Source organism: Streptomyces sp. NPDC015032 (assembly GCF_043080425.1).
Classification (GTDB): Bacteria; Actinomycetota; Actinomycetes; order Streptomycetales; family Streptomycetaceae; genus Streptomyces.
Genome location: NZ_JBIBVN010000043.1, coordinates 1 through 56061, shown reverse-complemented (window position 1 = coordinate 56061; position 56061 = coordinate 1). Strand labels below are relative to the sequence as shown.

The 56061-nt window shown below is 71.3% G+C and carries 49 protein-coding genes, 3 pseudogenes and 1 riboswitch (1 of these 53 only partly in view); of the genes and pseudogenes, 24 read left to right on the top strand and 28 right to left on the bottom strand.

Features of this window, described 5'->3' with window-relative positions:
* The 4 genes from ACF08M_RS35660 to ACF08M_RS35645 all read right to left on the bottom strand — a co-directional run.
* On the bottom strand, window positions 1-182 hold the 5' end (the start) of the coding sequence (locus ACF08M_RS35660) for a 1-phosphofructokinase family hexose kinase (RefSeq protein ID WP_392189432.1). The gene continues 781 nt to the left of window position 1, outside the view; the window shows 182 of its 963 coding nt (coding positions 1-182); the start codon lies at window positions 180-182; its stop codon lies beyond the left edge, outside the window.
* 171 nt (window positions 183-353) lie between these two features.
* Window positions 354-1508 carry an N-acetylglucosamine-6-phosphate deacetylase gene (gene nagA / locus ACF08M_RS35655; protein WP_392189431.1) on the bottom strand — a complete coding sequence of 385 codons (1155 nt, stop codon included), beginning with the start codon at window positions 1506-1508 and terminating at the stop codon, window positions 354-356.
* On the bottom strand, window positions 1508-2440 hold the full coding sequence (locus ACF08M_RS35650; protein WP_392189430.1) for an ROK family protein: 933 nt from the start codon (window positions 2438-2440) through the stop codon (window positions 1508-1510). The genes nagA and ACF08M_RS35650 overlap by 1 nt, the downstream gene beginning before the upstream one ends.
* Before the next feature lie 113 nt (window positions 2441-2553).
* Window positions 2554-3462 carry an SIS domain-containing protein gene (locus ACF08M_RS35645; protein ID WP_392189429.1) on the bottom strand — a complete coding sequence of 303 codons (909 nt, stop codon included), beginning with the start codon at window positions 3460-3462 and terminating at the stop codon, window positions 2554-2556.
* 359 nt (window positions 3463-3821) lie between these two features.
* On the opposite strand from ACF08M_RS35645, the gene ACF08M_RS35640 reads away from it, so the two are divergent.
* The 3 genes from ACF08M_RS35640 to otsB all read left to right on the top strand — a co-directional run bounded on the left by ACF08M_RS35640 (window position 3822) and on the right by otsB (window position 6441).
* Window positions 3822-5039, top strand: a complete 1218-nt coding sequence (locus tag ACF08M_RS35640; protein ID WP_392189437.1) for an ABC transporter substrate-binding protein — start codon at window positions 3822-3824, stop codon at window positions 5037-5039.
* A 97-nt stretch (window positions 5040-5136) separates the two neighbouring features.
* On the top strand, window positions 5137-5415 hold the full coding sequence (locus tag ACF08M_RS35635; RefSeq protein ID WP_392189428.1) for a DUF3263 domain-containing protein: 279 nt from the start codon (window positions 5137-5139) through the stop codon (window positions 5413-5415).
* A gap of 147 nt (window positions 5416-5562) precedes the next feature.
* Complete coding sequence (gene otsB / locus ACF08M_RS35630) at window positions 5563-6441, top strand: trehalose-phosphatase (RefSeq protein ID WP_392189427.1); 879 nt, start codon at window positions 5563-5565, stop codon at window positions 6439-6441.
* A gap of 4 nt (window positions 6442-6445) precedes the next feature.
* On the opposite strand, the gene ACF08M_RS35625 is transcribed toward otsB, so the two are convergent.
* Complete coding sequence (locus ACF08M_RS35625) at window positions 6446-7837, bottom strand: trehalose-6-phosphate synthase (protein ID WP_392189426.1); 1392 nt, start codon at window positions 7835-7837, stop codon at window positions 6446-6448.
* A 44-nt stretch (window positions 7838-7881) separates the two neighbouring features.
* Window positions 7882-8826, bottom strand: coding sequence for a glucosyl-3-phosphoglycerate synthase (locus ACF08M_RS35620; RefSeq protein ID WP_392189436.1), 945 nt, complete (start codon window positions 8824-8826; stop codon window positions 7882-7884).
* Between the two features lie 153 nt (window positions 8827-8979).
* A riboswitch (SAM riboswitch) is annotated at window positions 8980-9106 on the top strand.
* Window positions 9107-9123: 17 nt separating this feature from the next.
* Between ACF08M_RS35620 and thrC the strand changes: the two genes are divergently transcribed.
* The 4 genes from thrC (at window position 9124) to groL (ending at window position 13325) form a co-directional block, all read left to right on the top strand.
* Window positions 9124-10443, top strand: a complete 1320-nt coding sequence (thrC, locus tag ACF08M_RS35615) for a threonine synthase (RefSeq protein WP_392189425.1) — start codon at window positions 9124-9126, stop codon at window positions 10441-10443.
* A gap of 29 nt (window positions 10444-10472) precedes the next feature.
* Window positions 10473-10751 carry a MoaD/ThiS family protein gene (locus ACF08M_RS35610; protein ID WP_392189424.1) on the top strand — a complete coding sequence of 93 codons (279 nt, stop codon included), beginning with the start codon at window positions 10473-10475 and terminating at the stop codon, window positions 10749-10751.
* A gap of 422 nt (window positions 10752-11173) precedes the next feature.
* Entirely contained in the window at window positions 11174-11380 is a 207-nt protein-coding gene (locus ACF08M_RS35605) for a cold-shock protein (RefSeq protein ID WP_003967346.1), read from the top strand.
* Between the two features lie 322 nt (window positions 11381-11702).
* Window positions 11703-13325 carry a chaperonin GroEL gene (gene groL / locus ACF08M_RS35600; protein WP_072487928.1) on the top strand — a complete coding sequence of 541 codons (1623 nt, stop codon included), beginning with the start codon at window positions 11703-11705 and terminating at the stop codon, window positions 13323-13325.
* Between the two features lie 266 nt (window positions 13326-13591).
* Here the strand turns inward: groL and ACF08M_RS35595 are convergent, their stop codons facing one another.
* Window positions 13592-14833: an esterase/lipase family protein gene (locus tag ACF08M_RS35595; RefSeq protein ID WP_392189423.1), complete on the bottom strand. Its 1242-nt coding sequence runs from the start codon at window positions 14831-14833 to the stop codon at window positions 13592-13594.
* 322 nt (window positions 14834-15155) lie between these two features.
* Between ACF08M_RS35595 and ACF08M_RS35590 the strand changes: the two genes are divergently transcribed.
* Window positions 15156-15629 (top strand): hypothetical protein, encoded by a 474-nt coding sequence (locus tag ACF08M_RS35590; protein WP_392189422.1) that lies wholly within the window; start codon window positions 15156-15158, stop codon window positions 15627-15629.
* A gap of 78 nt (window positions 15630-15707) precedes the next feature.
* Here the strand turns inward: ACF08M_RS35590 and ACF08M_RS35585 are convergent, their stop codons facing one another.
* Window positions 15708-15926 carry a ferredoxin gene (locus ACF08M_RS35585; protein WP_392189421.1) on the bottom strand — a complete coding sequence of 73 codons (219 nt, stop codon included), beginning with the start codon at window positions 15924-15926 and terminating at the stop codon, window positions 15708-15710.
* 5 nt (window positions 15927-15931) lie between these two features.
* Complete coding sequence (locus ACF08M_RS35580) at window positions 15932-17122, bottom strand: cytochrome P450 (RefSeq protein ID WP_392189420.1); 1191 nt, start codon at window positions 17120-17122, stop codon at window positions 15932-15934.
* Between the two features lie 112 nt (window positions 17123-17234).
* On the opposite strand from ACF08M_RS35580, the gene ACF08M_RS35575 reads away from it, so the two are divergent.
* Window positions 17235-17855, top strand: coding sequence for a TetR/AcrR family transcriptional regulator (locus ACF08M_RS35575; protein ID WP_392189419.1), 621 nt, complete (start codon window positions 17235-17237; stop codon window positions 17853-17855).
* 148 nt (window positions 17856-18003) lie between these two features.
* Here ACF08M_RS35575 and ACF08M_RS35570 read toward each other — a convergent pair whose 3' ends face one another.
* Window positions 18004-19620, bottom strand: coding sequence for an adenosine deaminase (locus ACF08M_RS35570; protein WP_392189418.1), 1617 nt, complete (start codon window positions 19618-19620; stop codon window positions 18004-18006).
* 349 nt (window positions 19621-19969) lie between these two features.
* On the opposite strand from ACF08M_RS35570, the gene ACF08M_RS35565 reads away from it, so the two are divergent.
* The 3 genes from ACF08M_RS35565 (at window position 19970) to ACF08M_RS35555 (ending at window position 21472) form a co-directional block, all read left to right on the top strand.
* On the top strand, window positions 19970-20218 hold the full coding sequence (locus tag ACF08M_RS35565) for a hypothetical protein (protein WP_392189417.1): 249 nt from the start codon (window positions 19970-19972) through the stop codon (window positions 20216-20218).
* On the top strand, window positions 20208-20441 hold the full coding sequence (locus ACF08M_RS35560) for a hypothetical protein (RefSeq protein ID WP_392189416.1): 234 nt from the start codon (window positions 20208-20210) through the stop codon (window positions 20439-20441). The genes ACF08M_RS35565 and ACF08M_RS35560 overlap by 11 nt, the downstream gene beginning before the upstream one ends.
* 185 nt (window positions 20442-20626) lie before the next feature.
* Window positions 20627-21472 (top strand): hypothetical protein, encoded by an 846-nt coding sequence (locus ACF08M_RS35555; RefSeq protein WP_392189415.1) that lies wholly within the window; start codon window positions 20627-20629, stop codon window positions 21470-21472.
* Here the strand turns inward: ACF08M_RS35555 and ACF08M_RS35550 are convergent.
* Window positions 21453-22820, bottom strand: a complete 1368-nt coding sequence (locus tag ACF08M_RS35550) for an ATP-binding protein (RefSeq protein ID WP_392189414.1) — start codon at window positions 22818-22820, stop codon at window positions 21453-21455. The two genes, ACF08M_RS35555 and ACF08M_RS35550, sit on opposite strands and share 20 nt — an antisense overlap.
* A 53-nt stretch (window positions 22821-22873) precedes the next feature.
* On the bottom strand, window positions 22874-23551 hold the full coding sequence (locus ACF08M_RS35545) for a response regulator transcription factor (RefSeq protein ID WP_392189413.1): 678 nt from the start codon (window positions 23549-23551) through the stop codon (window positions 22874-22876).
* 219 nt (window positions 23552-23770) lie between these two features.
* Between ACF08M_RS35545 and ACF08M_RS35540 the strand changes: the two genes are divergently transcribed.
* Entirely contained in the window at window positions 23771-24376 is a 606-nt protein-coding gene (locus ACF08M_RS35540) for a Uma2 family endonuclease (protein WP_392189412.1), read from the top strand.
* A gap of 76 nt (window positions 24377-24452) precedes the next feature.
* On the opposite strand, the gene ACF08M_RS35535 is transcribed toward ACF08M_RS35540, so the two are convergent.
* From ACF08M_RS35535 to ACF08M_RS35525, 3 genes are all read right to left on the bottom strand, one after another.
* Window positions 24453-26009, bottom strand: coding sequence for a PTS transporter subunit EIIC (locus ACF08M_RS35535; protein ID WP_392189411.1), 1557 nt, complete (start codon window positions 26007-26009; stop codon window positions 24453-24455).
* Between the two features lie 47 nt (window positions 26010-26056).
* A complete protein-coding gene (gene murQ / locus ACF08M_RS35530; protein ID WP_392189410.1) occupies window positions 26057-27019 on the bottom strand; it encodes an N-acetylmuramic acid 6-phosphate etherase in 963 nt (320 codons plus the stop codon).
* Window positions 27020-27107: 88 nt separating this feature from the next.
* Window positions 27108-28025, bottom strand: a complete 918-nt coding sequence (locus ACF08M_RS35525; RefSeq protein ID WP_392189409.1) for a MurR/RpiR family transcriptional regulator — start codon at window positions 28023-28025, stop codon at window positions 27108-27110.
* A 162-nt stretch (window positions 28026-28187) separates the two neighbouring features.
* Between ACF08M_RS35525 and ACF08M_RS35520 the strand changes: the two genes are divergently transcribed.
* A complete protein-coding gene (locus ACF08M_RS35520) occupies window positions 28188-28556 on the top strand; it encodes a hypothetical protein (RefSeq protein ID WP_392189408.1) in 369 nt (122 codons plus the stop codon).
* Window positions 28553-28864: a DUF4031 domain-containing protein gene (locus tag ACF08M_RS35515; RefSeq protein WP_392189407.1), complete on the top strand. Its 312-nt coding sequence runs from the start codon at window positions 28553-28555 to the stop codon at window positions 28862-28864. Before ACF08M_RS35520 ends, ACF08M_RS35515 begins: the two co-directional genes overlap by 4 nt.
* 95 nt (window positions 28865-28959) lie before the next feature.
* On the opposite strand, the gene ACF08M_RS35510 is transcribed toward ACF08M_RS35515, so the two are convergent.
* The 3 genes from ACF08M_RS35510 to ACF08M_RS35500 form a co-directional block, all read right to left on the bottom strand.
* A complete protein-coding gene (locus ACF08M_RS35510) occupies window positions 28960-30207 on the bottom strand; it encodes a Cmx/CmrA family chloramphenicol efflux MFS transporter (protein ID WP_392189406.1) in 1248 nt (415 codons plus the stop codon).
* A gap of 139 nt (window positions 30208-30346) precedes the next feature.
* On the bottom strand, window positions 30347-31039 hold the full coding sequence (locus ACF08M_RS35505) for a hypothetical protein (protein ID WP_392189405.1): 693 nt from the start codon (window positions 31037-31039) through the stop codon (window positions 30347-30349).
* Between the two features lie 209 nt (window positions 31040-31248).
* A complete protein-coding gene (locus ACF08M_RS35500) occupies window positions 31249-33537 on the bottom strand; it encodes a heavy metal translocating P-type ATPase (protein WP_392189404.1) in 2289 nt (762 codons plus the stop codon).
* A 247-nt stretch (window positions 33538-33784) separates the two neighbouring features.
* Here ACF08M_RS35500 and ACF08M_RS35495 point away from each other — a divergent pair, with 247 nt between their 5' ends.
* Window positions 33785-34474, top strand: a complete 690-nt coding sequence (locus tag ACF08M_RS35495; protein ID WP_392189403.1) for a copper homeostasis protein CutC — start codon at window positions 33785-33787, stop codon at window positions 34472-34474.
* 260 nt (window positions 34475-34734) lie between these two features.
* Here the strand turns inward: ACF08M_RS35495 and ACF08M_RS35490 are convergent, their stop codons facing one another.
* On the bottom strand, window positions 34735-36810 hold the full coding sequence (locus tag ACF08M_RS35490) for a HelD family protein (RefSeq protein ID WP_392189402.1): 2076 nt from the start codon (window positions 36808-36810) through the stop codon (window positions 34735-34737).
* A 362-nt stretch (window positions 36811-37172) separates the two neighbouring features.
* Here ACF08M_RS35490 and ACF08M_RS35485 point away from each other — a divergent pair.
* Window positions 37173-37352: pseudogene (locus tag ACF08M_RS35485) on the top strand (hypothetical protein); the annotation flags it as partial.
* 153 nt (window positions 37353-37505) lie between these two features.
* Here ACF08M_RS35485 and ACF08M_RS35480 read toward each other — a convergent pair.
* From ACF08M_RS35480 to ACF08M_RS35470, 3 genes are all read right to left on the bottom strand, one after another.
* The gene (locus ACF08M_RS35480) at window positions 37506-39152 is read right to left on the bottom strand and encodes a DNA repair helicase XPB (RefSeq protein WP_392189401.1); all 1647 of its coding nucleotides are present in this window, start codon (window positions 39150-39152) and stop codon (window positions 37506-37508) included.
* A gap of 100 nt (window positions 39153-39252) precedes the next feature.
* Complete coding sequence (locus tag ACF08M_RS35475; RefSeq protein ID WP_392189400.1) at window positions 39253-39795, bottom strand: hypothetical protein; 543 nt, start codon at window positions 39793-39795, stop codon at window positions 39253-39255.
* Window positions 39796-39930: 135 nt separating this feature from the next.
* Entirely contained in the window at window positions 39931-42390 is a 2460-nt protein-coding gene (locus ACF08M_RS35470) for a helicase-associated domain-containing protein (protein WP_392189399.1), read from the bottom strand.
* Window positions 42391-42465: 75 nt separating this feature from the next.
* Between ACF08M_RS35470 and ACF08M_RS35465 the strand changes: the two genes are divergently transcribed.
* Window positions 42466-43656: a hypothetical protein gene (locus ACF08M_RS35465; protein ID WP_392189398.1), complete on the top strand. Its 1191-nt coding sequence runs from the start codon at window positions 42466-42468 to the stop codon at window positions 43654-43656.
* A 38-nt stretch (window positions 43657-43694) separates the two neighbouring features.
* On the opposite strand, the gene ACF08M_RS35460 is transcribed toward ACF08M_RS35465, so the two are convergent.
* The 5 genes from ACF08M_RS35460 to ACF08M_RS35440 all read right to left on the bottom strand — a co-directional run bounded on the left by ACF08M_RS35460 (window position 43695) and on the right by ACF08M_RS35440 (window position 49036).
* Entirely contained in the window at window positions 43695-44777 is a 1083-nt protein-coding gene (locus ACF08M_RS35460) for a sulfite oxidase (protein ID WP_392189397.1), read from the bottom strand.
* Window positions 44778-44926: 149 nt separating this feature from the next.
* A complete protein-coding gene (locus ACF08M_RS35455) occupies window positions 44927-45922 on the bottom strand; it encodes an ABC transporter substrate-binding protein (RefSeq protein ID WP_392189396.1) in 996 nt (331 codons plus the stop codon).
* Window positions 45923-46053: 131 nt separating this feature from the next.
* Window positions 46054-46950: an ABC transporter ATP-binding protein gene (locus ACF08M_RS35450; RefSeq protein ID WP_392189395.1), complete on the bottom strand. Its 897-nt coding sequence runs from the start codon at window positions 46948-46950 to the stop codon at window positions 46054-46056.
* A complete protein-coding gene (locus ACF08M_RS35445; protein WP_392189394.1) occupies window positions 46947-48029 on the bottom strand; it encodes a FecCD family ABC transporter permease in 1083 nt (360 codons plus the stop codon). The genes ACF08M_RS35450 and ACF08M_RS35445 overlap by 4 nt, the downstream gene beginning before the upstream one ends.
* The gene (locus ACF08M_RS35440; protein WP_392189393.1) at window positions 48026-49036 is read right to left on the bottom strand and encodes a FecCD family ABC transporter permease; all 1011 of its coding nucleotides are present in this window, start codon (window positions 49034-49036) and stop codon (window positions 48026-48028) included. Before ACF08M_RS35440 ends, ACF08M_RS35445 begins: the two co-directional genes overlap by 4 nt.
* 130 nt (window positions 49037-49166) lie before the next feature.
* Between ACF08M_RS35440 and ACF08M_RS35435 the strand changes: the two genes are divergently transcribed.
* From ACF08M_RS35435 to ACF08M_RS35415, 5 genes and pseudogenes are all read left to right on the top strand, one after another.
* A complete protein-coding gene (locus ACF08M_RS35435; RefSeq protein ID WP_392189392.1) occupies window positions 49167-49793 on the top strand; it encodes an HAD family hydrolase in 627 nt (208 codons plus the stop codon).
* Window positions 49794-50022: 229 nt separating this feature from the next.
* On the top strand, window positions 50023-51981 hold the full coding sequence (locus ACF08M_RS35430) for a transglycosylase domain-containing protein (RefSeq protein ID WP_392189391.1): 1959 nt from the start codon (window positions 50023-50025) through the stop codon (window positions 51979-51981).
* A 5-nt stretch (window positions 51982-51986) separates the two neighbouring features.
* A pseudogene (locus ACF08M_RS35425) lies at window positions 51987-52193 on the top strand (IS5/IS1182 family transposase); the annotation flags it as partial.
* A gap of 9 nt (window positions 52194-52202) precedes the next feature.
* Window positions 52203-52418 (top strand): DUF397 domain-containing protein, encoded by a 216-nt coding sequence (locus ACF08M_RS35420; RefSeq protein ID WP_392189435.1) that lies wholly within the window; start codon window positions 52203-52205, stop codon window positions 52416-52418.
* Between the two features lie 145 nt (window positions 52419-52563).
* A pseudogene (locus ACF08M_RS35415) lies at window positions 52564-53094 on the top strand (alpha/beta fold hydrolase); the annotation flags it as partial.
* Window positions 53095-53459: 365 nt separating this feature from the next.
* On the opposite strand, the gene ACF08M_RS35410 reads toward ACF08M_RS35415, so the two are convergent.
* Window positions 53460-54902, bottom strand: a complete 1443-nt coding sequence (locus ACF08M_RS35410) for an aldehyde dehydrogenase (protein WP_392189390.1) — start codon at window positions 54900-54902, stop codon at window positions 53460-53462.
* A gap of 184 nt (window positions 54903-55086) precedes the next feature.
* On the opposite strand from ACF08M_RS35410, the gene ACF08M_RS35405 reads away from it, so the two are divergent.
* On the top strand, window positions 55087-55629 hold the full coding sequence (locus ACF08M_RS35405; RefSeq protein WP_392189434.1) for a TetR/AcrR family transcriptional regulator: 543 nt from the start codon (window positions 55087-55089) through the stop codon (window positions 55627-55629).
* Window positions 55630-56061: the final 432 nt, after the last annotated feature.

Genomic DNA, 56061 nt, shown 5'->3' with positions numbered 1-56061 from the left:
CCTCCGGCGAATCCGGTGACCACCGTGTCGTGGCCGAGGGCGGAGAGCACCCGGGCCACGTTGAGGCCCTTGCCACCGGGCCGCTCGGACATGTCGCTGACGCGGTGGCTGGCGTGCGGGACGAGTTCCGGGACGTCGTACGTCAGGTCGAGTGCCGTATTCAGTGTGACCGTGAGGATCACCGCGGCCGCCCCCTCGATCCCTGCTCCGGAGCGCGAATCCGTGGATGGAATGCGCTTTCTCTGCCTGTTTCCCAGGCGATCATGCCAAAGAGGCGGCGGTCGGCCCAGACCCCCGGACCAACCGCCGTCTCTTCGTTACGCATTCGACTCGCCGTCAGCAACGGGTCAGATTCAACCGATCCGGGGCTCTTTGATCCATGTGCCCTTGCGCATGACGCCCTGGAGCGCGAAGTCCGCGTCCAGGACCACGAGGTCCGCGTCCTTGCCCGGTTCCAGCGAGCCGACCTTGTCGTACACGCCGAGCAGCTGGGCCGGGTTGGCGGAGATGGACTGCACGACGTCCTCGACCGGGATCCGGTCGATGGTCACGGCACGGTGGAACGCGGTGTCCAGGGTGAGCGTGGAGCCTGCGATCGAGTTGCCCTCCACCAGCCGCGCGACGCCGTCCTTGACCTCGACCGCGAGCGGGCCGAGCTGGTACCGGCCGTCGCCGAATCCGGCCGCGTCCATGGCGTCGGTGATCAGCGCGACACGGTGGGCGCCCGCGTGGTGGTACGCCAGCTCCAGGGCGGCGGGGTGCAGATGCGTACCGTCGTTGATCAGCTCGACGGTGATCCGCTCGTCCTCCAGGAGGGCGGCGATCGGGCCGGGCTCGCGGTGGGCGAGCGGAGGCATCGCGTTGAACAGGTGGGTGGCGACGGTGGCGCCCGCGTCGATCGCCTCGACGGTCTGCTCGTACGTGGCGTCGGTGTGCCCGATCGCGGCGATCACGCCGTGCTCGGCGAGCAGCCGCACCGACTCGATGCCGCCCGGAAGTTCGGTGGCGAGGGTGAACATCTTCGCGGTGCCGCGCGCCGCGTCCATCAGCTTGCGGACCTCGGCCGGGTCCGGGTGGCGCAGCAGCTCCTCGCTGTGCGCGCCCTTGCGGCACGGCGAGATGAACGGCCCCTCGAAGTGGATGCCGGCCAGGTCGCCCTGCTCGACCAGCTCGGAGAGGACACCGGCCCGGTGGGCGAGGAAGTCCATCTCCCCGGTGACAGTGGAGGCGACCAGTGTGGTGGTGCCGTGCTCGCGGTGGGTGCGGATGCCGGTGAGGACCTCGTCCACGGTGCCGGAGGTGAAGGACGCGCCGCCGCCGCCGTGGTTGTGCATGTCGACGAAGCCCGGGACCACCCAGTGGCCGCTCAGATCGACCGTCCGGGCGCCCTCCGGCGTCGAGCCGGCGATCCGGGTGCCCTCGACGATCACCCGGCCGTCCTCGACGGTCCCGGTGGGAAGCACCACCCGGGCACCTGCGAGAACTGTGCTGTCTGCGCGTCCGGCCATCAGGCGGATACCTCCGTGGAGAGAAGATCCCAGGCGAGCAGCCCTGCGCCCAGGCATCCGGCGGTGTCCCCGAGGGCCGCCGGGACGATGTGGGGCAGCTTCTGGAACGTGACGCGTTCCTCGACGGCCGCACGGAGTGGTGTGAACAAGGTTTCCCCGGCCTCGGCGAGCCCGCCACCGATGATGAGCATGCGGGGATCGAGCAGGGTCAGTGCGGTGACCAGCCCGGCGGCGAGCGCGTCGACGGCGTTCCGCCAGACCTCCACGGCCGCCGGGTCGCCCGACTCGACGGCCTTCGCGCAGTCCGCGGCGTCCGCCGTCGGGTCGCCGGACGCGGCGGCCCAGGCCCGGGTCACCGCGGAGGCGGACGCCAGGGTCTCCAGGCAGCCGCGCTGGCCGCAGCCGCAGTCGGGGCCGTCCGGCCAGACCACGATGTGGCCGATCTCGCCCGCGTACCCGTGCGCGCCGGACTCGATGGTGCCCGCGATGCCGATGGCCCCGGCTATTCCGGTGCCCAGCGGCATGAAGAGGAAGCGGTCGGCGCCCCGGCCCGCGCCGATCCGGCCCTCGGCGAGCCCGCCGGTACGCACGTCGTGGCCGAGCGCGACGGGGACGCCGCCGAGCCGCTCGCCGAGCAGCCGCCGCATGGGTACGTCACGCCAGCCCAGGTTCGAGGCGTAGACCGCGACCCCGTTCTCGGCGTCGACGATGCCGGGCACGGCGACACCGGCGGCGACGGCACTCTCGCCGAAGTGCTCCTCGCCGTACGCCCGCAGGTCCGCGGCGAAGGCGAGGATCGACTCCACGACGGCGTCGGGACCGCGCTCCCTGCCGGTCGCCCGCCGCGCCTCGTGCAGCAGGGCGCCGTCCGCCCCGACCAGTGCGGCCTTCATTCCGGTGCCGCCCACATCAAGGGCGATGACGTGTTTCACGGGAAACAGTTTCGCCCGAGGAACCAAAAAGGTCTAGTCCACTATGGGGGTTTGTTGCGCATCCATACAAAATCGCGCCCGCTCAATCGTCCCGGCGAACCGGGCCGACGGGATCAGGACGAGAGGATCACGCTGCGCGAGAGGTTGCGCGGGCGGTCCGGGTCGCACCCCTTCGACTCCGCGAGCGCCACCGCCAGCCGCTGCGCCCGGATCAGGTCCGCCATCGGGTCCGCGGTGGCGTGCGCGACCAGGGTGCCGCCCACCCGTGCCACATCACCGGCGAGCCCTTCCGGCAGCGGACCGAACACCCATGCCACCCGGTGCGGCCCGGTGATCGAGATCGGGCCGTGGCGGTACTCCATGGCCGGGTACGACTCCGTCCAGGCGCCCGCCGCCTCGCGCATCTTCAGCCCGGCCTCCTGTGCCAGGCCGTACGTCCAGCCGCGCCCCAGGAACGTCCACTGCTCGGCCGAGACCACCGCCTCGTCCAGCGGCTCCGTCACCGCGAGCTCCGCGTCGACCGCCGCTGCGGCCACCGTCTTCACCCCGGCCGGCAGCGGCCCCGACGCCTCCAGGCCGGCCCGCAGAAAGGCCAGCGCGGTGGTGGCGAACCGGGTCTGGACGACCGACTCCTCGTCCGCCCAGTCCAGTACGGCCACCGCGTCGGCGGCGTCCATGACCGGCGTCCCCGGGTCGGCGGTCAGCGCGACGGTGGTGACCTTGCCGCGCAGCTCGCGGAGGAGCTCCAGCACCTCGGTGGTCGTACCGGAGCGGGTGATCGCCACCACCCGGTCGTACGGCCGCCCGGCGGGGAATTCCGACGAGGGATACGCGTCCGTCTCGCCCTGCCCGGCCGCCTCGCGCAGCGCCGCGTATGCGATGGCCATGAACCAGGAGGTGCCGCACCCGGTGACGGCGACCCGCTCGCCGGGCCGCGGCAGTCCGTCGAACACCGCCCCCGCCTCCGCGGCACGCCGCCAGCAGTCGGGCTGGGTGGCAATCTCTGATGCGGTACGGGACATGCTGAACGGCTCCTTGCGGCATGGAACGGGTGGCGATGCGGGCGATGCGGGCGGTGCGGCACAGCGTCGGGGCAAGGATCCGGATCACGAGGGACCCGGAAGTGCCTTGCGCCGAAACCTGCTTAGCAGTCGGCGCCGATCAAGGGCAATGCCCTCGCCGCCGAACCGGACGCGGATCCGGGGACGTTGCGAAAGCGATACCGCGCTGGTGTAGACCTTCGGCGACCGTCGCGGCAGGATCGCAGCTCATCCGGGGGCCCACGGGGACGTGGCCGGCACGGATGACGCGAGGGACAAGGACGGTCTGGGCTGTGGAGCGGCGCTACTCGGGACTGACAGCGGCTGCGGCCGCACTGGTCATGGCAGCGACGCTGTCGGGCTGCGGCGGCACCGGCAGGGGATCGGAGGACGTCACCCTCAGGCTCGTCGCGGCCGACTACGGCACGGGCGCGGCCAACAGTTCCGAGAAGTACTGGGCCCGGCTCGTGAAGGGCTTCGAGGCGTCCCACCCCGGCATCAAGGTCGATGTCAGCGTCTACGCGTGGACGGACATCGACCGCGAGGTCGCCGGCCTGGTGAAGAAGGGACAGGCCCCCGACATCGCCCAGATCGGCTCGTACGCCGACTATGCGAAGGCCGGCAAGCTCTACCGGGCCGACCAGTTGCTGACCATCCCCGCCCAGGCCAACTTCCTGCCGCACCTCGCCGAGGCGGGCAGTGTGGACCGGACCCAGTACGGAATGCCGTTCGTCGCCAGCACCCGGCTGCTCTTCTACAACAAGAAGTATTTCGCGCAGGCCGGCCTCGACGCCCCGCGGACCTGGGACGACATACGTGACGACGCGACCGTGCTCGAACAGCGCGGGGTGAAGTACCCGATCGCGCTGCCGCTCGGCCCGGAGGAGGCCCAGGCCGAGACGATGATGTGGCTGCTCGGCGGGGGCAGCGGCTACGTCGACGACGCCGGCTCGTACCAGATCGACTCGGCCGAGAACGTCAGGACGGTCGACTGGCTGAGGACGAACCTGGTCGACAAGGGCCTCGTGGGCCCGGTCGCACCCGGCAGGCTCGACCGGGGCAAGGCGTTCGCCGCGTTCACGCGCGGCGAGGTCGGCATGCTGAACGGCCACCCGACGCTGATGCAGGAGGCCGAGAAGAAGGGCGTCCAGGTCGGCATGGTCCCGCTGCCCGGAATCGGCGGCCCCTCCAAGGGCTCGATGGGCGTCGCCGACTGGATCATGGGCTTCAAGCAGCGCGACCACCGGGTGGAGATGGGCAAGTTCTTCAACTACCTGTTCACCGACAAGAACGTCATCGACTTCGCCGACGAGTACGACATGCTGCCGGTCACCGACAGCGCTTCCGCGGCGATGGAGTCCGACCCCCGCTACAAGCCGCTGCGCAAGTTCCTGGCCGCGCTGCCGAACGCGGAGTTCTACCCGTACGGCAAGACGTCCTGGGCCCGGGCCAGCGAGTCGATCAAGGAGAACATCGGCAAGGCGGTCGAGCCGGGCGGCAGCCCCGCGAAAACGCTGCGACGGATCGCACGGGACGTGGCGGCGGAGGGCGCCGAGTAGCACAGGGGCGAGCGGCGAGCGGCGGGCGGACGGAGGGTGCCGGGCACCGGAGCATGGACCGGCCGGGGGAACGGGTGGGCTCCCCGGGACGGGCGATATGTTGGCTGATGTGACCACTCCCTCGAACGGCCCCGGCACCACGGACGGCCCCGGCGGCCTCTCCGACCGGGACCGTGCCGTGCTCGCCGTCGAGCGGCAGTCGTGGGCCGGGCCCGGGGCGAAGGACCGCGCGATCCGCGAACGGCTCGGCATCTCGCCCACGCGCTACTACCAACTGCTCAACGCCCTCCTCGACGACCGCCGGGCCCTGGCGGCCGACCCGGTGACGGTGAACCGCCTGCGCCGCGTACGGGACGCGAGGCGAGGGCGCCGCTGAGAGGGCTCGTCCGGGGCGCCGTCGTGTTTTCCGCCCCGGCGGGATCAGGGCGCTCAGCGGTCGAGGAGCGGGGGTCCCGGATTCCGCGCCCCCGGGAAAGCCTGTGACGGGGCCCCCGGCGCCGCGTTGCCGCTATAGGCTCGCCCCATGGGCAGCAACCCGCACGCACCCGCGCCGAGCGAGATCCCGTCCGAGCTCCCCACCCCCACCACCCCACCCGGCCGAGAAGCCCTCGACGCGATCCTCGCGCGCCCCGACCGCGCCGTCATCGCGCTCGATTTCGACGGCACCCTCGCGGACATCGTCCCCGACCCGGACCAGGCCCGAGCCCACCCCCGCGCCGTCGGCGCGCTCGTCGCGCTCGCCCCGAAAGTGGCCTCCATCGCTGTGATCACCGGCCGCCCGGCCGGCGTCGCGGTCCGGCACGGCGGCTTCGCCGGAGTGCGGGGACTGGACCACCTCGTCGTCCTCGGCCACTACGGTGCCGAACGCTGGGACGCCGTGTCCGGCACCGTCCGCACCCCTGCCCCGCACCCCGGCCTGGCCGCGGTCCGCGCCGAACTCCCCGGTGTGCTCGACCGGTTCGGTTCATGGCGTGGCACCTGGGTCGAGGAGAAGGGCCAGGCGCTCGCCGTCCACACCCGCCGGGCCACCGACCCGCCGGCCGCGTTCGAGGCCCTGCGCGAACCCCTCGGCGAGCTCGCCGCCCGGCACGGACTGATCGTCGAACCGGGCCGCCTGGTCCTGGAGTTGCGCCCGCCGGGCATGGACAAGGGCGTGGCGCTCGCGCGGTACGTACGGGAGACGGACGCCGAGTCCGTCCTCTACGCGGGCGACGACCTGGGCGACCTCGCCGCGTACGCCGCCGTGGAGAAGCTCCGCACCGAGGGCCCCGACGGCATCCCGGGCCTGCTGGTGTGCAGCGGCAGCGCGGAAGTGCCCGAACTGGCCGAACGCGCGGATCTGCTGCTCGACGGCCCGGGGGCCGTCGTCGGCTTCCTGGCAGCGCTGGCCGAGCGGATCTGACGGCTCACTCCCGCCGCAGCGCGTCCAGCTGATCGAGGAACCACTGCTGCGGCGGCAGCGCCACCGCCGCCGCGGCCAGCCGCTCGGTGCGCGCGGCCCGTTCGTCGTCCGCCATGGTCAGGGCCTCGTGCAGCGCCGCGGCCGTCGCGGACACGTCGTACGGGTTCACCACGACCGCGTCGCTGCCCAGCTCCTCGTACGCCCCCGCCTCCCGCGACAGCACCAGCGCGCAACCGTGGTCGGAGACGACCGGGATCTCCTTGGCGACCAGGTTCATGCCGTCGCGGATCGGGTTGACGAGCGCCACATCGGCCAGCCGGTACGCGGCGAGCGAGCGGGCGAAGTCGTCCTTGACGTGCAGCACGACCGGTGTCCAGCCCGCCGTGCCGTACACGGCATTGATGTCGTCGGCGACCTGCCGCACCTCGGCCGTGTAGGCGCGGTACACCGGCAGGTCCTGCCGCGAGGGGTAGGCGAAGGCGACGTGGACGACGCGCTCGCGCCATTCGGGCCGCTCGTCGAGGAGCGCGCGGTAGGCGAGCAGTCCGCGCACGATGTTCTTGGACAGTTCCGTCCGGTCCACTCGTACGATCGTCCGCCGCCCGGGGCCGACCTGCTCGCGCAGCGCCGCCATCCGCTCGTCCACGTCCGCCTCGTGCGCGCGCCGGCGCAGGAAGTCCGCGTCCGCGCCGAGCCCGTGCACCCCGACCCTGGTCCGCCCGGTGCCGCCCAGGATCTCCGTGCAGCAGCCGATGAAGGCGTCCGCCCAGCGCCGGGTCAGGAACGCCGCCCGGTCCGCGCCCAGCATGCCGTGCAGCAGCTGCTCGGCGATGTCGTCGGGGAGCAGGCGGAAGTAGTCGACGGGTGCCCACGGGGTGTGCGTGAAATGGCCGATCCGCAGGTCGGGGCGGAGGCCGCGGAGCATGCCGGGCACCAGCGCCAGGTGGTAGTCCTGCACCAGCACCGCCGCGCCGGGGCCCGCCTCCTCGGCGAGCGCCTCGGCGAAGGCCCGGTTGTACGTCTCGAACGACGCCCACTGCCGCCGGAACTCCGCGTCGAAGACCGGCTCCAGCGGGGTCTGGTACAGCATGTGGTGGACGAACCAGAGCACCGAGTTCGCGATCCCGTTGTACGCGTCCGCGTGCACGGCGGCGTCGATGTCGAGCATCCGTACACCCGGCTCACCGACCCCACGCCGGACCGCCTCCCGGTCCCCGTCACCGAGCGCGGCGCACACCCAGAGCTTGTCCTGGACGGCGCTCAGCCCGGAGACGAGCCCGCCGCCGCCCCGCTTCGCGCCGAGCGATCCGTCGGTGCCCAGGGTGTACGACACCGGACCGCGGTTGGACGCGACGAGGACCTGGGCGGCGGGCTGGGCTTCGTGCTCGGAGACCATGTTGCGGAATCTAGCCCGATCACGAACCGCCCAAACGTGCGAAGTCAGGCCGCGCGGCGTGAAACGTACTCCTCGATCTCGCGCATCGGAGGCCGCTCCTCGGTGTCCACCGCATGGGTGCGCGGCACGAAGCCGTGCTCGCCCCGCTCGAACTGGGTGAGCGAAGGCCGCACCAGGTGTCCGCGGGACAGCCGGAGCTGGGCGGTCCGGTAGATCGCCGCCGCCATCCGGCCGAGCGCCTGCCCGTCCTGGTGGCGGTGCTTGCGCACCCCCACGTCGACCTGGGCCAGCGCGTCCAGGCCCACCGTGTGCAGCGCGTCGACCAGGAGACCCAGCTCCACGCCGTAGCCGACGGGGAAGGGCAGCTGTTCGAGCAGGGAGCGGCGTACGGCGTACTCGCCGCCCAGCGGCTGGACGAAGCCGGCCAGCTGCGGCCAGTGCAGATTGAGCAGCGGACGGGCCACCAATTCGGTGACGCGGCCGCCCTGTCCCGCGGTGTCACCGAGCGGCCGGTCGTACATCGCCTTGACGAACCGCACATCCGGATCGGTCAGCAGCGGGCCCACGATGCCGGAGACGAAGCCGGCCGAGAAGTCCTTCAGGTCGGCGTCGACGAAGCAGACGATGTCACCGCCGGTCACCAGGAGCGACCGCCACAGCACCTCGCCCTTGCCGGGCACGGCGGGTATCCGGGGGAGTATGTCGTCCCGGTGGACCACCCGCGCACCGGCCTCCCGGGCCACCTTCGCGGTGGCGTCCGTCGAACCGGAATCGATCACCACGAGTTCGTCGACCAGCTGGACCTTCTCCATCAGCTCGCGCCGGATCGTCGCGACGATCTCGCCGACCGTCGCCTCCTCGTCGAGCGCGGGCAGCACCACACTCACGCTGCCGCGGCCCTGTTCCTTGGCGGCCAGGAGCCGGTCCAGCGGGCGGTCGGCGGCCGACCAGGAACGCCTGGCCAGCCAGCGTTCGACCTCTTCCAGCACGGTCGGTACTCCCTGTATGTGATCCATCTCGCGGTTCGGACGGCTATCTCAACAGTCCGCTGCTTCGGTTACAGTCTTGAACAACGCGGATGGCCATCGCATGTCGGGGTCAGTCCGCCAATAAATGCCCGGATCCCCGATCCGGTGCCACAGCGCTCATCCAGAGGGACTGAGGGAACGGCCCGTTGAAGTCCCGGCAACCCTCCTGCCGACCGCGAGGTCACGTGGGGAAGGTGCCAATTCCGTCTCGCGGCGAAACGCGCCGCGAGGAAGATGAGGAGAAAGGGCCTCGCCTCCATGGCTGCGCAGACTGTTGCAGTAAGCACCAATTCTTCCATCGACGCTGACGCCGGGACCGGCACCGTCGACCTCGGGCCCGCCGCGGCGCTTTCCTGCCGCGAGTGCGGCGAGCGTTTCGAACTCGGTCCCATTTTCGCCTGTGCGTCCTGTTTCGGGCCGCTCGAAGTGGCGTACGACCTGCCGAGCGGCTCCCCCGAAGAGCTGAAGAAGCGCATCGAGGCCGGACCCGACAACATCTGGCGTTACGCACCGCTGCTGCCGGTCCCCGCCGATGTCGCGGACAAGCCCAACATCAACCCCGGCTTCACCAAGCTGGTCAAGGCCGACAACCTCGCCCGCGAGCTGGGCGTCACCGGCGGTCTGTACGTCAAGGACGACTCCGGCAACCCGACGCACTCCTTCAAGGACCGTGTCGTCGCCATCGCCGTCGAGGCCGCCCGCGCCTTCGGTTTCACCACCCTCTCCTGCTCTTCCACCGGCAACCTCGCCGGCGCGGTGGGCGCCGCCGCCGCCCGCGCCGGTTTCCGCTCCTGCGTGTTCATCCCGCACGACCTGGAACAGGGCAAGGTCGTCATGGCTGCGGTGTACGGCGGTGAGCTGGTCGGCATCGAGGGCAACTACGACGACGTCAACCGCTTCTGCTCGGAGCTCATCGGCGACCCGCTCGGCGAGGGCTGGGGCTTCGTCAACGTCAACCTGCGCCCCTACTACGGCGAGGGCTCCAAGACCCTGGCGTACGAGATCTGCGAGCAGCTCGGCTGGCGGCTGCCCGACCAGATCGTCATCCCGATCGCGTCCGGCTCGCAGCTCACGAAGATCGACAAGGGCCTCCAGGAGCTGATCAGGCTCGGCCTGGTCGAGGACAAGCCCTACAAGATCTTCGGTGCCCAGGCCGAGGGCTGCTCCCCGGTCTCCACCGCCTTCAAGGCCGGACTCGACGTCGTACGGCCCCAGAAGCCGAACACCATCGCCAAGTCCCTGGCGATCGGCAACCCGGCCGACGGCCCGTACGTCCTGGACATCGCCCGCCGCACCGGTGGCGCGGTCGAGGACGTCGACGACGAGCAGGTCGTCGACGCGATCAAGCTGCTGGCACGCACCGAGGGCATCTTCGCGGAGACGGCCGGCGGGGTGACGGTCGGCGTGACGAAGAAGCTCATCGAGGCCGGTCTGCTCGACCCGGCGCTGACCACCGTCGTCCTCAACACCGGTGACGGCCTCAAGACCCTGGACGCGGTGGCCGCCACCTCGCAGGCGACCGCGACGATCCGCCCGAGCCTGGACGCGTTCCGCGCCGCCGGACTCGCCGCCGGCTGACCACCCGAGACCGAAGAGAGGCACCCACCATGAGCGTCAAGGTCCGCATCCCCACCATCCTCCGCACCTACACGGGCGGCCAGGCCGAGGTCCCGGCGGAGGGTTCGACCCTCTCCCAGGTCATCGCGTCCCTGGAGGAGAACCACCCGGGCATCGCCGCCCGCGTCCTGGACGACCAGGGCAAGCTGCGCCGCTTCGTGAACGTGTACGTCAACGACGACGACGTGCGCTTCGAGGGCGGTCTGGAGACGGCGACGCCGGACGGCGCCGGCATCTCGATCATCCCGGCGGTCGCGGGCGGCTGCTGACCCCCTGTCCGTTTTCATGGCGTTATCGGAATTGCCCCCTCCGCGAGAGAAGCGGAGGGGGCAATTCTGTGTGGTTGAGCGCGGTACAGTGTGGGAAGTCCCCCCAGCTGCCCGTGCCGCCCGCATATGAGAATGCGCCCGGTCCCGACAAGAAGCAGCCAAAGTGCGCGATCTCCTTGCGCCATAAGTCGCCTTTGCCCGGCCCGACTTGCCCTGGAATCTGATGAATTCCCCATATTCGGGTGTTCGATGCTGCCCAGAATTCTCGTCCGATTGACCTGTTGCAGAGGGCAGTTGGGCAGATACATTCGGCCGCGGTCGACGCGTTCCGGCGCACACACCCTCTCCTGTCGGAGGGTGAGTTCTGACCCGGGTCCGCGAAGTGCGGTCCTGCGCAAGGGCCAGTAATAGGGGAGTTAGGCATGGCTCAGGGCACCGTCAAGTGGTTCAACGCGGAGAAGGGGTACGGCTTCATCGCGGTCGACGGTGGTGCGGATGTTTTCGTCCACTACAGCGCGATCCAGATGGACGGGTACCGCACCCTCGAAGAGGGTCAGCGAGTTGAATTCGAGATCTCGCAGGGCCAGAAGGGGCCGCAGGCGGACATGGTCAAGCTCGCCGTCGGCTGAGCTCGACGCGGTCGGCCAACGACACCACTCACGCACGGAGGGCCTGTACCCCAGGGGTACAGGCCCTCCGTGCGTGAGTGGTGTCCGGGGCATCCGCGAGAGGATCGCGGTTGTCCACATCCCGAGGGGGACGCTTGCACTCGAGGGGGTCGAGTGCTAATCATTGGCGTTAGCACTCTCCAGGTGAGAGTGACAGAACTTGGACCGGGCCGGTGAGGCCCGCAGGGCCGGTGGGGCAAGGAACCACCGGTCGCGCAGGCCGTCCGTCGCGGGCGCCACTCGGTCCGGAGAAATCCACCCCTGTCCGGGAGGACCACTTCACATGGCCAAGATCATCGCGTTCGACGAGGAGGCCCGGCGCGGTCTCGAGCGCGGCATGAACCAGCTCGCCGACGCCGTCAAGGTCACCCTTGGCCCCAAGGGTCGCAACGTCGTCCTTGAGAAGAAGTGGGGCGCCCCCACGATCACCAACGATGGTGTGTCCATCGCCAAGGAGATCGAGCTGGAGGACCCGTACGAGAAGATCGGTGCGGAGCTGGTCAAGGAGGTCGCCAAGAAGACGGACGACGTCGCCGGCGACGGTACGACCACCGCCACCGTTCTCGCCCAGGCCCTCGTCCGCGAAGGCCTTCGCAACGTCGCCGCGGGTGCCAACCCGATGGCCCTCAAGCGGGGCATCGAGAAGGCCGTCGAGGCCGTCTCCGCCGCCCTCCTGGAGCAGGCCAAGGACGTGGAGACCAAGGAGCAGATCGCTTCGACCGCCTCCATCTCCGCCGCCGACACCCAGATCGGCGAGCTCATCGCCGAGGCCATGGACAAGGTCGGCAAGGAAGGCGTCATCACCGTCGAGGAGTCCCAGACCTTCGGTCTGGAGCTGGAGCTCACCGAGGGTATGCGCTTCGACAAGGGCTACATCTCGGCGTACTTCGCCACCGACATGGAGCGCATGGAGTCGTCCCTCGACGACCCGTACATCCTGATCGTGAACTCCAAGGTCAGCAACGTGAAGGACCTCCTTCCGCTGCTGGAGAAGGTCATGCAGTCCGGCAAGCCGCTGCTGATCATCGCCGAGGACGTCGAGGGCGAGGCCCTGTCGACCCTGGTCGTCAACAAGATCCGTGGCACCTTCAAGTCCGTCGCCGTCAAGGCCCCGGGCTTCGGTGACCGCCGCAAGGCCATGCTCGGCGACATCGCCATCCTCACCGGTGGCACCGTCATCTCCGAGGAGGTCGGCCTCAAGCTGGAGAACGCCGGTCTCGACCTGCTCGGCCGCGCCCGCAAGGTCGTCATCACCAAGGACGAGACCACGATCGTCGACGGTGCCGGTGACAGCGACCAGGTTCAGGGTCGCGTCAACCAGATCCGCGCCGAGATCGAGAACTCCGACTCGGACTACGACCGCGAGAAGCTTCAGGAGCGCCTCGCGAAGCTGGCCGGCGGCGTGGCCGTCATCAAGGCCGGTGCCGCGACCGAGGTCGAGCTGAAGGAGCGCAAGCACCGCATCGAGGACGCGGTGCGCAACGCCAAGGCCGCCGTCGAGGAGGGCATCGTCGCCGGTGGTGGCGTGGCTCTGCTCCAGGCCTCGGCCGTCTTCGAGAAGCTGGAGCTCTCGGGTGACGAGGCGACCGGCGCCAACGCCGTCAAGCTGGCGCTGGAGGCCCCGCTCAAGCAGATCGCCGTCAACGGTGGTCTCGAGGGCGGCGTCGTCGTCGAGAAGGTGCGCAACCTGGCCGTCGGCCACGGTCTGAACGCCGCGACCGGCGAGTACGTCGACATGATCGCCGAGGGCATTCTCGACCCGGCGAAGGTCACGCGCTCCGCCCTGCAGAACGCCGCGTCCATCGCCGCGCTGTTCCTCACCACCGAGGCCGTCATCGCCGACAAGCCGGAGAAGGCCGCCGCGGCCGCCCCGGGCGGCATGCCGGGCGGTGACATGGACTTCTGATCCTGACGGATCGGTAGTTCCTGTACAGCTGTACCGCATCGCCCCCGGGACCATCAGGTCCCGGGGGCGATGTCGTTCCTGCCCCGGCCGGGGCTCCCGGGCACCGCCCCCGGACGGCGGGCACCCCGCGGGGGTGCGGCAGGACGCGCCCGCGGTGCCCGCCGGAGCACCGTGAGCGCGTGATACCGCGGCCCGCCCTGGTACCGCGCAGGGCTCCCCGGCCCGCCGGTCCGCCACTCGTCGCGCCGGACGCCGTGCGGAACGCCCTACGGGAGCCGGTCGAGGAGCCAGGCGCAGAGCTCCTGTGTCACGAGGGAGTGCCCCTCGTTGTGGGACGCGAGCAGGAACTCGTCCAGCCCGCTCTCCTCCCGCGGGAGTGCGGAGATGTTCGCGTACAGCTCCTCGTCCGTGTCCAGATCACGGATGTCGACCGCGCTGACGGCCGGCACGAAGCAGTGCGAGCGGATCCGTACGTCGGTCTTGAACCCGAGGACCGGGCTGAGGGCGTTGAAGGCGTCGGCGAGGATGCCGAAGCCTTCCAGCGAGCCGCCGGGCGCACCGTCGATGGACGGGAGTCCGGACGTACGCCCCTCGTTGCTCTTCAATGTCACCACCCGCAGCTTCGCGACGAGTTCGTCGTCGCCCGGCGCCTGGGTGTACAGCTTGGTGCCCAGGACCGAGAGCCCCTTGCCCTCCAGGGCCAGTTCGCCCGCCCGCACGTCGGTGCCGACGCCGTCGGCCGTGCCGTTGGCGACGCCGATCAGCCGCGGCCGGCGCGGCCACTCGCCGACGGCCTGCATCTCGGCGAGGAACGCGGCACGCTGGTCGCTCCGTTCCGGCGTCCCGTCCCACTTCTCGATGTGCCGCCACAGCAGCTGGCGCGCGGCCGGGCTGTTGATCTGGTCGGAGAAGCGGCTGTCGAGATCCTTGATGTAGTGCGCGAACGCCTGGAGCGCGATCGGGATCCAGGCGCCGCGGTGCGGGCTGTCGTACGAGAAGTACAGAGCGGCCTGGTGGTCGACGTCCTGGCTCTCCATCGCGGCCAGCGCGTGCCGGGTGACGAGCCCGCCCATGCTGAACCCGCCGACGGCCAGTGGTGTGTCGCCCCGACGCTCGTCGATGGCGCGCGCGATCGCGGCCTGCGCGGTCTTGGAGTTGTCCGGAATCGACGCACTGCGCTCATGGAAGCCGAGAAGGATGACGTCGTGCCCCCGGCGGCGCAGCTCGCTGATGAGCGCGTAGTCGCCGAACTCCATGATCTCCCAGCAGAAGTCCAGGCTGCTCGGCCCGGTGTTGAACCCGTCGGCGAAGATCACGGGCCGTACGAGGCCCGGGTTCCCCTCGCCGTAGTAGACCCAGGCGGTGCCGCCCGGCAGATCCCACACGGTGCTGGGCGGCAGCGGCAGGGCGCCGTGCGGCTCGGCGTCCAGACGGGGGCCGGGGACCAGGGTGATGGGGGGCCTGCTGTGAAGCTCCGAGACGATCTGCTCGTGGGTCGGTTCGGACATGATTCGTTCCCCTTTGGGTTGGTTCGTTACAGCGCGCCAAGAGGAACACGCAAGGTAGCGACCGGGCGGCGGAAGTGGATCAAACCACTCCCAGGTGGGAGCCGGTTTCGGACACCCCCGGGGTGTGGGGGCGTTGGGGGAGCGGGAGTGGTGGGAGTGCGCCGTGAGTGATGCGCGTGCGCCGCTGCCGTTGGGGTGGAAAACCGGGCCGCGTGCCTGTGGCAGCGTGCGAACGGTCGCACATGTTTGTGATCTTGGAACTCCGGGCCGCCGCGCCGATGCGGTCTGTCTTCCCGTGTTTCTCTCTCGTACGAGGAGTCCCGTGCGTATTCGTTCGATCCTCTCTCTCGCCGCGTCCGCCGTCGCCGTCGCGGCGCTGGCCACCCCCGCCCAGGCCGCCGACGCCGCCGACGGGGCGTACTTCATCCGTGATGTGCGCACCGGCGCGTGTCTCGCGGGCGGTGAAGGTCCGCTGGGCGGTCACATCGAGCCCTGCAACCCGGGCACCGTGTGGGAGATCCGCAACCAGGGCAACGGCCTGGCCGAGATCCGCGACCCGCGCGGGGCGAACCGCTGTCTGGCGCTCTCGCCGGTCCGGATCTACCCGCCGGCGGTGTGGGTGGACGAGTGCGGCCGCCAGCCCGACCAGTGGACCATCCAGGGCCCGGCCGACGAGGTGCCGGTCGTCATTTCCCTCTACCGGGGTGAGCTGGGCCATCTGACCACGGAGGGCAGGCGCGTGGTCGTCAGCCCCGACAGCGGCCGTCCCCAGTGGATCCTGGAGCGGCTCGGCTAGTACCTGCCCCGTCAGTCACCCAACCGCCCCGTGCCGGGATCGTTCGTTCCGGCACGGGGCGGTTTCTCCGTGGGGAGCTCAATCGCGGCGGGGACCGATGACCGACGTCCCGTCGTGCACGGTGATCGCCAGGGCCGGGCAGATGTCGGCGGCGTCCAGAACCCGTTCGTCCGGCTCGATCCCGTCCGCCTTCACCCGGGCGTGCTGCCCGTCCAGGGCGAAGACCTCGGGGACGGTCCCGGCGCACATGCCGGACGCCTGGCAGAGCTGCGGATCGACGCGTACGTTCCAGGTCATCCCGGTCACCAGCCGACCGGCATGACGCGCGGGCCGCGCACCAGCATCTCGGACTTCCACGTCACGTCACCCGCCAGTTTCAGCCCCGGGAAGCGGGCGATCAGCGCGCCCAGTGCTTCCTGGAGTTCCAGCCGGGCCAGCGGGGCGCCCAGGCAGTGGTGGACCCCGTGGCCGAATCCGAGATGCTGATTGCCCTCGCGGGCGATGTCCAGCACGCCCGGGGCGGTGAACCGCAACGCGTCGCGGTTGGCGGCGCCCACCGCGACCAGGACCGGACTGCCGGCCCGGACGAGGGTTCCGCCGACCTCGATGTCCTCGGTGGCGTAACGGGGTTGGCCCGCACCGCTGCCCAGCGGCACGAAGCGCAGCAGCTCCTCCACCGCGTTCGGAACGAGCTCGGGCTCGGCCCTGAGCCTGGCCAGCTGGTCCGGGTGGTCCAGCAGAGTGAGGACGAAGTTGGGGATCTGGGACGCCGTCGTCTCGTGTCCCGCGACCAGGATGCCGACGCACAGGTCGACGAGTTCGAGTTCGGAGAGCCGGTCGCCGCCGTCGCGGGCCTCGATCAACGCCGTCATCAGGTCGTCCTGCGGTTCCCGGCGGTGCTGCTCGATCAACCCGCGCATATAGGCGCGCAGTTCCTCGCGGCTGGCGTCGAACTCCGCCGCGGTGAGGGAACTGGTCGACAGGGCGTCGTCGCTCCACACACGGAAGCGCGGGCGGTCCTCGGTGGGTACGCCCAGCATCCGGCAGATCACCGCGACCGGCAGCGGCAGCGCGAACAGGTCTACCAGGTCCGCGGGTTGTCCCGCCGCCTCCATGTCGTCGAGGAGGGTCGCGGTCAGTTTCCGTACCTGCGGCCGCAGCTTCTCGACCTGACGGACCGTGAACGCCTTGGCGACCAGGGAGCGCAGCCGGGTGTGGTCGGGCGGGTCCATGCCGAGGATGCCGCCGTCGCGCTGCCCCTCGGACTGCCGGGGCTCGTCGTGCGAGGCGGCCGCGGCCCGGCTGAACCGCTGGTCGCCCAGGACGAGCCGGGCGTCGGCGTAGCGGGTGGCGAGCCAGGCCGGTTCGCCGTAGGCCAACTGGACCCGTAACAGGCCCGGCTGGTCGCGAACACGCTCGTACTCCTCGGCGAGCTGCAGACCCTCGGCGGTGTTGAAGGGGTAGGCGAGGGGTGCGATGTCTGCTGTGGTCATTGCGGCCTCCCAAATGTAAGCAGCTGCTTACAACGGTAGGAGTGGCTGCGCGGGCGGTCAACAACGCTTTACGGCCGTTATCCTGACGGGCCGTTTTGAGAGGAAGGCCGCCATGGAGTCCGCCCCCGCACCGCCGTCCGGAGAGCGCCGTCGCGATGCCGCGGCCACGCGCCGCCGGGATGCCGCGGCAACCCGGCGCCGGCTGCTGGAGGCGGCCCGTGACCTGTTCGCCGAACGGGGTTACGAAGGGACGACGGTCCGGAGCATCGCGGAACGGGCCGGAGCCAACCAGGCCCTGCTCTTCCGGTACTTCGGGTCCAAGCAGGGGCTGCTCACGGAGGTCCTCGCGCAGGGCGGCCTCGAACAGTTGCGGGCGACGCCGCCCGAGGAGCTCTTCGAGACCGCCCTGCGCTCGATGCTGACCCGTAGCGCGGACGCCGGGCCCGGGGACCGCTCGCTGGAGGTGTATCTGCGGTCCATCGGAGGCGGCGACGAAACGGCCGGAACTCTTCGGGAGCTGGGCGAGGAGTACCAGAGGGTGCTGGCCGGACTCTCCGACGCCCGGGACGGCGCCCTGCGTGCGGATCTCGCCATGGCGTGGCTTCTCGGCATCGGCCTGATGCGGACGGTCGTCGCACGCGAGCCGCTGGCCGGTGCCGAACCGGACGACGTCTGCCGCCTCGTGCTCGGCACGCTCAGTCATCTCTGGTCGGCGCCGGACCAGCAGCCGTAGGGACGGGTTCGGGTCCGGGAGGCAGGTCCGGGAGAGGGCCCGGGGCAGGCACAGAAACAGATCCGGGAGTCGGCTGGGGAGACAGGCCCGGGCCCCGGAGCTCAAGCCCCGGGGCCCGGACGTGCTGTGTGCTGTGTGCGGTGCGCGGCTACCGGTGGCGGGCCTCGAAGGCGGCGAAGGCCGCCTCCTGGCGCCACTCGGTCGCCGCCTTCGGGTTGTCGGCGAGGTAGCGGGCGCAGCGCGTGCTCGGGTGCCCGGCGCCGGGACGGTTGCCCGAGCAGGCGGCGACCGGACGGTAGCCGGAGGGGGCGGAGCCGGTGGCCCACAGGCTGCGGCCGTTGCGGAACGCGTACTCCAGCGAGGCGCGCGCCAGGTCCTTCAGCTCGGTGTAGCGGAGGCCGTACGTCTTGGCGGCGTACCGGTACTCGTGGCTGATGTCGATCCGCGAGACCCCGGGGTCGTCCGTGGACAGGACCACCGGGACGCCGTAGCGGCGGTAGGCGTTGAACGGGTGGTCGTTGCCCGCGATGCCGAGGATCTGCTTGTTGCTGGAGAACGGCACCTCGACCGCGACCTTGCGCCGTGCCATCGTCCGGGCGAGCCCGCGCCAGTCGTTCTCGTGAACCAGGTCCACGCCGTGCCCGATGCGTTCGGCTCCGGCGACGAGTACGGCCTCGCGGATGTGGAACGTCAGGTCCTCGGGCTTGACCAGGCCGGGGGCCAGCTCACCGGCGTGCAGGGTGAGGTGGGCGCCCGGGTACTGGCCGCGCAGGTACTTCAGCATCCGCATCTGGAGGCTGTAGTTGGCCAGCGAGCTGTCCCAGTCCTCGGGCTGTACGAGGTTGACGGCGACGAACCGCGGGTCGCGCTCGGCCAGCCGCATGCCGAGTGCCATCTGCGTGAACACCCGCGCCGGGGAACTTCCCCGGGATACCTGGGAGATCCACCTGACGGGCAGCCGGCAGCCCGGGTCGGGGCGCGCGGTGTCGCAGTGCGCGGCCTTGCGGAACTGGACGTCGGTGTCGTCGGCCTCCTTGACCGCCTCGTCCACGACCCGGTCGAGCTTCCCGCCGGCCACGAGCTTGCGGTGGAACGCCGCCAGGTCGGCGTCGTAACCCACGGACTCCGCAAGCTGCTTGGCGCTGTCCGAGGCGGGGGAGACCATGGTCTCCAGATAGAACTGGTTCTGCTCGACGACGGTGTTGGCCACATTGGCGAGCATCTTGCCGCGGGTGTACCAGGTCGCCATGCCGAACTTGTCGAACGTGTCGAAGAAGTGGTCGTGCCCGGACTGATTGGCCGGGAAGTCCTGCATGGACCAGGCCCGGATGATCTGCTGCTCGAAGGCGGCGTCCGTCCGCGCGTCGGCGGCGGGCCTGGTGCCCGGTCCGCACGGCGGCGCGACCGCCTTCATCGTCGCGTCGATGCACAGGCCGCCCTCGGCCGCGAGCTTGATCAGATACTCGGTCGTCACTGCGCCGGACAGGTGGTTGTGGAGGTCGCCCCCCTTGGGCAGGGCCTTGAAGAAGGACTTCAGCCTCTCGGGGCTGTTCCGCAGCGAGTCGAGGTAGGCGGAGGTCCTGCGCTCGGCGGCGGTCACCGCGCGGGGTGACGTGTACGAGGCGACCCGTGACGAGGACTCCTTCCCGGGCGTGGGCGCGGCGTTGGCCGGGATCGCCGGGAGCAGAGTCAATACGGCAAGTGCGCCGAGCCCTGCCGGGAGCAGGGACTTGGGACGGTGAGCCGTCCGGTTCGATGAGATCACCGAGGCATGATTGCGTCCGGGGAGAGCATTTCTCACCCAAATCGCATCTATGGCCGGAAACCTCCACCCGATGGAGTGTGCGCGCGGACACGCTCCGTGGCGCGATCGCACGCGCTTTCCGTGCCCCGGGCTCAGTGGCGACGACCTCTGCCCTCGTTCGCCATCCGCCCTGTTCCCCTCCGTGCGGGGGTATCCCCCGATCGCGAATCCCGGCGAGCTTTTTGGGGCCAGGCATGACAACTCCCTGTGACATTCGTGCGGTTGCCCGTTCTGCGCCTCGTCCGGACCGACCGCACGTTGGACACGCTGGGTATGCATTGTCATTACTCAGCGTGGAAAGGGATGAGGCATGACGATCAAGGAACGGCGCAGGGCGGCAGAGGGCAGAGTGCGGGCGGCGGAGGACGCGGTGACGCGGCTGAAGGAAGGGCTCTCGGGGGTGGGCATCACGTTGCCGTCGTTGCGGATCGACCCGGTGTCGTCCGCGGGGAGCGACTCGATGACGCCGTTGGTCGACCTCGGCCGGTGCAACCTCGACACGGCGCTGCGGCTGAGTGTGGTGCTGGAGAAGCAGGGGCTGGCAGGCCATGACGGGTGAGGGGCCGGAGCGGTGCGGGCCGGAGCCGGGGTCGTTCGCGGTGGACACCCGGGACGGGCGTGTGGGGCGCGTGATGGGGCGTGTCGGGCCGTACGTACAGCTGCGTGCGCCGGGCGGTGGGGCGGAGTGGGACTGCCCGCCGGAGTCGGTGCGCCCGGCCCCGCTCGGGGAGGTGCTGCGGGCCCGGGTCAGGGAGGTCAACCGGGAGGGGCGGCTGCCGTGACGGTGCCGGCCGGGTAGGCCCGGGTGGGGCCGGCGCGGCGGTGGACGTATGGAGGGGCGGCGCCCTGAGCGGGGGGCCGCTCTCCGGTCGTGCCGGTGGGTTCGGTCAACTCGCCGCGCGGAGCGGGGCACGGCACCGGGCGCGGTCAGGAAAAATTCAGGAAGGCCCTGCCAGCGTGCCGTCCCATGACGACCGACACGACCGACACGTATGCGACCGGCACGCGCTCCCATGCGCGGCAGATGCTGAACAAGGTCCCGGAAGTGACCCTCTACTTCTGGGTGATCAAGGTGCTGTGCACCACCGTGGGAGAGACCGCGGCCGACCTGCTCAACGAAAACCTGGGCATGGGGCTGACCAACACCTCGTACCTGATGAGTGCGCTGCTGGTCGTCACCCTGGTCTGCCAGTTCCGGGCGCGTAGGTACGTACCCGGGCTCTACTGGCTGTCCGTGGTCCTGATCAGCGTGGTCGGCACGCTGATCAGCGACAACCTGACCGACAACCTCGGTGTTCCGCTCCAGACCACGACGGTGGTGTTCGCGGTGGCGCTCGCCGTCACGTTCTTCGCCTGGTACGCGAGTGAGCGGACGCTGTCGATCCACTCGATCCGGACGACGCGCCGCGAGGCGTTCTACTGGCTGGCGATCCTGTTCACGTTCGCGCTGGGCACGTCCGCGGGGGACCTCGCGGCGGAGAAGCTGGACCTGGGGTACTGGCTCTCCGCGGTCGTGTTCGCCGCGCTGATCGCGGCCGTGGCCCTCGCGCACCGCACGCTGGACTTCAACGCGGTGTGGTCGTTCTGGATCGCGTATGTCCTGACCAGGCCGCTCGGCGCCTCGCTGGGCGACTACCTGTCGCAGCCCACCGCGGACGGCGGGCTGGGTCTGGGTGCGGTCGGCACCAGCGTCCTGTTCCTCGTCGTCATCCTCGGCCTGGTCGTCTTCCTGACCCGGACCCGGTGCGATGTGGTGGGGAACGGTGCCGTCGAGACGGCCGGCGCACGGGAAGTCAGCCCGCGGGAAGGGTGACGACGAAACGTGCGCCGGGGGCCGCGGTGTCCAGCGTGATGTCGCCGCCCGCGGCCCTGGCCAGTCGGCGGGCCAGGGCCAGTCCGAGCCCCGCGCCGTCGTGTCCGTCCTCCGGGCGGGCGCGACGGCCGGGTTCGAAGAGCGAGGCGACGAAGTCCTCGGGGACACCGGGGCCGTCGTCGCAGACGTACACCGTGACCTCGCCCGCGCTCGCCGCCCAGGTGAGGGTGATCGAGTGGGCGGCGTAGCGGCGGGCGTTGTCCAGGAGGGGCGTGAGGATGCGCTCGGCGGTCTCCTCACAGACGCCGATGCTCACGTCGGCCGCGTCCCCCGATACCTCGACGGTCACCGCGGGGGCGTCGGGGAACAGGACCGCGTTGCGTTCTGCCAGGCGGTGCGCGACATCGGCGGGACGGGAGCGGCCGGGGGTCTGCGCGGTGCGGGTTCGGACCTCCGAGAGCAGTGAGTCACAGATCTGCCGCATGGTCGCGGCGGCGCCCGCGATGGCCTCCAGGGAGGCCGCCTGCTGTTCCGCATCGCGCGGTCTTCCGGTCAGCCACTCGGCCTCCGCGGTGATCCGGGCGAGCGGGGTGCGCAGTTCGTGGGAGAGCTCGGCGGCCTGCTGCTGCTCGTGGCGCAGGACCGCGGCGAGCCGGTCGAGCAGGGCGTCCAGGCTGGTGGCGAACGCGGCGAGTTCGGCGGGCCGGTCCTCGGAGCCGAACCGTTCGGCGGCGCCCGCGGCGCTCCACCGGGTGGCCTGTTCACTCATCGCGGCGACGGGGCGCAGGGCCCGGCGCACGACGAGGCGGGTCAGCAGATAGATGGTGGCCAGCAGCAGCACGGCCAGCGCGACCGAACCGACCAGGGCCGTGTCCGCGGTGGAACGGTACGGGTCAAGGCTGACGGAGCTGACGACGGTGCCGGCCTGCGCGGGGGTGTGCCCCTGCCGGGCGGGGGCGTCGACGGGGAACGCGTACAGCCGCCACGACCCGGGGCCCTCGGTGTCCGTGAACGTCTCGCGCCGGCCGGCGAGCCGGGCCGCCTGCGCCTGAAGCCCTGCCGGGGCGTTGGCGGGCTTTTCGACCACCTTGCCGCCCTGGAAGATCCAGATCCCGGCGTCCAGGGCCTGGTCCTCGGTGGGTTCCCGTACGACGAGCCGGCCGTCCGGGCGTACGTCCACCGTTGCCGCCACGGCCTCGGCGCGGGTGCGCAGGACGTCGTCGGCCTGTCCGTGGAGCCGTTTGTCGAGGGCGATGTTGAAGACGGTGGTCAGGACGCCGATCCACAGCGCGCTGGTGGCGAGGGCCATCAGGGCGAGGCGGCCGCGGAGGGTCGGGGGGCGCTTCATCGGTGCATCGGGGCCTCTGGTCGGACGCGGCGGACGTGTTGCCGTTCTGGTTCTCAGCCGAAGCGGTGGCCGACGCCGCGGACGGTGCTGATGGTCTGCGGGCTGTCCGCCTCGCGGAGCTTGCGGCGCAGGCGGGCCAGGTACTGGTCGAGGGTGTTGTCGCTGACCTGCGCCCCTTCCGGCCAGCCCGCCCGCAGCAGGGCCCGGCGGCGCACCACGCTCCCGGGGCCCGCCATCAGGCACGCCAGCAGACGGAACTCGGTCGGCGTCAGGGCCACGGGGCGGCCGTGGACCGTCAGCTCGTGCTTGACCGGGTTCAGCCGCATCGCCCCCGCGCTGTCGGCGAGGGTGGTGCGGCCGTGGTGACCGGCCCGGCTCAGGACCGCCCGGACGCGGGCCGCGAGCTCGCTGAGATGGAAGGGCTTCACCAGGTAGTCGTCGCCGCCCGAGGCGAAACCGGAGAGCCGGTCGGTGAGATTGCCGTGGGCGGTCAGGAAGATCACCGGAACGCCGACCCCGGCCCCGCGCATCGCCTGGCACACATCGCGCCCGTCGGAGTCCGGCAGCCCCACATCGAGGACGACCGCGTGCACCGACTCGTCGACGGTCTTCAGGGCGGTCGCGCCGTCGACGGCGGTCACGACGTCGAAGTCCTCGTCGCGCAGGCCACGGGCCAGGACATCGCGCAGGCCGTGGTCGTCCTCGACGACAAGTATGCGTGCAGCGGTCACCCGGCCAGTATGACCCGATCCGTACCGGGCACCCCAGCGCGTTCAGGTTCTGTTCAGGTGGCGTGCGACACCCGGCTCCGAAGTGCGCACCGCGACCGGCCGGACGGCGGCGGGTTGCCGCGTACGTCACACGATCGTGGGACGCTGGTGTGAGCGGTGAACCGCCGCAGAAGCGTCGATCTACGCTCCTTTGACAGGCCACAGAAGAAGGGACTCGCGATGACCGCCGCGATGGTCGAGAACGACCAGGCCTCTGAGGGTCGCCCGTGGGACTACCTGCTGCAGACATGGCGTGAACTGGACGTGCCCGAGGGGTGGCGCGCCGAGATCGACGAAGGGCAGATCGTCTTGGTACCTCCGCCACACGCGCATCACAACGGGATTGCTGAGTTGGTGCAGTTTCACCTGTATCGGGCAGTCCCCGAGGGACTGGGCATCTATCAGACCCTTGGCGTGCACGTCGCGCCACTGGACAAGCTCTATGTTCCTGACCTAGTGGTCATGCCGCGCATGCTGATCGCGGCCGCCGACCCGGAGGCCAGCGATCCGATGGACGCGTCGGATGCACTGCTCATCGTCGAGATCACGTCGAAGGGCAATGCCCGGGACGACCGGACGAAGAAGTACCGCGCCTATGCGCGCGCGGGAGTGCCGATGTATCTGCTGATCGACCGGTTCGACACGCGTGGGGCGATGGCCACCGTGTTCACCGAGCCGAACGAGGACGGGACGTACAAGCACTCCGACCCGGTGCCGTTCGGCAAGCCGCTCACGCTGCCGGAGCCCTTCGGTACGACGCTCCGCACGGAGGAATTCCCGGTCTGAGCGGGCATGGAAGCAAGGAGAGGGGGCGGCACCCGGCCATCGGGTGCCGCCCCTCATTCGTATCCGTACGCAGGGATCAGACCTCGGCCGGTTCCTTTGCCGGGCTGTCGGGACCGGTCGTCGGGGACGCCGGGCCGCCCGTTGCCGCGACCGCGGGGGCTGCCGGTTCCTGGGAGACGTTGAACTCCGTCAGCAGGTCCTTGCTGAAGCCGAAGAAGTACGTCGCGAGGAATCCCGCGAGATAGCCGACCAGCAGGCCGCCCGCGTAGATCGCGATCGTGGTGCCCAGGCCGTGGTTGCCGTCGAGGAGGGGGAACAGGGCCCAGCCGGACGGGCCGATGGCCGTGGAGCCGACCTTGTCGCCGAACTGGTTGAACAGGCCGATGAAGCCGCCGCCGAACGCACCGCCCACGCACGCCGTGATGAACGGGCGGCCGAGCGGGAGGCTGACTCCGTAGATCAGCGGTTCGCCGACGCCCAGCAGGCCCGCGGGGAGTGCGGACTTGATCGTCCGGCGGATCGATCCGTTGCGGGGAAGACGGAAGTAGACCGCCGCGGCCGCACCGACCTGGCCGGCACCCGCCATCGCGAGGATCGGGAGCAGGACCGTGTAGCCCTGCTGCTCGATCAGAGTGGTGTGGATCGGGATGAGCGCCTGGTGCAGGCCCAGCATCACCAGGGGCAGGAAGAGACCGCCGAGCACGAAGCCCGCACCCGCGCCGCCGTTGGAGAGCAGCCAGTCGGCGAACGTACCGATGGCGGTGGAGACCTCACCGGCCACGTACATCAGACCGAAGATCGTCACCAGGCCGGAGACCAGGACCGTGAGGGTCGGGGTGACCAGCACGTCCAGGGCCTCGGGCACCCAGCGGCGGCACCACTTCTCCACATACACCGCCAGTACCGCCGCACCCAGTGCGCCCAGCACACCGCCCTGTCCGGGGGAGAGCTTCTGGCCGAACGCCTCGATGTTCGCGACGCCCGGGAAGACGATGATCGCGGCGACCGCACCGCCCAGGATCGGCGTGCCGCCGAACTCCTTCGCCGTGTTGAAGCCGACGAACACGGCGATCAGCGCCATGAAGCCGGACGCCATCGCGGCCAGCGCGGGCGTGACCGATGTCAGCCAGCCGAGGTTCACCAGCAGGCCGTTGAGACCGGCGATGATGCCGCAGCCGATGAGCGCCGGGATCAGCGGGACGAAGATGTTCGCGATCCGGCGCAGGAACAGCTTGAACGGGGTGGCGTTTTTCGCCTTCCGCGCCGCCTTTATCGCTGCGCCCTGGGCGGCGAGCTCGTCCGCCGAAACCGAAGCCGGGGCGGGGGAGGAGGCGGAGGCATCGGCAGCGGCGGGTTCGGGAGCTGCTGCCCTGCCCTCCTCCACCAGCTGTTCGAACTCCGGCGTGACCCGGGCGACGGTGCCCGGGCCGAGGACGATCTGGTACGTGTCGTCCTCGACCACGCCCATGACGGCGGGTACTGCCTTCAGGGCCTCGTCGTCGACGAGCGAGCGGTCGTGCAGGCCCAGCCGGAGCCGGGTCATGCAGTGGGCGATGGAGCTGACATTGGCGGCGCCACCGACGAGCGGAAGGATCGCGGCGGCGGTGGCGCGGTTCTTGTCTTCTGTAGCCATGGTGCGTGGTGCCTTGCTGTGCGGGGATGCGGGGTGGAGCTGGTGGGTCAGGTGGTGCGGGGGGTGGCGGTGAGGGCGGCCCGCAGATGGCCGCCGGACGCGGCCAGAAGGTCCGCGGCCGTGGGGCCGTCGACCTGGCCGAGGATGGTGAGGATGGCGTTCTTCACCTCGCCGTCGGTCGCGGCGAGGGCGGCCTCGATCTCCTCGTCGGACGCTCCGGTGGCCAGCGAGACGATCCGGCGGGAACGGGCGCGCAGCTTCTCGTTGGAGGCGCGGACGTCGACCATCAGGTTCCCGTACGTCTTGCCGAGCCGGATCATCGTGATCGTCGAGAGCATGTTGAGGACGAGCTTCTGGGCCGTACCGGCCTTGAGCCGGGTGGAGCCGGTGAGCAGCTCCGGGCCGACGACGATCTCGATGCCGTGCTCGGCCGCGGCGCCCAGTGCGGAGTTTGCGTTGCAGGACAGGCCGATGGTCAGTGCGCCCTTGGTACGGGCGTGCTCGACGGCGCCGATCGCATACGGCGTACGGCCGGAGGCGGAGATGCCGACCACGGTGTCGTCGGCGGTGAGGTCCAGGGCATCGAGGTCGGCGGCGGCCAGCTCCTTGCTGTCCTCGGCGCCTTCCACGGCCTGGACCATCGCCGACGGGCCGCCCGCGATCAGGCCGATGACCTCGGAGGGGTCGGTGTTGAAGGTGGGCGGGCACTCGCTGGCGTCCAGGACGCCGAGCCGGCCCGCGGTGCCCGCGCCCGCGTAGATCAGCCGGCCGCCGCGGGCCATGCGCTCGGCGGTGCCGTCGATCGCGGCGGCGATCTCGGGCAGCCGGGCGCCGACCGCGGCCGGGACGGACCGGTCCTCGCTGTTCATGATCCGGGCTATCTCAAGGGTGTCCAGGCGGTCGATCTCGGCGAGCTCGGGCCGGAACGCCTCGGTGGTGAGCGTTTCGAGCTGGGCGCGCAGTTCCCCGTATCCGTCGGGGGCGGTGTCGGCGTCGGTGGTGGAGGTCATGGGGAGCGGCTCTGCTTTCTCGGTCGCGTACTCGTACGGCTCTACGGGTGCGGGTGGGGGTGCGAGTGGAGGTCGGTTCGGGCCGGGGTCAGCGGGGGCGTGGGGTGTGGCGGTGGGCCAGCGCCTCGTAGGAGGCGGCGAGCGCCGGTGCGGCCGTTTCGTATGTGCGCTGCGCGACGCCTATGAACAGGCAGTCGACGACGAGCAGTTGGCTCGTACGGCTCGACATGGCGGCGGGCCGCAGCTCGCTCTCCCGGGCGGTGGACGTGGTCAGCACGTGGTCCGCGTACTGCGTCACGGGACCGTCGGGGCGGCCGGTGATCGCGATCGTCGTCGCACCGCGGTCGAAGGCGACCCGCAGCGGCTCGATGACATCGACGGTGGAGCCGGAGTGCGTGATCGCGATGGCCACGTCGCCGGAGCGGAGCTGGACGGCGTTGGTCACGGCGAGGTGCGGATCCGTGTGGGCGTGCGCGATCAGGCCGATACGGGCCAGCTTCTGCGCCAGGTCCTGGCCGACGAGGGACGAGGCGCCCACGCCGTAGATGTCGATGCGCCGGGCGGTGGCGGCGGCGGACACCGCGGCACCGAGCTGGACGGTGTCGAGCCCCGCGGCCGTGTCGGCGAGGGTCTGCTGCTCGTCGTAGGCCAGCTTGGCGACCACATCGGCGATCGGGTCGTCGACCGCTATGTCGGCGGTGACGGAGGGAGCCCGGCCCGACTGCTGGTGCGCGGCGAGCCCGGCGAGGGCGAGGCGCAGATCGCGATAGCCGGGGTAGCCGAGGAGGCGGGCCGTGCGGACCACGGTCGCCTCGCTGGTGCCGGTGAGTTCGGCGAGACCGGTGACCGTGAGGGCGGCGCAGGCGGCGGGATCACCGGCGACGGCCTCGGCGACGCGCTGCATGGAGCGGGTCATGGACGGTGCGAGCGTACGCACCTTGGCCGCGAGGGCCGCCGGGGCGGGCGGAGAATCAGCGCTGAAACTTTCCTTCACGTCATTGGTCACCTTTGAAAGATATTTTCAACCCGGTTGCCCGTCAACCCCCCTTTGGTCCCTGCTTCCGAGCCAGTGGTCCCTACCTCTGAAGCAGCGGCCCCTGCCTCTGAAGCGCGGAATCGGCAGGGGCGGGCGAGGGAGGCGGTGTGCGGGCGGGGTGACAATGGGCCCATGGAGATGAACCCCCTGGAACAGGCGTTGCACACGGCCCGCGCGCTGATCATGGCCGATCTGGCCGCAGGCGATGTCGCCGATGCCGGGATCGTCTCGCTGGTCGAGGACGCGGTGACCCACCGCCGCTGGTGGGTCGAACAATGGCCCGACGGTGCCTCGTTCATCGTCGGCCTCGTCGCGCAGGACGTGCAGGACGCGTTGCTCGAACGGTACGGGCGCTGGCCGCTCTGCCCGGTCTGCGACGCGGGCGACCCGCACGCCCTGGACGTCGAACCGGAACTGGGCCCGGACCCGCACTGGGTCTGCACCAAGGCCGCCGTGGCCGTCGCGCCGGTCGGTTCGCTGAGCGGGATAGTGCGGCGGTGACGGTCTACATCGACCCGCCGGACTGGCCGGGCCACGGGCGGTTCTGGTCGCACCTGGTCAGCGACGTCTCCTTCGAGGAGCTGCACGCCTTCGCGGCATCCATCGGCTGCCCGCCGCGCGCTTTCGAGCGGGACCACTACGACGTACCGGAATCCCGGTACGAGGATGCGGTACGGGCCGGGGCGCGGCAGATCGGCTCGAAGGAGCTCGTCCGCCGGATCACGGAGGCCGGTCTGCGGCGGCCCAAGGGTCGTCCAGCGCCCACCGGTCGTCCCGCCCCCGTCGGCCGCCCCGCTTCCGGCGGCTGACGAGGGCGCGCCCGCGGGGCGGCCCGCGCCGTGCGTCGCGTTGTGCCGTGCGTCGCGCCGCGTTGTGCGTCGTGCAGTGCGTCGTGCGTCGCGGCTCAGACCGCGGAGGCACCAGCCCCCGCGGAGGCTCCCGACACCTCGCCGGACGCCCCCGACGACGCCGCGACGGGCGACCCGGTCACCCGCCGCGAACTGCCGCCACCGCTGTGCAGCCGCAGCGAGAGGACCACGGCCGCCAGCGCCAGGACCGTCATCGCCGCCCCCGCCCACGCGGTCGCCGCGAAACCGAAGTCGGCGTCGATCACCGTGCCGCCCAGCCAGGGGCCGCCCGTGTTGCCGAGGTTGAACGCGGCCGTCGTCGTCGCCCCGGCCAGCGTCGGGGCGGCGCCCGCGACGTTGAACATCCGGGCGTTCAGCGCCGGGGCCGTGTAGAACGCCGACACCCCCAGCAGGAACGAGAGCACGATCGCGGCGACCTGGTTCGACGCGAACAGGGCCAGCGCGACCAGGAAGACCGTCGACGCCGCGGTGCCGCTCATCAGCACCCCGAAGAGATGCGCGTCCGCGACCCGGCCGCCGATCGTCGTACCGACCAGCGCGCCGATCCCGAACAGCGCGAGCACCGTCGGCACCCAGCCGGAGTCCAGCCCGGCGACATCCGTCAGCAGCGGGGACAGATAGCTGAACGCGCAGAAGACACCGCCCGCCGCGAGTGCCGTGATCACGATCGACAGCCACACCTGCCGGTCCCGGTAGATGCTCATCTCCCGCTTGACCCGCGGCTTCTGCTCCGGCAGCGGAATGCGCGGGATCAGGGTCGCCACTCCGATCAGCGCCACGGCGGACGCGGCACCCACGGCCCAGAACGCCGACCGCCAGCCGAGGTTCTCGCCGAGGAAGGCTCCCAGGGGCACGCCCAGCACATTGGCGATCGACAGACCGCCGATCATCACGGCCATGGCACGGGCCCGGGCGTTCACCGGCACCATCGCGATGGCGACCGCCGCCCCCACCGCCCAGAACCCGGCGCAGGCGAAGGCGCTCACGACACGGGACGCGAAGAGCACCTCGTACGTCGGAGCCAGCGCGCCCGCCACCTGGCCGAGGCCGAAGACGGAGATCAGGGCGATGAGAGTGGTGCGGCGAGGCAGCCGGAGTGTGGCCACGGCGAGCAGCGGGGCGCCGATCACCATGCCGATCGCGAAGGCGGATATGAGCAGTCCGGCCCGCGGTATGGACACGTTCATGTCGTCGGCGATGGGCGGCAACAGCCCGGAGAGCATGAACTCACTGGTCCCCAGGGCGAAGACCGAGAGCCCCAGAATGTAGACGGCAAGGGGCATACGTGAGCGTCGAGCGGCAGAGTCGGGCATGACAGCTGCCAACAGTGGGCCGGGCCACCGCATTCCCGCCACCGGCGTATTCCGGCAACCGTCCCCTCCACGAGCTCGACGCCCGCCGCCCCGCCGGCGTACCGGCTGTTCAGTGGCCGAGCAGCTCCAACTCGGTCGACAGATTCTGCCGCGCCCGGGGTTCCCACCGGTCCGCCCCGTGCGGTGTACGGAACAGCCGCGGCAGTCCGAGCAACTGGCGCAGTACCGTCGCCCGTCCCTCCCGGAACGCGTCATCGGGCACGAAGCCGTACTCCTCCCGTACCTGCGCCGCGTACGCCGCGTACTCCCTCGGGGGCGCCGCCAGGATCGCCAGGTCCGCGTCGCACAGCACCTCGCCGTTGGCGTCGCCGTCCGCCGGATCATGGGCGACGGTGAGCCGGACGAGCCGGGCGACCTCGGCCGTGACGTTGTCCGGCACGCCGGCTTCCGGAAGGGCACGCTCGGCGAGTGCGGCGCTGCGTTCCTCGTTCTCGGACCGGTCGGGCCGGTAGACCGCGTCGTGGAACCAGGCGGCGAGTCGCACGGCCTGCGCGTCGGTCGCGTACCCGGCGAGCGTGTCGATGCGGTCGAGCACCGCGACCAGGTGCGCGGTGGTGTGGTACCGCCGCTGCGGTTCGGCCCAGCGTGCCAGGAGGTTGTCGGCGTACGGCCGAGGATCGGGGACGGGCGCGCCGCCCCGGACGGCGACGAGGGCGGCGTGCCAGCGGTCCCGCAGAGCGGCGTCGGCGCTGCCTGCCTCGTGGCCACGGCTTCCGCTGCCGCGTGGGCTGTCGGTCGTCATGGCACGACCCTAAGGGCTGTTCCGTAGCCCCGGCAGGGCGTGCGGCGTCCGGCTCCCTGCACACGCCCGACCGTCCGAAGACCGGGGGTTGCCCGGTCGTCGGTGCCGTGCGCGAAACCGCACTCGCGGGTGCGGCACCGGTGGTGCCGGGAACCCGGGTGCGGTTCGTGCGGGCGGGCCGCTGACCGGCCCCGGACGTCGCCGTCCTGTTATGCCGCCGCCCTGAACCCCCGCAGCCGCAGCGAGTTGCCGACCACGAAGACCGATGAGAACGCCATCGCCGCGCCCGCGATCATCGGGTTGAGCAGCCCGGCCGCGGCGAGCGGGAGGGCGGCCACGTTGTAGGCGAAGGCCCAGAACAGGTTCGTACGGATGGTCCCGAGCGTCCTGCGGGAGAGCCGGATCGCGTCCGCCGCGGCCCGCAGGTCCCCGCGCACCAGGGTCAGGTCACCGGCCTCGATCGCGGCGTCCGTGCCCGTGCCCATCGCCAGGCCCAGGTCGGCCTGGGCGAGGGCGGCCGCGTCGTTGACGCCGTCACCGACCATGGCGACCGAACGGCCCTGCGCCTGGAGCTCCTTGACGACGTCGACCTTGTCCTCCGGCATGACCTGCGCGTACACCTTCTTGATCCCGACCTCGGCCGCGACGGCCTCGGCCACCGCCCGGTTGTCGCCGGTGAGCAGGATCGGGGTCAGGCCCAGGGCCCGCAGCCGCTCGATGGCCTTCGCGCTGGTGTCCTTCACTGCGTCGGCTACTTCGAGGACCGCCCGTGCCTCGCCGTCCCAGGCGACCGCGATGGCCGTCCGGCCGGCGGCCTCCGCGTCGGCCTTTCGCCGGGCCAGCTCCGCCGGCAGGTGGATCTCCCACTTGGCGAGCAGCTGCTCGCGGCCGACGAGGACGGCGTGGCCCTCGACGATCCCCTGGACGCCGAGTCCGGCGATGTTGGCGAAGTCCTCGGGCGCGGGCAGGGCGGCGCCGGTGCGTTCGGCGGCTCCGGCGGCGACGGCCTGGGCGATGGGGTGCTCCGAGGAGTGCTCCAGGGCGCCCGCGAGCCGCAGCACGTCGTCCTCGTCCGTACCGTCCGCCGTGTGCACGTCCAGCAGGGTCATCCGGCCGGTGGTGACCGTGCCGGTCTTGTCGAGGACGATCGTGTCGACGCGGCGGGTGGTTTCCAGGACTTCCGGGCCCTTGATCAGGATGCCGAGCTGGGCACCGCGTCCCGTGCCGACCATGAGGGCGGTCGGGGTGGCGAGGCCCAGGGCGCAGGGGCAGGCGATGATCAGTACGGCGACGGCGGCGGTGAACGCGGCCGTCAGGCCCGCGCCGTTGCCGAGCCAGAAGCCGAGCGTGCCGAGCGCCAGGGCGATGACGACGGGGACGAAGACGGCCGAGATCCGGTCGGCGAGGCGCTGGGCCGCCGCCTTGCCGTTCTGCGCGTCCTCGACGAGCTTGGCCATCCGGGCCAGCTGGGTGTCGGCGCCGATCCGGGTGGCCTCGACGACGAGCCGGCCGCCCGCGTTGAGCGTGGCGCCGGTGACGGAATCGCCGACGGAGACCTCCACCGGCACGGACTCACCAGTGAGCATCGACGCGTCCACGGCCGAGGCACCCTCCACGACGGTGCCGTCGGTGGCGATCTTCTCGCCGGGCCGGACCAGGAACCGGTCGCCGACCTGGAGGTCGGCGGTCGGCACGGTCACCTCGCGGCCGCCGCGCACCACGGTGACCTCCTTGGCGCCGAGTTCGAGGAGCGCCTTGAGGGCCGCGCCCGCCTTCCGCTTGGAGCGGGCCTCGAAGTAGCGCCCGGCCAGGATGAACGCGGTGACCCCGGCGGCGGCCTCCAGATAGATGTTCCCGGCGCCGTCGCTCCGCCCGATGGTCAGCTCGAACGGGTGCGTCATGCCGACCATGCCCGCCGTACCGAAGAACAGTGCCCACAGCGACCACAGGAACGCGGCCGAGGTGCCGACCGAGATCAGCGTGTCCATCGTCGCCGCGCCGTGCCGCGCGTTGGTCCAGGCGGCGCGGTGGAAGGGCCAGGCGGCGTAGGTGACGACGGGGGCCGTCAGCGTCAGCGAGAGCCATTGCCAGTAGTCGAACTGGAGCGCCGGGATCATCGACATCGCGATCACCGGCACGGCGAGCACCACGGCGGTGAGCAGCCGCTGCCGCAGGGGCCGCAGCTCGTCGGCCTCTGCGGCCTCCGCGGCCTCGGGGGCGTCGGCGGCTCGTGCCGGGGGCGCGGGCTCATGCGCGGTGTAGCCGGTCTTCTCGACGGTGGCGATCAGATCCTGTATGGAGATGTCCTCGCCCCGGTAGCTGACCTTGGCCTTCTCGGTGGCGTAATTGACGGTGGCCTCGACGCCGTCCATCCGGTTGAGCTTCTTCTCGATACGGGCCGCGCAGGAGGCGCAGGTCATGCCACCGATCGCGAGCTCGACCTCTGTGGTGGCGCCGACGGCTGTGCCGGTACCGGTTGTGGCGGTGTGCGCGGACACGATGTCCTCCCTGGCGGCGGTTCATACCCCTAGGGGGTATGCGTTGCAGGTTCAGGTATACCCCCTACCCCTATGAAACGCAAGGGCGGATATGCCGCCGGGGTCCGGAGTGCGTGTGTCCGGTCGTCGGAAGTGCGTCTGACCTCACGTATCTTCACGTCGCACGAAGGCTGCGCCCTCGGCCTGCCGCCCCGTAGGCTGATTATTGGACTAGACCTGTTGTCGCTTCCTGGAGGATGGGGATCCCATGAGCAACCGTGCAGTCCTGGAGGTGATCGCTCTCGACGCGGAGGACGCGGTCGCCGCCCAGGCGGGTGGTGCGGACCGGCTTGAGCTGGTCACCGACATGGCGGCGGACGGCCTGACCCCGTCCCGCGCGACCTTCGCGGAGATCCGGGCGGCGGTGGACATTCCCCTGCGTGTGATGCTCAGGCTGGAGGACGGCTTCGCCGCGGGCGACATCGATGTGCTCGTCGCCACGGCGCGCGAGCTGCGGGCGGAGGGCGCCGAGGAGTTCGTCATGGGCTTCCTGGACGCCGAGCGCCATCCGGACCTGGTCGCCGTCGAACGGCTCGTCGCCGAGCTGGACGGCTGCCGCTGGACCTTCCACCGCGCGATCGACCGGGCCGCCGACCGGGACGCCCTGCGCAAGCAGCTGGCGGGCACGCCCGGCCTGGACACCTACCTCACGGCGGGATCGCCGAAGGGCGTCGACGACGGCATCCCGACGCTGCTCGTCGAATCGGCGCGCAAGGGCGAGCCCGGGTACGAACCACAGATCCTGGTCGGCGGCGGGCTCCGCCTGGACCACCTGCCGGAGCTGCTGGACGCGGGCATCGACGCGGTCCACATCGGCGGCGCCGCGCGCCCGCACGGATGGTCGGGGCCGGTGGACGTGGCGGCGGTACGGGAATGGCGGACGGTGCTCGACGCGTAGGGGCGGCGCTTGAGGTGACCCCCCGGGCCACGGGCTCGGGCCGCGGGCCCGGGGTCACCGGACGACCGGTTCCGTTGCCAAGCGCCGGACGTTCCGTCCCCAAGCGCCGGACGGGCTGGTGACTGCTGACTGCCGGACCGGCACCAGCCCGCCGCGGGCAACAGAACCGCCGCGCGGGCACCAGCCCACTGAGGCACCAGCCCCCTACCAGTCCACCGCCCCCTGCCCCCTGGCCTTTTCCCGTCCCCCCGCCGCACCGGCTACCGCACCAACTCGCCCGGCAGGTCCGCCGCGTGGACCACCGTCAGCCCCGAGACCGCACGCGTCAGCGCCACGTACAGCCGTCGGAGCCCCGTGCGCTCGTCGGGCTCGCCGTCCACCACCGCGGCCGGCTCGTCCAGAACCACGTAGTCGTATTCGAGGCCCTTCGCCAGCGACGCCGGGACCAGGGTCAGCCGGGACTCCGCGGTCGTCTCCTCACCGGGCGAGAGATACGTGTGCCCCGCGGCGGTCAGCGCGTCCGCCAGCACCAAAATCCGCGCGTCCGCCGCGATCAGGCCGATCGACCCCTCCCGTGTCAGCGACTCCTCGCACGCCGCCAGCACCGCCGCGTCCAGCTCCGCCGGACCGGCCACCTCCCGCACCTTCAGCGAACCCGGCGACTCACGCACCGACTCCACCGCCGCGAGGCCCGGCGAGATCACCGGGAGCAGCCGGGACGCGTACGCGATCACCTCGCGCGGTACGCGGAAGCCCGCCGTCAGCTCCTCCACCACCGCGTCCGACTTGCCGAGATGGTGGAGCGCCTGGGACCAGCTCTCCGTCGACCACGGCGTCGTGCCCTGCGCGAGGTCGCCGAGGACCGTCGCCGAGCCCGTCGTGCAGCGGCGGCCCACCGCCCGGTACTGCATGGGGGACAGGTCCTGCGCCTCGTCGAGCACGACATGGCCGAGCGAATGCGTACGCGCCACCAGATCGCTCGCCTCGTCGATCAGCACCGCGTCCGCCACCGACCACTTCGCGGACTTCACGCTGCGGGCCGGCCTGGTCCACAGGATCGTCTTCTGCTCGTCCTCGGTGAGCAGCCCGTCCGCGTGCGCGGCCAGGAACTCCGCGTCCGACAGCAGCCGCAGCACCAGCTTGGCCGGTTCGACGGCCGGCCAGATCGCCTTGACGGCCGCCTTCACGGCGGGGGTACGGGCCACCGCGTTCTGCACCCGGTCGTCGGGCGCCTCGCCCGCCTCCTCCATTCGGACCAGGACGGAGTGCGCGATCCGCTGCGGAAGCGCCTCGTGGGCGGCTCCGTACCGCATGTCCCGGGCCAGGAGTTCGGTGACGATCTCCTCCAGCTCGTATGCGGGCACCCGCCACCGCCGCGAGCCGCGCACCACCATCACCGGCTCCGTCGGCGGCGTCACATGCGAACGGATCGCCCGCCGCAGCACCTCCGCCATCCTGGCGTCGCCCTTGACGACGGCTGCGGCCGCCGAATCCGTGCCGCGCACCTCGATGCCCGTCGTCACCAGATCGTCGACGGTCGCCTGATTCACCGCCAGCTCGCCGAGGGCCGGGAGCACTTGCTCGATGTACTGGAGGAAGGAGCGGTTGGGCCCGACGACCAGCGTGCCGGTACGGGCGAGCCGCTCCCGGTGCGCGTACAGCAGATACGCGACACGGTGCAGGCCGACGGCCGTCTTGCCGGTGCCCGGCCCTCCCTGCACGCAGACCGTCCCGCCGAGCCCGCTGCGGACGATCTCGTCCTGCTCCGGCTGGATCGTCGCGACGATGTCACGCATCGGACCGACACGCGGCCGCTCGATCTCCGTCTGGAGGAGCTTGCTGGTCTGCGCGGCCTCGGTGGGGTCGGTGAGGTGCTCGTCCTCGTACGCGGTCAGCTCGCCGCCGGTGTAGCCGAAGCGGCGGCGCTGACCGACGTCCTGGGGGTCCTTCCTGGATGCCTGGTAGTACGGCTGCGAGACGGGCGCGCGCCAGTCGATCACCATCGGGTCGCCGTCGGCGTCGTGGACATGGCGGCGCCCGATGTAGAACTGCTCTCCCTCGGCGCCCTCGGCCTGCTCGGCACCGACCGGGTGCAGATAGTCCAGACGCCCGAAGAAGAGCGGGGTGTGGGTGAGATCGGCGAGGGACTTGATGCGCTCGTCGATCTGGGCCTGCAGTACGGCCGCGTTGACCCAGTTCGCGGTGACGTCGCGGATATCGAGCGCCTGGGCGTCCTCCCGCATGGCGCGCAACGCGGAACGGGACGCGGCGAGATGGGCGCGCTCGCGAGCCAGGGGATCGGTGGTGGTGTCGCTTTCGTGTTCGTGCGCGGGCACGGTGTTGCCTCCGGCTGTTCAACGCAGGACGGCGGACCGCACCTCGCCCCCGGTCACTGCTCGGGGCGATGCGGTCCGCTCGGGGATCGATCACGGGGTACGCACACAGGTGGTGCGTACGGCTGTCGGCCGGTTTCCGTCCGGCCGACGGCGCTCCCCCGGCTGCCGGCGATGGCCGGTACCACGGTGCGGGAGGCGGGCAGACCGGCGATTGTATCGACCGTCCTCGTCACGGTCGAACGGTTTTGATGCCGGGTCCAACCCGTAGGGGACGCCGTGCGACCGGAGACTTACACGCACCGCTTCCGGATTCCACCCGCGGGTCGATGCCTTCACGGACCGGGCGCAGCACCATGGATTACATGAGCACCGTAAGCCTGAATCCCCGCAGCACCGGCCCCGCGCACGGCGCGACCGCGGCCACCGGTCACCGGCACAGCCACCGCGTCGGCGACGCCCTGCGCGCCGTCAAGGTCTACGTCCGCGCCGCGTTCGGCGTGGCCGTCCTCGGCGAGTACGCCGAAGAGGCGGGCGTCCACCGAGGCGTTCACCAAGGCGCCCACCAAGGCGCCCACCGAGGCGTTAACCACCGCGAGCACTGAGTACGCAGAACCTCCCCGGTGTGAGTATCGGACCGGAGGTGTCCCGGCCCTGCCCCGCGACGGGGTAGCGGCGACGCGGATCGGTCACCGGCCTCAGTTGTCGGGGGCCAGCAGCTCGTCCGCGTCCACGATCCGGTACGCGTACCCCTGCTCGGCCAGGAACCGCTGGCGGTGCGCCGCGAAGTCCTGGTCGATCGTGTCGCGGGCGACCACCGAGTAGAACCGCGCCTCGTGCCCGTCGGCCTTCGGCCGCAGCACCCGGCCGAGCCGCTGCGCCTCCTCCTGACGCGAGCCGAACGTCCCCGACACCTGGATGGCGACGGTCGCCTCCGGCAGGTCGATGGAGAAGTTCGCGACCTTCGACACCACGAGGACACTGAGCTCGCCCTCGCGGAACGCGTCGAAGAGCTTCTCGCGCTGGGCGTTGCTCGTCTCGCCCTTGATCACCGGGGCGTTCAGATGCTCGCCCAGCTCGTCGAGCTGGTCGATGTACTGCCCGATGACGAGGGTCTGCTCGCCCCGGTGCTTGCGTACCAGCGCCTCCGTCACCTTCCGCTTCGTATCGGTCGTCGCGCAGAACCGGTACTTCTCCTCGGTCTCCGCGGTCGCGTACGCGAGCCGCTCCGAGTCCGTCAGATTGACCCGCACCTCGACGCAGTCGGCGGGCGCGATGTAGCCCTGCGCCTCGATCTCCTTCCACGGGGCGTCGAACCGCTTGGGCCCGATCAGCGAGAAGACGTCCGACTCGCGGCCGTCCTCACGCACCAGCGTCGCGGTGAGGCCGAGCCGCCGCCGGGCCTGGAGGTCGGCGGTGAACTTGAAGACGGGCGCGGGCAGCAGGTGCACCTCGTCGTAGATCACCAGACCCCAGTCGCGGGAGTCGAACAGCTCCAGGTGCGGGTAGACGCCCTTGCGGCGGGTCGTCAGCACCTGGTACGTCGCGATGGTGACCGGCCGGATCTCCTTGCGCGTACCGCTGTACTCGCCGATCTCGTCCTCGGTCAGCGAGGTCCGCTTCACCAGCTCGTGCTTCCACTGCCGGGCCGAGACGGTGTTCGTCACCAGGATCAGCGTGGTCGCCCTGGCCTTGGCCATCGCACCGGCCCCGACCAGCGTCTTCCCCGCACCACAGGGCAGCACGACCACACCCGAGCCGCCGTGCCAGAACCCCTCGACGGCCTGCTTCTGGTACGGCCGCAGCGCCCAGCCGTCCTCGGCGAGATCGATGGGGTGCGCCTCGCCGTCGACGTACCCCGCGAGGTCCTCGGCGGGCCAGCCCAGCTTCAGCAGCGTCTGCTTGATCTGCCCGCGCTCGGACGGGTGCACGGCCACGGTGTCCAGGTCGATCCGTGCCCCGACCAGCGGCTGGACCTTCTTCGAGCGGAGGATCTCCTCCAGCACGGGCCGGTCGGTCGAGGTCAGCACCAGGCCGTGCACCGGGTGCTTGGAGAGGGTGAGGCGGCCGTACCTGGCCATCGTCTCGGCGATGTCGACGAGCAGCGCGTGCGGAACGGGGTAGCGCGAGTACTGCACGAGCGCGTCGACGACCTGCTCGGCGTCGTGCCCGGCGGCGCGCGCGTTCCACAGCCCGAGCGGGGTCAGCCGGTAGGTGTGGATGTGCTCGGGTGCGCGCTCCAGTTCGGCGAAGGGCGCGATCGCACGACGGCAGGCATCGGCCTGGTCGTGGTCGACTTCCAGGAGCAGTGTCTTGTCGCTCTGGACGATGAGGGGTCCGGTCACGCGCGTCGGCCCTTTCTGCTGCGGGGACGGCCAGTAGCGGCCAAACGTCCAGTGTGCCGCATGCGGGCGCGGTGGTGCTGGGTGCCGGCCGGCCCGCCGGTCAATCCGCCCGGCGGCTGCCCCGTCCCTCGGGGAGCTGACCCAGGTATACGGCGCGGTGGGCGGTCTGCGCCAGTTGCCGGACGTCCTCGGTGAAGGTGTCGACGCGGATCCTGCGCCCGTCGTTCAGAGTGATGTCGCAGGTGAAGCCCACGCCGCGGGCCTCGGCCAGGAGGCGGTCGTCCCCGCCACGCGCGCCGACGGACGCGATGTCCTGCCACGGGATCAGGGTGACGGTGCCCGCCACCCGGTGGGTCAGCCCCCGCTCATGGACGTCGAAGCACTGCTCACGGGTGCGGAACGCCTGGACCAGCCGCCAGATCCCCAGGCCCAGCCCCACCAGCCCGACGCCGAGCAGCAGTCCGGCCAGCTGCGGCGCCCCGTGGGTGGTGCCGATCGACGCCACGGTCACCGGCACCCCGAAGGCCATGCCCACCGCCCCGACGACGAGCATGATTCCGGCATGCCGCAGCCGTCTGCCCCCGTCGGTACGGTGCTCGCGGACGAAACCCCCCAGTTGTCTGGCCACCTCGGTGCGCCGCATGACCTCCCCCTCCCAGCATCGTGGACACGTCAGAGTGTGCCCTTCCACCGGCCGGCCCACCCCCGATTCGCACGCACTGCCGCGCCCGGCGGTGGCGGGTGGCCGGTGGCGGCCGGCAGGGGGATGCGCCGGGGGTCACACCGTCTGGTCGTCGGCCAGTTCGGCGACGCCCGTGATCCGGTGCAGGGGGTATGTGCGGACCTCGTCCGCGGTGTGGTCGTACGCCGTGACGAAGCCGCCCTCGACCCGGACCGGGGCGATGACGCGCTGGCTGGCCGCCCCGTCCGCGTTGACGTAGCCGATCCAGAGCGCCGAGCCGGTCATCGCGGCGGCCTGCACGGTGGCGAGGGTCTCGGCCGGGGCCGTACGGGGCAGGGAGCCGGCCGGGGCGTCGGGGGCGTCGGCCGGGTCCTTGCGGGCCACCGTGGCGGCCGTGTCCCCGGCGCGGATCGCCCGTACCGCCGCACCGAGCAGGGTGGCGTCCGGGACCGGAGGGCCCTCGGGCACGGGGGTGGGGGCCGTGCGGGGCGGGGTGCGACGGGTGCCCGCGCGGGTGATCAGGACGTCGCCCTCGGCGGACTCCGCGGCCGGGGCGTAGCCCATCTCGCGCAAGCCGTCGAGCAGGGACGCCGGGTCGACCTGGGCGGCCAGGGCCGTCGGTGCGAGGCGGCGCAGGCGCAGGGTGGCCGAGCGCTTGTCGGCGAGGATCTCGTTCAGCACGGCCTCGTCGTCGCAGCGTACGTAACTGGAGGCGGCGCCGATCCGCAGATGGCCGTGGCGGCGGGCGACGTCGTCGATGAGGTAGCTGAGCGGCTGCGGCACCGGCGTGCGGCTGTGGGTGGCGAGGAACGCGTGCAGATCGGCCGCGGACCGTCCGGTGTCCAGGGCGCGGCGGACGGACCCGGGGGTGAACCGGTAGACCGTGGCGCCGCCCTTCGACTCGACGTCCGCGAGGGCGGAGAGCATGTCCGCCAGGGGGCGCTCCAGCGGGCCGGGGGCGACGGCCGTCAGGTCGGCCTGGAGCAGGACGTGGTCCAGCGGCTCCGGGATGAGGGGTGCGAGCAGCGCGGCGGCCTCGGCGGGCCCGGGGCCGAGCAGGGCGCGGGTGGGCGCGGCGAGCGCGCCGCGCCCGGTGATGCCGAGGAGCTCGGATTCGTTGAGCGTCCACAGGGCGATCCGGGACCGCAGATCGGTGGTGTCCCCGGCGGAGGCGGAGGCGCCGCGCAGGGGGCGTTCCCAGCGGAGGCGGGCGAGCACGGTCTCCGGGTCGGGGGCGGTGCCCGGTTCCAGGGCGGCGAGGAGGGCGAGGATCCGGTGGCGTACCTCGGGGGCGGCGGAGCGGTCGAGGTCGGGGCCGAGGGCGGACAGGGCCCGGCCCTTGGCGTCCTGGCCGCCGACCAGTCCGGCGGTGCGGGTGGCGGCGAGCCAGGCGGTGGCGAGGAGTACCCAGCGCTCCTGGGCGGGGAGTTCGGTCCAGTCGTCGTACGCGGGCGTCGGCGCGTACCGCTCGTCGGCCTCGCCGTCGGAGGCCAGCAGCCCGGCCGCGTAGGCGAGTTCGACCCAGAACGCCGCGACCGGCTCGGGGACGTCGAGGGCGGTGGCGGTCTTCTTCAGGTCGCGGACGCTGAGCCCGCCGGCGCGCAGTATCGCGGGGCCGCCGCCGTCCCAGCTCTTCAGCAGCTCCTCGACGGTGGTCACCGCCAGGAACGCCTGACCGGCCGCGGCACTGTCCACAGCCTGGGGATCACGGACCGCGACCGCCTCCACGGCGGGCGGCCGGGGCTCCGGTACGCGGTGGGCGCGTCCGGCCCGCAGATGCAGGGCGGCCTCGCGCGGCAGCACCACGGTGCGGGTCGATACGGGCAGCAGCAGTCCGTGGTCACGCAGCCATTTCACCGGCGGCGTGGGGTTCGGGGTCACTTCCCCGTACGGCGGTCCCCACACCAGCCGGTCCAGGACGGACAGGGCCTCGGCGGGGGCGGTGTCCAGCAGCTCGCCCATCCCGGCCCGGTCGGTGAAGAGCGCGGACAGGGAGGTCACGGCGGAGACTGGGTCATGGGTGGCGGGCAGTCCGGCGGCCGCCAGGATCTCCTGGAGCCGGCCGGGCGACATTCCGGCGGTCGCCTCCGCGACGGTCGGGCCGAGACCGGTGGGGGACGGGTGCTGCGGGGACGGCGCGAGAAGTTCGCGCGCGGTGCGTACCAGCCGCAGCCGGTCGTCCTCGCCCCAGACGAGGGCCTGTTCGCGCAGGGTGGCCAGGGCGGCGGGCAGCGCGTCCACGATCGCCGTGTCCGCCTCGCCGCGGTGCTCGCCGTCGTCCCGGCCGTCGCCGGTGAGGAGGCCGAGCAGCGTCTCGTACGGGGCGGGGTCGGGGGCAACGGCGAGTGCCTCGGCGGTCTGCAGGGAGAACCGGTCGAGGTGCTCCAGCGCGCGTACCACGGAGGCACGCGTGCCGGCTCTCGTCGCGAGCTGGGTGATGTCGCCGGGCACGGGGGCGAGGAGGTCGGGGCGGGCACGCAGCAGCACCGCCAACGACTCGTCGTCCCGGGCGCGGAGAGCTTCGGCGAGCGTCCGCGGTGGTGTGGTCATCCCCATCCGTCCCACGGTAGTCGCTCCGGACGGGCCCGAGGGCGCTACCGTCGGTGCAGGGCGGTAGAGGGGAACCATCGCGTGGGGATCGAGAGCGACCAGCTCGTCTACGACTATCTGAGCCGGGTCGGGGACCTGGCGCAGCAGCAACAGCTGTCCTCGGGCACCCGGATGAGGCTTGTTTCGAACCTCCGGGGCGAGATCGACCGGCAGCGCGGAACGCAGTCCGCGGACAGCCCGGCGGCGGTTCGCCGCATCATCGGGAGGCTCGGCACCCCCGACGAACTCGTCGCCGCCGCGGCCGCGTCGGCGGACGGGACGGCGGAGCTGCCCCCGCGGCCGGAACCCGCCGCGGGGGAGGGGAGCGGCATCCCCCGTCCGCGCAAGGGGATGCTCAGGAAAGACAGTTCCGGCAAGGGCGCGTCGCGGGTGCGGGCATCGGCCGGGGGGCCGGAGGAGACGGATTCCCCGGCGGGCCCGGCGGATTCGGCGGGCTCGGCGGACCCGATGGATTCGGCGGACCCGGGCGGCCCGGCGGCCCCGGAGGCAGCCACCGGGTGGATGCCTTCGCCGCCGCACATGGCCGCTACGCCGCCGCACATGGCCGGTACGGACGAACTGGGGCCGTCCGGGGGCGAGCCCGACTGGTGGCGGGTCGAGCCGGGGCCGTTCGGTGACGGGGTGGACGTGCCGGGGTTCACCGGGGGCATCGAGATCCCGGCCATGGTGCGGCAGCCGTCGGCCGGGGACACCGTTCCGCCTCCCCGCACGGCGCCGGGCGGACCCGCGGACGAGGACGTCGACGCGGCGGCCGGGGATGAACCGCACGCCGAGGCGGCCGGCCCCGACGAGGCGGCGCCGCGACGCCGACGGATCCGCGGACTGCTGCGCCGCGCCCCGCGCGAGGCGGAGGAGAGCGGAGCACGGCGGGGCGGGTTCTCCCACCCCTTGTTGCTGGTCGCCGCCGCGCTGCTGGTCGCGGGCGCGGTGCTGGGCTCCTGGCTGGCCCTGGCGGGTGGCTGGCTGCTCGCGTACAGCTCGCGCACGTTGTCCCGCGCCGAGGCGAAATGGGCGGCGATGGGGCTGCCGGGCGTGGTCGTGGCGGGCGGGATCGTCTGGCTCTGGGGCCGCATGGAGGGGCGCTGGGGCGAGCCGATCGCGCAGGACGGCCTGTCGGACGCGATGAGCGGGATGTTGCCGGTGCTGGTCCGGACGGCCGCGGTCGCCTCGGCGGCGTTCCTGGTGTGGCGGGCGCGGCGACGGGTCGGGTGAGAACGGAAGATCCACCACGGCGTCCGGTCTGCGTCCGGTCAGGGATGGCACGTGACGCGCAGGTGAGCCGCGGCGTTGTTGGCGTATCCCCTGGGGTTCCAGACGGTCGCCGGGGATTCCGCCTGCACGGCCGCGGCGGAGTCCCAGGCGCGTGCGACGAGCACGGCATCGCCGGGGGGCAGGGTGAGCGTGGTGCGCCAGTGCTGCCACGTCCAGGGGTGCTCCGGCGGGTCGAGATCCGCGCGGGTCCAGGTGCGTCCGCGGTCGGTCGAGACGTCCACGCGTGCCACGGTCCGGTCGTCCCCGGCGAAGGCGAACCCGCTGACCTCGGTCGGCCCGGAGGCCAGGTGGGCGTTCTTGCCGGGCCGCAGGATCGCGCAGTGGATGCCGACCGGGCCGAGGGTGATGCCGACGCCGGGGCCGGCCGCCGCGGGGTCGGCTTCGGGCGGCAGGATGCTGTATTCGGTCTGGTAGTAGTTGTCGGTGGGTTCGGCCTGTGCGCTGATGCGCTGGAGCCATTTGACGCTGCGGGCGCCGATCCAGCCCGGGACGATCACGCGCAGCGGAGCGCCGTGCGCGGCGGGCAGCGCCTGATCGTTCATGACCCAGGCGAGGAGCACCTCGCTGGAGGTCGCCTTGGCCAACGGCAGCGAGCCGCCGAAGGGCTGGGGCGGAGTGGCCCGCTGTGAGACGTCGGCGCCGATGAGGGCGATGTGGGCGGCTTCCGGCCGCACCCCTGCCTCGGCGAGCACATCCGCCAGGCTCACCCCGCTCCATTTCGCGGTGGAGATGGCTCCGGGCCCCCACGGGACCTGACCGGGGATGTCGCGGACCTCGACGAGATCGGCGCGGCGGTTGCCCGCACACTGCAGTGTCGCCACCACCGTCCGCTCGGGGAGGCGGCGCAGATCGTCCATCGACAACTCCAGCGGACGATCGACCAGACCATCCACTCGCAGTCGCCAGCTCGCAGAGTCGATGCGCGGGATCGGCGCGTGGTTGCGAGCGTAGAAGGTGTCCAGGGGAGTGATCTGGGATTCGAGGGCGCCAGGAGGCGCTTCGGCGTTGTAGGGCTCGTCTTGATGGACGAGCATCTCGTCAGACTTGTCCCATGTGGCCATCTGGTCACTATCCGTCATGTTCGGCGAGTGCACCAGCCCGCCTGCCAAGGGTGCAGGCCAGGCGGGTGGCGTACGGAAGCGCGCCGCCGCGGGGCGGGCCGGGGCGCCGGAGGGAGCGGCGCGATACGTGAACCGCCCCCGCCGTACCGTTACTTCGTCAGGTCCGTCCGCAGCTCGTCGAGGATCTGGTCCGCGGCCGTGTAGCCGATACCCGCGATCCACAGGCGGTCGTCGACCTCGAAGACCTTTCCGGCCTTCGACGCCTTCAGCCCCTTCCACAGTCCGCTGTTCATCGTCTTCGTCGTCCCCGCCTTCTCCGGGCTGCCGTACGTCGATGTGAAGATGACGTCCGCGTCCGCGAGGTCGATCTTCTCGGGGGACACGTCGTACGAGAAGCCGTCCTTGGCCTTGTCGGTAATGGCCGGTCGGCCGAGGCCGAGGTCGGCGAGGATCGAGCCGATGTAGTTCTGCTTGCCGTAGATGCGGATGTCGGCGCCCTCGACGAAGCGGACGAAATTGACCTCGGTCGCGGCGGCCTTCTCCTTGCCGCCGAGCGCCTTCGTGACCTCCGCGACATGGGCGTCGTAGGCGGCGACGACCTTCTTCGCCTCGTTCTCCTTGCCGAGGGCCTGCGCGTGCAGCTGGAAGTTCTGCTTCCAGGCGGAGCCGGTGGACTCCGTCATCACGGTGGGCGCGATCGCGCTGAGCTGCTCGTAACGGTCGCCGTCGCGGACCTTGCTGGTCAGGATCAGGTCCGGCTTCAGCGAGGCGACGGTCTCCAGGTTGGGGTTGGCGATCTCGCCGACCGCCTTGACGCCCTTCGTCTTCTCGGCGGGCAGGTAGGTGGGGAAGCCGTCCTCCGTCGCCGAGTGCGTCGCACCGACCGGCTGTACGCCGAGGCTGAGCGCGGAGTCCAGCTCACCGGTGTCGAGGGCCACGACGCGCCGGGGGGCCACCGGGACCTCGACATCGCCCATGACCGTCTTGACGGTGTGGGTCTTCGCGGCGCCGGAGCCCGAGCCGGATTCGGAGGAGCCGCCGGCGCTCCCGCCGGACTCCGAGAATCCACAGGCGGAGAGCGTGAGCGCGCCGGCCAGGGCGAGGGCGCCGAGGGCGAGGCCGCGACGGCGGACGGAGGGGGCCATGGGAAGCCTTTCGTAGGAGTGGGGAGGTGCGCCGGGGTGACCGGGACCGGTGCGCGGGTTCACGACGCCGGGGCGGCCTGCGATGGTGCCCCCGGCACCACGAGCGGCGAACCCGGGACCGGTGCGCGGGTTCACGACGCCGGGGCGGCCTGCCACGGAGCCCCCGGCACCACGAGCGGTGAACCCGTCACCGGGCACGGGACGATCACCGCGTCCAGGCCGAAGACCTCGCGCACGAGACCGGCGGTCACGACGTCCCCCGGGCGGCCCTCGGCGACGATCCGGCCCGCCTTCATGGCGACCAGGTGGTCCGCGTACCGGGCGGCCTGGTTGAGGTCGTGGAGCACGGTGACGACGGTCCGGCCGCGGGTGCCGTCCGCTGCCGGGGCGGTGAGCCGGTGCACCAGGTCCAGGACCTCCACCTGGTGCGCGATGTCGAGGTACGTGGTCGGCTCGTCGAGGAGCAGCAGATCCGTCTCCTGGGCGAGCGCCATCGCGATCCAGACCCGCTGGCGCTGCCCGCCGGACAGTTCGTCCACCGACCGGTCGCCGAGCGCGGTGATGTCCGTACGCTCCATGGCGTCCGTCACCGCCCGCTCGTCCTCCTCCGACCACTGCTGCCACCAGTGCTGATGCGGCTGGCGGCCGCGGGCGACGAGGTCGGAGACGGTGATCGCCTCGGGGGCCACCGGGGTCTGCGGCAGCAGTCCGATCGACTGGGCGATCTTCCGTGTGGGGATCTTCGACAGCTCGGTGCCGTCGAGGAGCACCGACCCGCCGCGCGGCTTGAGGAGCCGGCCGAGCGCGCGCAGGGTGGTCGACTTGCCGCAGGCGTTCGGGCCGACGATGACGGTGACCTGCCCGTCGGGAACGGCGAGGTCCAGCTCGTGGACGACGGTGCGGTCCTCGTACGCGAGCGTCAGCTCCCGCACGGTGAGCCGGCTGGTCGCGGACGGGGCCGCCGTGGCGTCGGACGTGCCGGACGTGCCGGACGTGCCGGACGTGTCGGGCGTATGGGTCGAGCTCATGCGGTGCCTCCACTACGGCCGCGGCGGCCGCCCTGACCGCGGACGATCAGCCAGATCAGATACGGGGCGCCGACCGCCGCCGTCAGTACGCCCACCGGCAGCTCGGTGGGCGAGAAGAGCCTGCGCGCCAGCAGATCCCCGAACACCACGATCACCGCACCGAGCAGCGCCGAGCAGAACAGCGGGATCTGCGCGGTCCGGGTCATCCGGCGGGCGATCTGCGGGGCGAGCAGCGCCACGAAGTCGACCGGCCCGGCCGTCCCGGTCGCCACGGACGCCAGGATCACGCCGAGGGCGACCAGCCCCAGCCGTACCCGTCCCAGGCGTACGCCGAGCGCGGTCGCGGTGTCGTCGTCCAGCGAGACGGTGCGCTGGGCGCGGGCGGCCCACAGCACGGCCGGCAGCAGGACCAGCAGCGTCCAGCCGATCGGCGCGGCCTCGGACCAGCCGCGGCCGTTGAGCGAACCGGTCATCCAGATCTGCGCCTGCTGGGCGACCAGATAGTCACCCTTCGTCAGGAACAGGGTGGTGACCGACCGCAGCGCGATGGCGAAGCCGATCCCGATCAGGACGAAGCGGGCGGCGTGCAGCCCGCCGCGCCAGGCGAAGACGTACACGAGGGCCGCCGCGGCCACCCCGCCGATGACGGAGAGATACGGCAGCACGGTGTACGAGGTGATGCCGAAGGTCATCGCGCCGACCGTGAGCGCGCTCGCCCCCTGGCTGATGCCGATGATGTCGGGGCTGGCCAGCGGATTGCGGGCGACGGTCTGGATCAGCGCGCCGGCGATCCCGAACGCGGCACCGACCAGCAGCCCCACGGTCATCCTCGGCAGCCGCAGCGTGCCGACGACCAGCTCGTCCGGGGACGGCTGACCCAGGATCACCTTCACGACCTCGCCGGGCGCGACGAAGCTCTCGCCGACACAGAGGTACGCGACACAGACCGCGGCCAGCGAGGCGACGAGGACGGCGGCGACGAGGGCCGCCCGCCGGTGCAGCAGGAACCTGCCCCGCGCCCCGATCCGTACGACGTGGTACCCGGCGGGCCGCACCCGGACCGTTGTTCCGGCACTCATGCGGGCACCGCCTTCCGGCGTACCAGGGCGACCAGGAACGGAACACCGATCAGCGCCGTCATCACGCCCGCCGGGACCTCGCTCGGCGGGAAGACGATGCGGCCGACGACATCGGAGACGAGCAGCATGACGGGCCCGATCAGCGCCGCCATCGGCAGCACCCAGCGGTGGTCGCTGCCCACGATCGCGCGCGCGATGTGCGGGACGGCGAGCCCGATGAACGCGATCGGGCCCGCCGCCGCGACGCCGACACCGGTCAGCACCGTGGCCCCGAGGCCGCCGACGATCCGTACCGTCGCGACCTTCTGACCGAGACCCTTCGCCACGTCCTCGCCGAGCGCCAGCGCATCGAGCCCGCGGCCGACGGACAGTACGAGCACGGTCCCGACCAGCAGGAACGGCCAGATCTGCTGCGCCACTTCGGCCTCGCGCCCGGCGATCGAGCCGACCTGCCAGAAGCGGAACTCGTCCAGCGCGGATGCCTTGGTCGTCAGCACCGCCGTCGTCACCGCCACCAGCAGCGCGTTGATCGCGGCGCCGCCCAGGGCGAGTTTCACGGGGGTGGCGCCGCCGCGCCCGCTGGAGGCGATGGCGTACACGGCGACGGAGGCGATCGCCGCCCCCGCGAACGCGAACCACACGTACCCCGTCAGGGTGTGGATCCCGGCGTACGCGATGGCCAGCACCACGCCCACCGAGGCGCCCTGACTGATACCCAGGATGCCGGGGTCGGCGATGGGGTTACGGGTGATGCCCTGGAGCACCGTGCCCGCGAGGGCCAGTGCCGCGCCGACCATCAGCCCGATCAGGGTGCGGGGCACCCGCATGTTGCGGACGACTTCGGCGGCGTCGGAGTGCCCGCCGTGCAGCAGGGCGTCGAACACCTCGGACGGGGGTATGGAGCGGGCCCCCACGGCGAGGCTGAGAAGCACCGCCACCAGCAGCGCCGCGACGGCCGCCGCCGTCGCGAGTGCGCGTCTGGAGCGGCGTGGAGCGGCGGCTGACATGGGACCCAATCGAGAGCGAACCAAAGTTAGGCTTGGCTAAGTCTAAGCACCGTCGATTTCGGGCCTGTGGCCCGTACCGGGACGGGTGCGACGTTCCGGTGCCGTGTCCGGCCCGGCGACAATGGACTTCATGCCTTCGCACCCGCTGACGGTCGGCTTCGACCTCGACATGACGCTCATCGACACCCGGCCCGGAATCAAGGCCGCCTACCTGGCCCTTTCCACCGAGACGGGCACGCCGATCGACGCGGACCTGGTGGTGAGCAGGCTCGGGCCGCCGGTCGACGAGGAGCTGCGGAACTGGTTTCCGGCCGACGCGGTGGCCGCCACCGCCGACCGCTACCGGGAGATCTATCCCACATACGCCATCACCCCGAGCCCCGCGCTGGCGGGTGCCCGGGAGTCGGTCGCGGCGATCCGCGAGCGGGGCGGCCGGGCGATAGTCGTCACCGCCAAGCACCGGCCGAGCGCGGAACTGCACCTCGCGCACCTCGGCATCGAGCCCGACGCGGTGATCGGCGGCCTGTGGGCGGAGGCCAAGGGCCGGGCGCTGCGCGAGCACGGGGCGCATGTGTACGTGGGCGACCACACCGGCGACGTACGGGGTGCCCGCACGGCCGGGGCGCTGTCGGTCGCGGTCACCACGGGCCCGTGCGACGCGGCGGAGCTCCGGGCGGCGGGCGCGGACGTCGTGCTGCCGTCGCTGACGGAGTTCCCGTCCTGGCTGGTCGGGTACCTGGACGGGGACGCGGCGTAGGGCCTCGGCGGGGGCGGATTCGCCGAGCACCGGGCGACCATGCCTCCGGACGCTCCCGCGGCGGGCTGACGACCCCCCATCCAGCGGGCTGCCGACGGCCGCTGCGCTTCGTCCCCGGTTCGCCACCCGTGTCGGACGGGGCTCCGGGACAACCTGATCGCTATCCGGAACATCTCCTCCCACAAGTCCGCACCACACCGGTGCGGGACGGTGAACGAGGAGCCGGAGCATGGTCCGACGCCCCATCCGCCCGATCGGCCTTCGCGGGCTCCGTGTCGACTACCCCCGCCGGGGGAGAAGCAACTGGCGCCGCTGGGTCCCTTCGTGGCGGCAGGTGTTGAGCGGGATCCTGCTCGGGTCCGGAGCGCTGGCCGGGCTGTTCGCCATGGTCTACGCATCCGTCGACATCCCGGACGAGAACGCCGAGGCGCGCAGGCAGGGCACCGTCTACTACTGGGCGGACGGCAGCCGGATGGTGAGCGTGGGTGCGGTCGACCGGCAGAACGTCACGCTCACCGGCATACCCGATTCGGTGAAGCACGCGGTCATCGCCGCCGAGAACGAGACCTTCTACTCCGACTCGGGGGTATCGGCGAAGGGGATCGCCCGCGCGGCCGTCAGCATGGTCAAGGGCGGTGAGACCCAGGGCGGCTCCACCATCACCCAGCAGTACGTGAAGAACACCTATCTCAGCCAGGAGCAGTCGGCCACCCGGAAGTTCAAGGAGTTCTTCATCTCGCTGAAGCTGAGCAATCAGCAGAGCAAGGAGGAGATCCTCCAGGGATATCTGAACACCAGCTGGTTCGGCCGCGGTGCCTACGGCATCCAGGCAGCGGCGCACGCGTACTACGGAATCCCCGCGAAGGACCTCGACCCCAGCCAGGCGGCGCTGCTCGCATCCCTGCTCAAGGGGGCGGAGCTGTACGACCCCGCGGGCGGCAAAGGCAACCACGAACGCGCCGTCGGCCGCTGGGAGTGGATCCTCGACCGGCAGGTGGAGATCGGCACGATGACGAAGGCCGAGCGGGCCGCGTACCAGAAGTTCCCCGAGCCGAGGCCGGCCGCCAAGTCGACCAGCCTCGGCGGCCAGACCGGCTATCTCGTCGACATCGCCAACAAGTACATCAAGAAGCGCTCGGGCCTCACCGACAAGGACCTCTTCCGGGGTGGCTACCGGGTGCACACCACCTTCGACAAGGCCAAGGTGCAGCAACTGGAGCGGGCCGTGCGGGACGTGCGCAAGCGCGACCTCGACCCCAAGAAGCGCTCCGAGGACAAGTACGTCGAGGTCGGCGCCGCATCCGTACGGTCCGACGGGTCCGTGGCCGCGGTGTACGGCGGAGCCGACGCGGTCACCCACTTCGCCAACAACGCCGACACCGCGGGCGTCCCCGTCGGCTCGGCCTTCAAGCCCTTCGTGCTGGCAGCGGCCCTTCAGCACGGCGACGGGATCACCCTGGACAGCGGCTACGACAATGAGGGGCGTCTGATCAAGGGCGTCCCGTACATGGCGGTCCCCGCCCTGCCGGGTGCCGGTCCCGGCCAGGTGATGGTCACCACGCCGACGCCCCTGCGCGAGGCGCTGGTCAATTCGTCCCACGCGACCTTCACGCAGCTCGGCAAGGACATCGGGCTGAAGAAGGTGAAGGAACTGGCGGTATCGGCCGGGCTGCACGAGGAGAGCCTGGCCCGCCTGGACAAGTCCTTTCCCCTCGGTACGTCCACACCGAGCGCGGTCAGGATGGCGGACGCGTACACCGCCTTCAGCAACGACGGCATGAGGGCCGATCCCTGGTCGGTGACCAGGATGACCCGGGACGGCGAGGCGGTCGAGGGCTTCGGGAAGCCCGAGCTGCGGCGCGCGATGGACGCCTTGGTGGCCAACGATGTGAACAACACCCTGGGGATGCTGGCCTGGAAGCGGCTGGGGCGGGACGGGAAGCTCGCCGCGTCGGACGGGCCCATGGCCGCCGACGACCTCTCGGCGGGCGCGACCGGCGAGGACGACCGGATGAAGTCGGCCTGGTTCATCGGCCACACCAAGGGGCTGACCACGGCCGTCACGATGTTCCGCAGCAAGCCGGGCACCCCTCAACTACTGGGAATGCAGGGCGTGGGCGGACCCGATTCGGGGCGCGGCAATGTCTTCCCGCCACGGATCTGGAGCGCCTACGTCACGGGGATGTAGGCCCACCCGTTCGCGATACCCCCGATGAGGGAGTCGGACGGTCGTGGGGCGGCCCGACCAGCCAAACCCACCTCGCCGGTGAAGGCGGCTGCCGCCCCTTGGCCCTTCTGCTCACGCCGGGCCAGTGGGGCGACGCCCCGCAGATGATCGAGGTCCTGGATCGGATCCGGGCGCCCCGCCCGCTGGGCGGACGACCCCGGAACCGGCCCGACCTCTCCTGGATCCGCGCCGCCCCCGAGGGCGAGGAGGGTCCCGGCCCCTGGATCGAGATCGCCTTCGGCCCGGACGACCTGGTCTATCTACGGGAGACCAGTGACCCCGAAAACGTCGTCACGACGACCACGACGAAATGGGAGGCGTTCACCAAGGGCGTCATGGCCGGCGAGTTCGACCACTTCGCCGAGATCGACGGCGAAGCCCCGGTGGCCCCGGCCTGACCTCACCGGACAACGCCCTTCATCTCTCCGAACGAATGCGCGACGCCATCACGGCACACATCCCCGGGCTGCTCCAGAGCATCGACCGAACGAGGCTCCACAGCTTCTGAGTTGAGGTGTAGACAGCCCGACTCAACGGCCGTGGGGCTCGTCGATGGGCGGGATGATCGCTCAGACCATGGCGATCACCCACCCTGAGAGGTGATCCACCCTGACCTCGATGATGTCCTCCACCGGCGAGTCCGAATACGGACAACCCAGTCCCGCGGCCCAGCAGGTGCTGTTCGGCCCCAAGCCCGCGGACCGTGCCGGATACATCAACGCATCCGAGAGAGAAGCCATCTGGGCGTCCCGGCGCTACACCGATATCGACGCCATCCGAGAACTTGCCGCCCGTAGCTACGACCGCGCGTACTACCCGGCGGGCACAGGCCGTCAGCTCGGAGCGATGATCCTCGCAGGGTCGCGCGCCGAGGCGCTCGCCTCCCTCACCGTCCCGACCCTCGTGATCCACGGCCTCGACGACACCCTCATCGACCCGAGCGGAGGGAAGCGAACGGCCGAACTCGTGCCCGGCGCGGAACTGATCCTGCTCGCCGACATGGGCCACGACCGGCCACGAGAACTCTGGCCCGCAATCATCGACGCCGTGGCTGCTCACACGGCGTGCACGTGAGCAAGACATGTTCAGCCGCGACGGCGGCGCCGGATGGACGGCTGGTGGCCGGTTTCGGCGCCGAGGCCGCCGTTGCGTCCCCCCCGCTGACGCCCATGCACACCCCCACCTGCCACGGGCCACCGCTTTGGCAGAATCGGACCGGACCGGATATCACAAGTCACTGACCGTCGGCCGACACGACGAGCTTGGGACGCGACCAGGTAAGGTGCACGCCCCTCGCCGTCTCCTGCGCACCTCACCAGCCAGCCGTCCACGCCGATCAAACCGCCGTCCGTGCCGGGGCACCGAGCGCAGGCACTCCAGCAGCGGAATGGCGTGCGGTGGGGCAAACCAGTCCGCCGCGGCACCTGTATGACGTTGGATCAGACAGTGACGGTCTTGTACTCGATGTAGGTGTTCAGGCCGGCGAAGCCGTACTCGCGACCCAGGCCGCTGGCCTTGAAGCCGCCGAACGGGCCGTCGAAGCCGACGGAGGTGCCGTTGATCGTGACGGTGCCGGTCCGCATGCGGCGGGCGATCTCCATGGCGTGCCCCTCATCGGCGGACCACACGCCGCCGGACAGGCCGTACTCGGAGTCGTTGGCGATGCGCACGGCGTCGTCCTCGTCCTCGTAGGCGATGACAACCAGCACCGGGCCGAAGATCTCCTCCTGGGCGATCCGCATCGAGTTGTCGACGTCGGCGAAGACGGTCGGGGTCACGTAGTAGCCCTTCTCCAGGCCGGTCGGCACCTCGGGGCCGCCAGTGACCAGGCGCGCGCCCTCCTTGATGCCGATCTCGATGTAGTCGCGCACCCGCTGCTGCTGGTCACGGCGGATCATCGGGCCGATGAACGTGTCCGGGCCCTGCGGATCGCCGACCTTCAGCGACTCGACGACCTCCTTCACGGCGGTGACGACCTCCTCGTAGCGGCTGCGCGGCGCGAGGATGCGAGTGTGCGCAATGCACGCCTCACCGTTGTTAAGCAGGGAGGAGAACTTCAGGCCCGCCTGGAACTTCTCCAGGTCCGCGTCGGGCAGGAAGACGGCGGCGGACTTGCCGCCCAGCTCCAGGCTGACCCGCTTGAGCTGCTCGCCCGCGATGGAGGCGATCCGGCGCCCGGCCCGGGTCGAGCCGGTGAACGCGACCTTGTCGACGTCGCGGTGGGACACCAGGTACTCGCTGGTCTCGCGGTCGGCCGGCAGCACGCTGATCGCGCCCTCGGGCAGCCCGCACCCGGACAGCAGGTCGGCCAGCAGGCCCATGCTCAGCGAGTTCTCCGGCGAGACCTTCAGGATGACCGTGTTGCCGGCCAGCAGCGCCGGAATGATCTTCGCCATGGAGGCGGAGAACGGCGAGTTCCACGGGATGACGGCGGCGACGACGCCAATGGCCTCCCGGCGGACCACGCTGCGGACGGTAGCCGCAGGCTCGGTGGGCGTCAGGACCTCCTCCCACGCAAGTTCCTCGGCCGCCTTCAGGTAGGCGTTGGCCTGCCGGGACAGGCCCGGCTGCCCGGCGCGGGTGAACCAGTCGGCGGAGCCGTTCTCCGCGGTGATCACGGCCGCTATCTCCTCCGCCCGGGCCTCGCGCAGGGCGTTGAGCCGGCGCAGCACCGCGATCCGCTCGGCCGGCGGGGTGTTCGGCCAGGTGCCCTCGTCGAAGGCAGTGCGGGCGATGGCCACCGCGCGGTCCACGTCGGCCGGCTGAGCCTGGGCGGCGCGGCCGACGACCGACTCGTCGTGCGGGGACAGGACGTCGAGCAGCTCTGGGTTGCTCGGCTCGGTCCAGGTGCCGCCGATGAAGAGCTTGCCGTAGGTGATCACGTGCTTTCTCCTAAGTCCGTAGCGGGACTCCCCGCTATATGTCACAGCACTGTAGCATTTTGCTTCGATACTAGGATATGCGCGTGGCACTAGATGGGTATCTCCGCCCAGGGTTGGCTATATTCGGGGCGTGAGAGCCGACGCAGCCCGTAACTTGGAAGCAGTCATGATGACCGGTGCACGTATGCTGGCCGCCGATCCGGCCGCGAGCATCACCGCCATCGCGGCGGAGGCCGGCGTGGACCGGCGCACCGTCTACCGGCGCTTCGCTTCGCGCGAGGAGTTGCTGGCGGCCATCTACGAAACGCGCCTGACGGCCATCGAGCGAGCCACCGAGGACGCCCGGCTGCGCGAGGCCCCGATCACCGTCGCCCTGCACCGGTATGTCGAGGGCATCATCGGCGTCAACCGCACGTGGCCGGTCGACCTGAGCCGGATGCTGGCCGAGGAGCCCGTCCGCGAGCGGCGCGAGCGCTCCGTCCGCGAGCTCACCGACTTCCTGTGCCGCGCCACGGACGAGGGTCTGCTCCGCTCCGGGCTGCCGGACGGGTGGGTGGGCACGGTCCTGCCGCAGCTCATGAACATCGCCTCGCGCCAACTGGCCGACCTCAGCCCCGCGCAGGCCGCCGACACGGTGGTCGACACGCTCCTGAACGGACTCGGCGCGGGCGCCGCCGGGTCCGCCCCGCGGACCGCCGCACCCCAGGCCCAGCGCACGGCCGACTAACCGGGGCCCTCCCCCGAGACGGCCGGCGTCAGCATCAGCAGCAGGCTGTGCACGCTCATAGGGCACCCCGCTGCTGCTCCTGGCGGCCGTTGACCATCAGGCCGCCACCCGGCCCCACCACACCCTCGACACCAGCAAGCGGGATCCGGCGCGGCTAACCACCCCGTGACCGTCGGCCGACACGACGAGCTTGGGACGCGACCGGGTAAGGTGCACGCAGAAAGTGCCTTCCCGCTGTGATGACAGAGACCTTCGACAAGCCTCATCATCCCAGTTCAGAAGGCCATTTCGCTTTTCCGATCAAGACTCGGACACCGCCACAAGTGAAACGCGCAGGCTAGCCTCGATCTTGCATGACGGTCCGTCGATTTCTCCGGCGGGCCGTTTCTCTGTTGCGGGCTGGTTGTGAGAATGGTGGTGGCCCGGCTGTCG

What these genes read in the sequence shown, in the direction of transcription:
- nagA (WP_392189431.1), bottom strand. Translation starts at nt 1,508, where the DNA reads ATGGCCGGACGCGCAGACAGCACAGTTCTCGCAGGTGCCCGGGTGGTG.
- ACF08M_RS35645 (WP_392189429.1), bottom strand. Translation starts at nt 3,462, where the DNA reads ATGTCCCGTACCGCATCAGAGATTGCCACCCAGCCCGACTGCTGGCGG.
- ACF08M_RS35640 (WP_392189437.1), top strand. Translation starts at nt 3,822, where the DNA reads ATGGCAGCGACGCTGTCGGGCTGCGGCGGCACCGGCAGGGGATCGGAG.
- ACF08M_RS35635 (WP_392189428.1), top strand. Translation starts at nt 5,137, where the DNA reads ATGTTGGCTGATGTGACCACTCCCTCGAACGGCCCCGGCACCACGGAC.
- otsB (WP_392189427.1), top strand. Translation starts at nt 5,563, where the DNA reads ATGGGCAGCAACCCGCACGCACCCGCGCCGAGCGAGATCCCGTCCGAG.
- ACF08M_RS35625 (WP_392189426.1), bottom strand. Translation starts at nt 7,837, where the DNA reads ATGGTCTCCGAGCACGAAGCCCAGCCCGCCGCCCAGGTCCTCGTCGCG.
- thrC (WP_392189425.1), top strand. Translation starts at nt 9,124, where the DNA reads ATGGCTGCGCAGACTGTTGCAGTAAGCACCAATTCTTCCATCGACGCT.
- ACF08M_RS35610 (WP_392189424.1), top strand. Translation starts at nt 10,473, where the DNA reads ATGAGCGTCAAGGTCCGCATCCCCACCATCCTCCGCACCTACACGGGC.
- ACF08M_RS35605 (WP_003967346.1), top strand. Translation starts at nt 11,174, where the DNA reads ATGGCTCAGGGCACCGTCAAGTGGTTCAACGCGGAGAAGGGGTACGGC.
- groL (WP_072487928.1), top strand. Translation starts at nt 11,703, where the DNA reads ATGGCCAAGATCATCGCGTTCGACGAGGAGGCCCGGCGCGGTCTCGAG.
- ACF08M_RS35595 (WP_392189423.1), bottom strand. Translation starts at nt 14,833, where the DNA reads ATGTCCGAACCGACCCACGAGCAGATCGTCTCGGAGCTTCACAGCAGG.
- ACF08M_RS35585 (WP_392189421.1), bottom strand. Translation starts at nt 15,926, where the DNA reads ATGACCTGGAACGTACGCGTCGATCCGCAGCTCTGCCAGGCGTCCGGC.
- ACF08M_RS35580 (WP_392189420.1), bottom strand. Translation starts at nt 17,122, where the DNA reads ATGACCACAGCAGACATCGCACCCCTCGCCTACCCCTTCAACACCGCC.
- ACF08M_RS35575 (WP_392189419.1), top strand. Translation starts at nt 17,235, where the DNA reads ATGGAGTCCGCCCCCGCACCGCCGTCCGGAGAGCGCCGTCGCGATGCC.
- ACF08M_RS35565 (WP_392189417.1), top strand. Translation starts at nt 19,970, where the DNA reads ATGACGATCAAGGAACGGCGCAGGGCGGCAGAGGGCAGAGTGCGGGCG.
- ACF08M_RS35560 (WP_392189416.1), top strand. Translation starts at nt 20,208, where the DNA reads ATGACGGGTGAGGGGCCGGAGCGGTGCGGGCCGGAGCCGGGGTCGTTC.
- ACF08M_RS35555 (WP_392189415.1), top strand. Translation starts at nt 20,627, where the DNA reads ATGACGACCGACACGACCGACACGTATGCGACCGGCACGCGCTCCCAT.
- ACF08M_RS35550 (WP_392189414.1), bottom strand. Translation starts at nt 22,820, where the DNA reads ATGAAGCGCCCCCCGACCCTCCGCGGCCGCCTCGCCCTGATGGCCCTC.
- ACF08M_RS35540 (WP_392189412.1), top strand. Translation starts at nt 23,771, where the DNA reads ATGACCGCCGCGATGGTCGAGAACGACCAGGCCTCTGAGGGTCGCCCG.
- ACF08M_RS35535 (WP_392189411.1), bottom strand. Translation starts at nt 26,009, where the DNA reads ATGGCTACAGAAGACAAGAACCGCGCCACCGCCGCCGCGATCCTTCCG.
- murQ (WP_392189410.1), bottom strand. Translation starts at nt 27,019, where the DNA reads ATGACCTCCACCACCGACGCCGACACCGCCCCCGACGGATACGGGGAA.
- ACF08M_RS35520 (WP_392189408.1), top strand. Translation starts at nt 28,188, where the DNA reads ATGGAGATGAACCCCCTGGAACAGGCGTTGCACACGGCCCGCGCGCTG.
- ACF08M_RS35510 (WP_392189406.1), bottom strand. Translation starts at nt 30,207, where the DNA reads ATGCCCCTTGCCGTCTACATTCTGGGGCTCTCGGTCTTCGCCCTGGGG.
- ACF08M_RS35505 (WP_392189405.1), bottom strand. Translation starts at nt 31,039, where the DNA reads ATGACGACCGACAGCCCACGCGGCAGCGGAAGCCGTGGCCACGAGGCA.
- ACF08M_RS35495 (WP_392189403.1), top strand. Translation starts at nt 33,785, where the DNA reads ATGAGCAACCGTGCAGTCCTGGAGGTGATCGCTCTCGACGCGGAGGAC.
- ACF08M_RS35475 (WP_392189400.1), bottom strand. Translation starts at nt 39,795, where the DNA reads ATGCGGCGCACCGAGGTGGCCAGACAACTGGGGGGTTTCGTCCGCGAG.
- ACF08M_RS35470 (WP_392189399.1), bottom strand. Translation starts at nt 42,390, where the DNA reads ATGGGGATGACCACACCACCGCGGACGCTCGCCGAAGCTCTCCGCGCC.
- ACF08M_RS35460 (WP_392189397.1), bottom strand. Translation starts at nt 44,777, where the DNA reads ATGGCCACATGGGACAAGTCTGACGAGATGCTCGTCCATCAAGACGAG.
- ACF08M_RS35455 (WP_392189396.1), bottom strand. Translation starts at nt 45,922, where the DNA reads ATGGCCCCCTCCGTCCGCCGTCGCGGCCTCGCCCTCGGCGCCCTCGCC.
- ACF08M_RS35450 (WP_392189395.1), bottom strand. Translation starts at nt 46,950, where the DNA reads ATGAGCTCGACCCATACGCCCGACACGTCCGGCACGTCCGGCACGTCC.
- ACF08M_RS35445 (WP_392189394.1), bottom strand. Translation starts at nt 48,029, where the DNA reads ATGAGTGCCGGAACAACGGTCCGGGTGCGGCCCGCCGGGTACCACGTC.
- ACF08M_RS35440 (WP_392189393.1), bottom strand. Translation starts at nt 49,036, where the DNA reads ATGTCAGCCGCCGCTCCACGCCGCTCCAGACGCGCACTCGCGACGGCG.
- ACF08M_RS35435 (WP_392189392.1), top strand. Translation starts at nt 49,167, where the DNA reads ATGCCTTCGCACCCGCTGACGGTCGGCTTCGACCTCGACATGACGCTC.
- ACF08M_RS35430 (WP_392189391.1), top strand. Translation starts at nt 50,023, where the DNA reads ATGGTCCGACGCCCCATCCGCCCGATCGGCCTTCGCGGGCTCCGTGTC.
- ACF08M_RS35405 (WP_392189434.1), top strand. Translation starts at nt 55,087, where the DNA reads ATGCTGGCCGCCGATCCGGCCGCGAGCATCACCGCCATCGCGGCGGAG.